This is a genomic window from Nitrospirota bacterium, assembly GCA_016235245.1.
Classification (GTDB): Bacteria; Nitrospirota; Thermodesulfovibrionia; order Thermodesulfovibrionales; family UBA6898; genus UBA6898.
The window spans coordinates 57,672-115,342 of sequence record JACRLO010000038.1; the positions used below are offsets into that span (position 1 = coordinate 57,672).

Below are 57,671 nucleotides of genomic sequence, written 5' to 3' on the forward strand. Positions count from 1 at the left end.
AAGGTGAAGAAGCTCCGGAGGATCAAGCAGGAGATATCATGAACAACGCGGTAGATATAAACAACCCGGTGATGTCCGTTTTTCTTATTATCAGCTTCCTGTCGCTTCTGCCGGCAGTGCTGGTGATGTTTACGTCATTTACCCGGATCGTCGTTGTTCTGGGGTTCCTGCGGCAGGCGATCGGCGGCCAGCAGATTCCGCCCAATCCGGTCATCATCGGTCTTTCGCTGTTTCTTACGCTTTTTATCATGGGTCCGACGGTCGATGTTATCACCAAGGACTCGGTCAACCCCTATCTGGACAAGCAGATAAATATGGGCGAGGCACTGAAGCGTGCCGAAAACCCGGTCAAGGCCTTCATGCTGAAGCAGACACGGGAGAAGGACATTGCCCTTTTTCTGAAGCTCTCCAAGGAATCGGTTCCTGCAAAACCTGCCGATCTGCCGCTGAAAGTCGTTGTCCCTGCCTTTGCGATCAGCGAGCTGAAGACCGCCTTTGAGATCGGGTTCCTGATCTTTATCCCGTTTTTGATCATCGATATGGTGGTCGCAAGCATACTCCTGTCCATGGGTATGATGATGCTGCCGCCGGTGATGATATCCCTGCCGTTTAAGCTCCTGCTTTTTGTGCTGGTGGATGGCTGGAACCTGATCATCGGCTCCATCGTAAGGAGTTTCCATTGACCATTGAACTGGTAAAAGAGATCTCCGGTGAGGTATTCAAGACCATACTGCTTGCGTCAGGCCCTGCCCTGATCACCAGCCTTGTCGTCGGTCTGATCATCAGTTTTTTTCAGGCAATAACCCAGATTCAGGAATTTACCCTCACCTTCGTACCGAAGATCGTTGCGGTCTTTCTCTGCATATTCCTGATGCTGCCCTGGATGTCACAGGTGCTGATCACCTTCACCCGGAATCTTATCGAGAACATCCCGGTGTATGTGCGATGAACCAGCTCCAGGAATTAGGAGCCTTTTCGCCGGTCATGCATACGTTTCTTCTGGTGCTCCTGAGGGCGAGCATCTTCATGAGCATGATGCCGGTCTTCGGCAGCAAGAACTTTCCGCTGCAGTTCAAGATCGGTCTGACCGTGGCCTTTGCCGCGCTGCTTTCACCCATCGTCCATGTCGAGGTGACGAATATTTCCCTGCCTGTCCTGGTGATGCGCGAGGCAGCGCTCGGTATTATCCTTGGCGGTACGGCCCGCGCGATCTTTTTTGCCGTTGATATGGGCGGCCAGATGATCAGCAACGCCATGGGGCTTTCGATCGCAACGGTCTTTAATCCCGAGATGGGCCAGTCTACGGAAGTTGCGAGGATCTACGGCATTATCGCCATGCTGATCGTTCTTGCCATAGACGGCCACCATGAGCTGATATCGGTCTTTGTCCAGAGCTATGACTGGCTGCCGGTCGGTCAGGTGAATGTGCAGAATCTTATCCTCAAGGTGGTGGGCGCAGGGTCGAAGATATTCATCATAGCCCTGAAGATCAGCGCTCCGGTCCTGGTGGGCATGCTTATCGTGAATATCCTGATGGGGTTTCTCTACAAGGCCGCTCCCCAGGTCAATATCTTTTTTGTCAGTTTCCCGGTATTCCTGGCCCTCGGCTTTCTGATCATGGCCATGAGTGTGCCGGTCTTTACGCACTTCTTTACCGGCCAGTTTCATGACGTCAATGACGAACTCTTCAGGATCCTGGCAATAGCGCGGAAATGAGAAGAGGCCGGGGATAATGGCAGATTTTGAAGAACGCACAGAACAGGCGACGCCGCGACGGCGTCAGAAGGCACGGGAAGAGGGCAAGGTCGCACGAAGCCGCGACCTCAATGCGATTGCCGCTATCGGCGGCATACTGCTGGTTTTTGTCCTGGGAGGAAGACATTTCATGGATTCGATGGGCAGCATGACCGGGAGGCTCCTGTCACTTCAGTACGGATACGAGCCGGTCACGGTCCTGCGCGCCGCCTCAGTAGAAACCATGTTCATCCTTGCGCCGTTTCTCGGCACCGCCTTTGTATTTGCCATCATTGCAAATGTTTCCCAGGGGGGCATTGCCTTAAAACCGCTGAAATTTGACTTTGAGATGATCAACCCCCTGGCCGGTTTTAAACGGCTCTTTTCGATGAACGGGCTGATGGAGTTCCTCAAGAGTCTGGTGAAGTTCGCGATGGGCTCGTATCTTCTTTACTGGGTGGTCAAGAAAGATCTGCCGCAGCTGCCCGGGCTCATGGAGATGGGATTCCGGCCGCTTTCCCTTGCATCGGCACAGCTGATCCTGAAGGCTGTGGCCTTCGGTTTTTTCTGGTTCTTTATCCTTTCGGTCCTTGATTATTTTCTCCAGAGATGGCAGTTCGACCGGTCCATCAGGATGTCCCGGGAAGAGATGAAAGAAGAGTTCAAGGAGTCTGAGGGAAACCCGCAGATCAAGTCACGGATCAGGAGCATACAGCGCGAGATGGCACGGAAGCGCATGATGCAGGAAGTGCCGAAGGCAACGGTTGTTATCACGAACCCGACCCATTTTTCGGTGGCCCTGAAATATGAGGACGGCAAGATGTCGGCGCCGAAGATTGTGGCAAAGGGAGCAAATGAGGTTGCACTCAGGATCCGGGAGATAGCGCGCAGACATGGCGTGCCGATCGTTGAGGACAAGCCTCTTGCTCGGGTGCTCTTCAAGCTCGACCTCGAGGCCACGGTGCCTCAGGAACTGTATAAGGCTGTGGCGAAGATCCTTGCCTATATCTACGGCATGAAAGGCAAGTCATGAACAGATTTCTGACCATGGTGCAGAAGAGAAGCGATGTCGTGATTGCGGTTGCGGTGGTGGCGATCCTCGGGGTCATGCTTCTGCCGCTGCACCCGCTGGTCCTTGACCTGCTGCTGTCCATTTCCGTGGCGGTCTCTATCGTGATCCTCGTGACCTCGATCTATATCCAGAAGCCGCTCGATTTTTCGGTATTCCCTTCGCTGCTTCTGATTGTGACGCTCTTCAGGCTCTCCCTCAACATTGCATCAACGAGGCTTATCCTGCTTCGGGGCGGGGAAGGTGTCTCCGCTGCCGGTCATGTCATACAGGCCTTCGGCAATTTCGTGGTTGGCGGAAACTATGCGGTAGGCTTCATCATCTTTATCATCCTTGTTGTCATTAACTTTGTCGTTATCACAAAGGGTGCGGGCAGAATTGCGGAGGTGGCGGCGAGATTTACCCTTGACGCCATGCCGGGCAAGCAGATGGCTATCGACGCCGATTTAAACAGCGGTCTTATCGACGATATAGAGGCCCGCAGAAGAAGGCTTTTCATTGCGCAGGAGGCTGACTTCTACGGCGCCATGGACGGTGCGTCCAAGTTCGTCCGCGGTGATGCGATCGCGGCCCTTGTCATAACCGGCGTTAATATTGTCGGCGGCCTTCTGATCGGTGTGATCCAGCACAAGATGGCAATAGCAGATGCTGCAAGCACCTACACGATCCTGACTATCGGTGAGGGTCTTGTTGCCCAGATCCCGGCGCTGCTCGTCTCGACCGCTGCCGGCATGATCGTCTCGCGCGCCGGCACGGATACCGATCTCGGCAAGGACATCACCAAACAGCTGCTGGTCAATCCCAAGGCGCTTATGACTGCCTCGGGCATTCTCTTTATATTTGGTCTGGTACCTGGGCTGCCTCATATCCCGTTCCTCCTTATTGCGGCGTCCTTTGGCGGACTGGCCTATGTGATCTACAAGTCGCCGATGGAAGAACAGGCAGAGGCAAAGGCCAAGGGTGAGGAGCGGCCGCAGGAAGAACCGAAGATAGAAGGCTTCATCGAGCTTGATCCGCTTACCCTCGAAATCGGGTACGGGCTCATACCGCTGGTTGAGGAAGGCCGCGGCGAACTGCTCGCAAAGGTGAAGGCAATGAGAAAGCAGCTTGCCGCAGATATCGGGTTTGTCGTGCCGCCGATCCATATCAAGGATAATCTTCAGCTTCGGCCGAGCGAATACAGTGTGCTGATCCGTGGAGTGGAGGTCGTGCGGGGCGAGGTCATGATGGGCTACTATCTCGCCGTCTCAACAGAGGGCGCCGAGCGCATCGAAGGCATTCCGACCAGGGAGCCTGCATTTAATCTGACGGCCTACTGGATCGAGGCAAAGGATATGGAGCGTGCCCAATCCGCAGGGTACATGGTGGTTGACCCGGCGACGGTGATTGCAACACATCTTACGGAGCTTATCAGAAAGCACTGCTGGGAGCTGCTTTCCCGGACGGAAGTGCAGAACCTCCTTGACAATGTGGCAAGGGTCTATCCGAAGATGGTTGACGAGCTTATCCCTGTGCATATGTCTGTGGGCGGTCTTCAGAGGGTCCTTCAGGCGCTGCTGAAGGAGCGCGTGCCGGTCAATGACCTGGTTACGATTCTTGAGACGCTCCTTGACTATGCCCCCCAGACCAAGGACGTAGAGATCCTGACCGAGTATGTGCGTCAGTCCCTTGCCCGGTACATCACCCGACAGTATCAGGCGCAGGACGGCAGTGTCCCGGTCTTTACCCTTGACCCGCGATTCGAGAGAGTCCTAGTACAGTCCCTCGAAAGCGGCGGGGCGCTCGAACCCGATACCGTGACCAGACTTGTCAGGGGTGTGGAAGGGGCCATGAGCAGGGACAAGGTCCGCGGCATGCAGCCGGTTATCGTCTGTTCCGTGCATGTGAGGCGGTTCCTGAAGAAGATCATGGAGAAGTTCGTGCCCTCGGTGGTTGTTCTTTCAAATAATGAGATTTCCTCTTCAGCGAGACTCTATACAATGGGAATGGTGAGATATGAAGATTAAGAAATTCAAGGCAAAGACATTCAGTGAAGCCCTTGCCCTCGTAAAAAGGGAGATGGGCGTAGATGCGGTCATCCTTTCTTCTGAAGAGCAGAAAGGGCTTATCCCCGGGGTTGAAGTGACGGCAGGAGCAGACTACGAGCTTGAGGAACTAAAGGCAGGCGGCGCAGCCTATGCCCAATATGCCCGGGCATCACTGAGCCCTGCTCCTGAGAAGCGAAGGGGTGCAGCCATAGAACCCGCATCGGGGAGGGACGTTTCGTCCCGCCATCTGCTGCCTGATACCGACGGTATTACCGACATCAGAAAAGAACTCGGAAGCCTGAAAAATCTTCTTCAGGACATGAAGAAGAGCGGCTTTGAGGTGGAACTTCCTGAACCGAAAAAGAAGATCTTCCGCTATCTCAGAAAACGGGCAATCAGGGAAGAGCTCGCGCTCCGGCTCACGAGTCAGAGCCCTGCTGCCATGAGTGACCTTGTTAATGCCATCGCAAAAGAGATCAGGACCTATCAGGACGTGCAGAGCAGAAAAGTGGTTATGCTCATCGGCCCTACCGGCGTCGGCAAGACGACCACGCTTGCAAAGCTTGCGGCCCGCGCCATCAAAAACAACCGGAAGGTGGCGATGATAAACCTTGATACCTACAGGATCGGCGCGATCGAGCAGATACGGATCTACTCAAAGATCATGGGGATTCCCCTTGAGGTCGCTTCAAATGCAGGCGAGCTGAAAAAGGGCCTGGAGAAGTTTGCGGAAAAAGATATGATCTTCATCGATACAACCGGGAGAAATCCGAGAGACCGTAAGCATATTGAAGAACTCAGGCTTATCTACAGTCTCGGGATTCCGATCGAGACGCATCTGCTCATGAGCGCAAGCAGCGACGACGATTTTCTTGTGCAGGCCTATCGCCAGTATAAAAAACTGCCTATCGACTGTATCGCCTTTACCAAGACGGATGAGGCGGTAAAATACGGCTCTATGTATAATCTTGCAAGCCTGTACCAAAAGCCGGTAGCCTATATAACGACAGGTCAGAGTGTGCCTGCTGATATTGAGTTCCCCAACAGCGAGCGGTTGGCAACCATGATTCTCCAAAGCGAGGTCGCAAGTGACGGATAAAATGAAGCAGAAGCAGATAAAGACCATTACGGTCACAAGCGGCAAGGGCGGTGTCGGCAAATCAAATGTGGTAGCAAACCTGGCGATAGCCCTTTCCCGCGCCGGCAAGAAGGTGATGATTATCGATGCCGACCTTGGCCTGAGCAATATTGATGTTATCTTTGATCTGGCCCCGAAATATACGATACAGCATATCCTCAGCGGAGAAAAAAGGCTTGCCGAGGTGCTCGCGGAGGGGCCGCACGGCATCAAGATCCTCGCGGCAAGTTCCGGTGTGCAGGAACTGACCGGGCTTGACGAGTTTCAGCGGCTGAGGCTGATTGAAGAGTTCGAGGCCTATGACGCGGATATCGATGTCCTGCTTATCGACACCGGCGCAGGCATTTCCGAGAATGTTGCGTTCTTCTGCATTGCTGCGCAGGAGATCATTGTTGTCACCTCACCGGAGCCGACCGCTTTGACCGATGCCTATGCGCTCATTAAGGTGCTCAACACGCAGTATCAGGAAAAGGATTTCAATATACTGGTAAATTCTGCGCGGAATGCCGAGGATGCCTTTGAGGTCTTCAGGCGACTCTCGGTTGCTGCGGAGAAGTTTCTGAGCCTGTCTCTCGATTACCTCGGTTTTCTGCCCTACGATGATGCTGTCCCCAAGGCTGTTCGGCAGCAGAAGGCCTTCATTGATGAGTATCCGAACTGCAAGGCTTCGGATAACATCCGCATCATCGCATCAAAGGTATTAGAGGAGGGGAGCCCGACCAAGGTCAAGGGATCGCTTCAGCTTTTCTTCGGCAATATGCTCAGGAAAGAGACGATTGTTCAGAGTCCGTAGCAGGGCAAAGGGAGTTTTGTCTGTTTTCTGTTTCCGTCTTGAACAGGGACAGCTGCTTCTCATAAACTCCTCAGGTAAAATTTTAGGCCCTCCCATCGGCACTGATGCACAGTTATGAATCAGTGAATTAAATTCATGCGTTAGAACCATTAGGTTATAATAATTGCGATATAGCAGCAGCTGATACCATATTTTGCATCCGGGGGATTCAAAGAATGGCTGGATACGAACCAGCATTTACCGAGGAAGATAAAGAAAAGATCATCAGGGACTTTCTCCCCTTTGTCAAATATACGGCGAGCCGTCTGTCATGGCGGCTTCCGCCGCAGCTGACCATCGATGACCTGATCAGCACCGGACTTATGGGCCTTCTTGATGCGCTCGAACGGTTTGAACCGGGCAGGGTCAAGCTCAAGACTTATGCCGAGTTCAGGATAAAGGGGGCCATGCTCGATGAACTCAGGGCCATGGACTGGGTGCCGCGCTCCACAAAAAAGAAGATCAGCGATATCAGGAATGCCAACAGCAGACTCGAACGAGAACTCGGCAGAGAGCCTGAGGACGAAGAAGTGGCCGCCATACTCGAACTCGAACTCGACGAATATTACGGCACGCTGCAGGAGGCTAGCGGCTCTATATCCCTGCGCTTTGAGGATTTTGAAGAGAATGCCGGCGAAGGCCTTAATATCATGGAATGTATCGCTGATGAGCGCGAGAAAAGCCCTCTTGCCCTTCTTGAGGAATCGGACCAGAAGAAAGTCCTTGCACGCTTCATAACCCAACTGCCTGAAAAGGAAAAATTGCTTCTTTCACTCTATTACTGGGATGAGTTGACCATGAAAGAGATTGGCAAAGTCATGAATTTGACGGAGGGGCGTGTCTGCCAGCTTCATACGCAGGCACTGATACGACTGAAAGCCAAAGTATCTATTGAATTTTCTTCTAAAGAAAAGTAAATAAGGGGCCGATAAGAACAATTATGAAAACCACTATACGTTTGCCCAGATTGCTGAAGGACATAAGCAGTGAAGATATCTCAAAAAAAAGGACTGCGGCAGAACTTCTTGCTGCCGGCGACGAGAGGGCAATCTATCCGCTGCTGAGGGCTCTGCGTGACGAAAACCCCGGTGTGCAGGACGTTGCCATGCGTTCTCTCATTGCCATTGGCGGCGAGGTCACCGCTTACATGGTCCTTCCGCTTCTGAGAGAAGATTCATATCTGCGCAATACGGCGATTATTATGCTCAGGGAGATTGGTGCGCCAACCGTGCCTCTCCTCTATTCCCTGCTTAAGGACAAGGACGATGATGTACGAAAATTCGCCCTTGATTTACTGATCGATATTAATCAGGACGTTGATGCTGCCAGGATACTCCCCCTGCTCAAGGACTCCAACCAGAATGTTCGTGCCTCGGCGGCAAAGGCAGTCGGTGTTGTCATGCAGCAGGCAGGAATCCCTGACCTCATCGAAGCGCTCAAAGATGACGAGTGGGTGGTATTTTCTGTGCTGGAGGCGCTCTCAAAGATACCGGATAACGCTGCGGTGCATGCTATCGTCGATCTTCTTGAAAGCTCCAGCATTACGCTCCGATTTGCCGCGATCGAGGCGCTGGGCAGCATCGGGTCTGAAGCAGCTTCTGCTCCGCTTCTGAAGCATTTCCTGAGGGCTGACGAGATGGAAAAGAGAGAGGCGGTCAAGAGTCTGGTCAAGATCGGGGTTACTCCGTCCATGACCGAAATCTCCGCAATTTTAGCTGATATGCTGAGAAATGGCGACTGGGAAGAGCGCCTGGTGGCACTCAAGGGCATTGTGGACCTTGGTGAAGAGAAGGCGGTGATCGACATTATCGATATCGGCGGCTCCCTTGAACCTTCTGATCCCGAAAGCGAAGACAGGCTCTACCGGATCAACGAGGCATTACGGGCCTTCGGCTGCAGCGACACCCTGATCTCCTGCCTCGACAATCCAGAGGTCAAATACCGCGGCCGGGTCCTTGCCATAGAGATTGTCGGCGAACTGAAATGTGAAAAAGCGGTCCCGTTCCTGGTAAAGCTGATTGAAGGGAATTTCAGGGACGTTCGCCGCGCAAGCGTCAAGGCACTGGGTGAGATCAGTGATGACGAGTCGCGTCAGGCCCTTGAGGATGCAGTCAACGACCACGACAGCCATGTGAGAAAGGTTGCCATTAATGCGCTCGGCAAGATAGGCGACAGGTCGTCTTTTGATATCCTTCTGAAACTGCTCAGGGTTGAGCAATACCGGGATGTGCTGGAAGAGGTCATGCAGTCGATGATCATGCTGGACCAGGAGGAACTCTTTACGCATATTAACGAGTTCGACGCGGCCCGCAAGGAGATCCTCGCCAAATATGTACATGACCCGGACGTGCTGATCGTCCTGTCCCGGGACGACAATATGAAGGTCAAGGTTTCTGCAATATCGAGCCTTGGCAGGATCGGCAGCGATGCTGCCCTCGCCCGTCTTCGTGAAGTCGTTAAGGACCCGGATCAGGCAGTGAGAAAGACTGCGATCATGGCCATGGGCGACCTGCGATGCTGTTATGACGATATCAAGGCAGCGCTCCATGATGAGGATATGTGGGTGCGGCTCTATGCAGTCAAGGCACTTGGCCGCTCTGGAGATCCGGGCATGATCGACGTCCTGATCCTGATGCTCAATGATAAAGAGATACCTGTGGTCCTTTCCACGGTTGACGCGATCGCTCAGATCGGTGGCAGGGAGGCTTTTAACGCTCTTGCGCATCTCGAGGGACACGACAACCCCGCGATTCGGGAGAAGGCCTTGCAGACACTTGAAAGCCTATGACGATTAATCTGACACTCCAGGATGCTACGTTCAAACAGCTCAGGGACTTTGTCTATGAGAAGTGCGGCATCTTCATCCCTGACACCAAGAAGTATCTTCTTGAAAACCGGCTGGTAAAGAGGATACAGGAGAAGAATCTCTCCAGTTTTGAGGATTACCTCTACCTTGTTGTCTATGGCAACAACAGCGGAGAACTTGCCAGGCTCTTTGATGCGGTCACCACAAACGAAACCTACTTCTTCCGCGAACCCCAGCAGCTCGACGTATTCAGCAATCACATTGTGCCGAAGGTCCTTGCCGAGAAGAAGACCAACGATATTAATGTTTGGTCAGCCGCCAGTTCAACCGGTGAAGAACCCTATAACCTGGTAATGCTGCTCCGGGAGAAGGTGCCGTCGATCCGCATGCAGGTGATGGGCTCTGATATCAGCGAGGGCGTGATCGAGTCGGCACGGAGGGCAAGCTACAGCTCCTACTCCATCCGGAATGTCCCGCCTGCCTATATGTCCAAATATTTTAAGGCCAATGGCCAAAACTTTGATCTGGACAGCTCGGTGCGGAATGCGGTCACTTTCAAAAACATGAACCTGATCGATGGTGCCAAGATGAAGACAGTCCGGAACATGGATGTCATCTTTGTAAGGAATGTCCTGATCTATTTTGACGATAAGGCAAAACAGAAGGTGGTCTCATACCTCTACGACGCCTTGCGGCCCGGCGGATATCTTTTCGTCGGATCATCAGAGAGTCTACATAATGTGACCCGAGCGTTCAAGCCGCTGGTTATCAATAAAGTTGTCGTGTATCAGAGGGGGTAGCAATGAAAATATTGGTAGTTGACGACTGTGCGACGACGCGAAAACTCCTTACGCTGTATCTGAAGTCAAAGGGGTATGAGGTCGTCACTGCAGAAAATGGCCTTGACGGCCTCGAAAAAGTGGGCAGGGAGGGTGTCAACCTCGTGCTTTCCGACCTGAATATGCCCTATATGGACGGTCTTGAGTTCGTCAAGAGTCTGCGGGCGAACCCTGATACGGCCGAACTTCCGGTTGTTATGGTCACGACCGAGGCAGACCCCGAGGAGAAAGAAAAGGCCATGAAAGCAGGCGCCAATGGATATATGATAAAGCCGGTGACCGCTGAGATGGTTGCACAGAACATAAAAGAAATCATGAAAGAATTATTTGGAAAGGGAGGTGGCTCCAATGTTTGATGCGAAGATGAAATTTTTGGTCGTGGATGATTTCTCTACCATGAGGAGGATCGTCAAAAATATCCTCAAACAACTCGGGTATGAGAATATCGATGAAGCGGAAGATGGCGCCCAGGCATTTTCGAAGCTGCAAAACGGCGAGTACGATTTTGTAGTTTCCGACTGGAATATGCCGAACATGGACGGGCTCGAACTGCTGAAGAAAATCAGAAGCGATGAGCGCCTCAAGGCCATGCCGGTCCTGATGGTGACTGCCGAAGCGGAGAAGGACAAGGTCATCACCGCAATCCAGGCCGGTGTTAATAACTACATTGTGAAGCCTTTCACGGCGGAAGTCCTGAAGGAAAAGATGGACAGGATATTTGAAAAGCTGGGGAAATAAAGGCAGGGAATGGGGCATCGGGATCAGGTGCCAGCCAAAAGAATCATGGTTGCTGATCCCTCATCCCCAACAACCAGCCACTGAGAGGAGCGATTATGGCAGACGAAATGGATGAAATTATAGCCGAGTTTATTACCGAGGCGGAGGAATCTCTCGATAAAATAGATCCGCTTTTTATAGAGCTCGAAGCCAAGGGCTATGACAAGGAGATGCTGAACGACATCTTCAGGTCCATGCATACGATTAAGGGTGCTGCCGGCTTTTTGGGGTTCAAGAATATTGTTGAGGTTGCCCACAAGTCAGAGAGCATTCTCAAGCGGCTTCGTGAGCAGGAGATCGTGATGTCGACCAGACTCATGGACTCAATTCTGAAAAGCGTTGATATGCTGAAACTGCTCCTGCAGCACCTGAAACTGAAAGACAACGTGGAAGAAGATATTACGCCGACGATCACGCAGCTTGATACGGCCCTGCATTCGGCAATGGATGAAGAGACTCCGGCTGCCGCCGAAGTGGTTATGCAGGCGGACCGTCCCGAACAGACCAGGGCGGAAGCACCAAAGGAAGAGACTCAGAAGCAGGAGCCGAAGCAGCCTCCGGCAGAAGCCCCCGGGAAGGAAGAGAAAAAGATCGCAACGGTGCCTGTGGCGGTTCTGCAGGAACCGGCAGCGCCTCCCTCAAAGATGCAGTCGACGCTTCCTGCGCAGGAAGCGTTGCAGACCCTCAGGATTGACGTCGAGCGGGTTGACAAGGTCATGGACCTTACCGGCGAGATGGTCCTGGTCAGAAACAGGCTGTTGAACATCGCAAACTATCTCGAATCACGCTATGCAGAAGATCAGAATGTTGAGCATCTTCTGGGTACGGTCGCCTTCCTCGACCTTGTGACGTCAGACATGCAGCTTGCGGTCATGAAGATGCGCATGCAGCCGCTCAAAAAGGTATTCGGCAAATTTCCGCGGCTGGTCCGCGACCTCTCAAATAACATCGGCAAGGATGTGGAACTGGTTCTGTCGGGCGAAGATACTGAGGTTGACCGCACGGTAATTGAGCATATCGGCGACCCCATGGTCCATATCATCAGAAACGCCATTGACCACGGTCTTGAATCGAGAGATGAGCGGGCGAATTCAGGCAAGCCGGTCAGGGGCACGCTCTCGATACGGGCTTTTCAGCAGGGCAACACGATTATCATCGAAGTCGCTGATGACGGAAAGGGAATCGATGTAGAAAAGGTAAAGAGAAAGGCGATCGAAAAGAAGCTGATCAGCGAGGAAGAGGCTGCACGCATGGCTGACGAAAATGCGATCAACCTCATCTTCCTGCCCGGATTTTCGACCATGGATAAGGCTACTGAACTGAGCGGCCGCGGCGTCGGCATGGACGTGGTCAAAACGAACATCTCGAAGCTTAACGGCTATGTGGAGATTATGAGCAAAAAGGGTGTCGGCTCCACGTTCAGGATCAGCATACCTCTTACGCTTGCCATCCTGCAGGCCCTGATGGTGCGGGCAGGCAGCAGTCAGTTTGCGATCCCCCTTGCCCCGGTTGAAGAGACCATCAAGGTGCAGCGGAAGGAGATCGACAATGTTACCGGGCAGAAGGTGCTTGTGGTCCGCGAGAAGGTCTGCCCCCTGTTTGAATTGACGGATATTCTGAACCTCGATGACCGCGGGGACAACGATTACCGCTATGTTCTGGTCATCACGATCGGCGACCGAAAGTTTTGTGTTGCCGTGGATGAGCTATTGGGTCAGGAAGAGGTTGTGATCAAGACCATACACGGGATAGAAACAGATTCATCCTATATCCTTGGGGCCACGATAACCGGTGAGGGCAAGGTTGTGCTTATTCTCGATCTGGCCGGAATATCGAGAAACGTGATAGGGGCACTAAAAGTTTAAGCGACTGCTTAGGGTCCCCGGACTCTGGACCATCCGTCTGTTAGGACTACAGACTATCCGCCTGAGTGGTTACAAATTTAAGGAGGCATCATGCAGCAGTATATCGGTTTTCACCTGAACGACAGCGAGTACTCAATTCCCATCCTCAAGGTGAGGGAGATCATCAGCATGCCTGAGCTGACGAAGATGCCGCAGTCCCTTGAATATATTGAAGGTGTGACGAACCTCCGGGGCAGCATCATTCCTATCGTCAACCTCAAAAAGCTTGTGAACCTCGGCAATCAGGAGAATCTTGGGGCCAAGGTGATCGTGGTGGCAAGCGGCAGCATGACCTTCGGTGTGCTGGTCGACGATATTACCGGCGTCATCACGATCGACGAGTCGGCCATTGAACCGCCTGAGAAGTTTATGAGCAGCAATATGGAGCAGGTCGAGGGAGTCGCTAAACTGAAGGACAGGCTCATTGTATTGCTCGATACCAGGCATCTGATACCGGGTGAGGACATGGGCGCCTTTGAGGATGTGATCATGGACGTAACTGAATCGGCCGACGGCACGGTGGAAGTCGTGAAAAAGGTGCATACCATTGCAGGTGAAACCACCATAAAAGAGACGCACGACGCCAAGGAGTTTTTTGAGAAGCGGGGAATCAATGCCCAGGACCCGCGGTATCTGATCGTTGACGACCTCATGAGCTTTATGGACGCAATGGCCGCGAATGACCATGAAAAGGCAGATCTTGCCATTCAGAACATCGTAAAGAAGGGCCAGTCAGAGCTGTTTACCGAAGTCGGCAAGATGACCAGAAAGATGCATGACTCGATCAAGAGCTTTCGGGATGCGCTCGATCCTAAGTTGAAAGATATCGCCAATGTCGAGATGCCGAATGCGGTTGACCGTCTGCATTTTGTCATCTCCAAGACGGAAGAGGCGGCGAATAAGACCATGGGCATTGTGGAAAAGTATCTCCTCGGTATGGACGACCTCTCTGCCCAGATCAGGAAGCTGAAAGAACCCGAGGACGCCATTTCCTATCTCAAGACTTTCAGAAATGGCCTTGAGGACGACATGACCGAGATCCTTACCACCCAGGCATTCCAGGATTTGACCGGGCAGACGATCAAGAAGGTGATCAAACTGGTAGGGGAGATCGAGTCAGAACTGGTCAGGCTTATCGCAACGTTCGGCGTGAAGATCGATACCGGCGCGGTTGCTGAAGCGCCGGTTGCAGAACAGGTCTCCCAGTCCGGTGTAGACGATCTGCTGAAGGATTTCGGATTCTGAAACCAATAACGCTTAAATTCTAAAGGAGAATGAGATGAAAAGGAACATTATTATCACAGCTGCGGTGGTGGCCTTCCTGGTAACACTGAATTTGTCAGCCTTTGCAGATGAGATCAAGCTTGCGGGAGGCGGAACCGTAGAATCGACAGTTATCACTCCGATAAAGGCAGCCTTTGAAAAGGCCACAGGCCACAAGATCACTTTTTTGAAGGTCGGTTCGAAGAATGCCTTTGGCGAACTTCTGAAAGGAAATGTCGAGGCAGCAACAGCTGACGTAGGTTTCAATGATCTTATGGAGATAGCCAAAAAAGAGAAGATGGACGCAGGCGATCCGGCCTCTTATCAGCATGTTGTGATAGCGAAGGATAAGCTCATCTTCTTTACCAACAAGGACAATGTTGTTACAAAACTCTCTAAGGATCAACTAAAAGGAATCATTACCGGTAAGGTCCAGAACTGGAAAGAGGTGGGCGGCAAGGACATGCCGACTATTGTGGTCTGGGGTAAACTTTCCACAGGTACCAACAGCATGGTTTCGAAGAATATCCTTGATGGCGAGCCTCAGGCAAAAGATGTTATCGAGGTGAACAGCTCGGATGATGTGAAGGCAATGGTTATTTCAACGCCTGAAGGCATTGGGTTTGGTCCTATTGCCATGCGCGATGACAAGATCAAATCGCCTGAGACTCCTGAGGTTGCGAGGCCGCTCATACTTGTAACCAAAGGCGCGCCAAGCGCCAATGTCCAGAAACTGATCGATTTTGTTAAAGGCGAAGGCCAGAAGTATATCAAATAGCTGGCATTTCAAAAGGAGAATGCATAAATGAAAAAGACAATACCGTACGGTGCGGTCATGGTTTTCCTTGTCGTATTGGCCGCAACATCTTTTGCCGAGGAGCTGAGAGTTGCCGGCGGTGGCGGACCGGTAGAGAATATCCTGAAGCCGATTAAGCCTCATTTCGAAAAGGCAACCGGCATTACCCTAAACATCATGCAGGCAGGCGGGACTGCTGCATTCAAGGAACTTGCTGCAGGCCGCATTGAAATTGCAACCGCAGGCATGAGTTGGGATGATCTTCTTGGTGCGCTTAAAAAGGAGAGCTTTGAAGTTTCAAATCCAGCAGAATATCAGCCTGTGACGATCGGCAAGGGGGGGGTATTTGTACTCGTCCATAAGGACAACCCTGTTGCGAAGCTTTCAAAGGAACAGTTGAAAGGGATTTTTACCGGGAAGATTGGCGACTGGAGGGATCTTGGCGGCAAACCCATGCCTATCCTTGTTGTGCTCGGTAAATTGAACCCTGGCACGAACAACACCTTTCAGAAGCAGATGCTTGATGGCGAGCCTTATACAAAAGATCTTCTCGAAGCCACTACTGCCGAGGATGTGAGGGTGAATGTGGCGTCAAACCCTGAGGCCATTGCGTTTGGGCCTTCAACGCTTATTGATTCGTCGGTCAGATCACCTGAAACGCCTGAGGTATCAAGGCCGATTATCCTGGTAACCAGGGGGAAACTATCTCCTAATGCCCAGAAACTTATTAATTACATCAACAACGAAGGAAAAGAGTATATAAAGAAATAGGAAGGAGAATTTGAAATGGCCCTGATAACGTGGAAAGAGGATTTAAGTGTCAATATCGCAGAGATGGACAAGGAGCATAAACAGTTAGTGGTGATGATCAATGAGCTTCATGAGGCCATGTCCTCCGGCAAAGGAAAAGATGTGCTTGGCGGGGTGCTTGCAAGGCTGATTGACTATACAAAGTTTCACTTTGCGGCAGAAGAAAAACTCATGGAATCCAACAAATACCCTGGGTATCTGAGCCAGAAAGGGGAACATGACAATCTGACAAAGAAAGTTATGGATCTCAAGGCCCGTTTAGATGCCGGCAATATGGTGGTCACCGTTGAGGTTATGGCATTTCTTAAGGACTGGCTGACAAAACATATCATGGGCCAGGACAAAAAGTATTCCAGTTTTTTGAATGCAAAAGGCATCAAATAACGGTTCGAATGGGTCAGTGCTGAGTGGTAACCCTTGCTGGCATATGGCAGAGAAATGTCAGGCTGAAACATTCAGCATTAAAACACCAGGCATTGGGATAATGAGGTAAACGTTGACAATAAAGACAAAGCTTACTTTAAATGCGGTAATTGTGCTTGTGATCATCGTCGCGGTTGGTGCTGCGAGCCTCATTGGCATGGGGTTTATTAAGGCACGGCTTTCGTATCTGACTGAGCGGAGTACCCCGTTTCAGATGAGAACGGTCGATCTCCAGCGGGCCATTCAGGGTGTTACTGCTGACCTCACAAAGGTCAGCGTAGCTCTAAGTAGCGAAGAGTTTGCCGCATATCAGGCTGAAGCTTCCAAGTCCCTGAATGAAGTAAAATCATCACAGGCGGCGATTGAGGAGCTTTCGGGCGGAGCGAAGAGCGAGGCCTATGAGGAGCTGAAAAAGGTCTCTGATGATATCATGCAGGTCACCCAGGAGCGGCTCAGGGCTGAGGGAGAAGCAAAAACAGCCAATGCCACGGTTACCCAGAAACTGAACGAGTCCGAGAAAAAGCTGAGAGACCTCGATGTTCAGGTGCAGTCCCTGCAGTCCAGCAAGTCCACGGCTGTTATGAGTTCGATGGACGACACCTCAGCGATCTCAAAAAAGGTCAAAAATATCGAAAGTCTCAGAAGTCTGCTCAAGGACATCCAGATTGCGCTCTTTGAATTAGGCAGAGCACAGGACAAAAAAGCGATTATTATCGCCAGGGGCAAGCTCAATGGGCTTATTGCCAGGCTTAATCAGGAAGATGCGCCCAAAGAGAACAAAAAACTGGGCGTTGAGATCAAGGTATTTACTGAGAAGATCGATGAGTTGCTCAGGCTCCGCATGTCGCCTGACACGGATGCAAAAAATGCGCTTGATGCAGCAGCCCGCGATGTTGATGAGCGTCTCTCGGTATTTCTGCTTTCCTTTGAACAGGAGGCGGCCATTGCCCGTGAACGTTCCAGCGTTGAGAGCGAAAAGCAGGGGACTCTGATGACGCAGTCAGGTGTATCCACCAGTCTGCTGGTGAGCAACTCTCAGCTTATGGCCTATGGACTTTCGATTGAAGGACTTGCGACCAAGCTTTTCACACTCAGGGCCCCAAAAGAAGTGGATGCTGTTGAGGCTGAACTGAAGAGGATATTTGACAAGGTCGATAGTGTGTTAAAAACCATGAACAAAGGCTTCTCGAAGCTCGACGGCAATGACGCCATGAAGCTTCTCAAATCATCTGAAAATTCTCTTAATGCGATTAAGAATATCCTGCTTTCACGGGATGGCGTGGCTGCAAAGATCAGGAATGAACAATTGTTGAGGCAGAAGGCGCTTGAGGCTACCGGAACATTGCGCGAGATTGTGCTCAAACAGGCCGAAAAAAGCAAGCAGACCGTATCAACGGCAAAGGGTGAGCAGGAAAAAGCAATCGGTACGGTCAATAAAATGGTCAGATTCAGCAGCTTGCTTATTGCGCTGATCAGCATCGGTTCCATTGTCTTTGGTATCTCCTTCGGTATCTGGGTCTACCGCTCCATTTCACGGCCTCTTGGCCAGCTCATGAAAGTTGCGGACGAAGTCTCCAGCGGCAACCTTGCCTATGCAATACCGAAAAGCACCGCCGACGAGATCGGCATGGTTCAGACGTCCATGGCAAAAATGGTGAGCAACCTTAAAGAGATTGTCGGCAAGATAACCGTCTCTACGTCGCAGCTTGCCTCCAGCTCTGAAGAACTGTCAGCCACAGCCACGATTATCGATAATGGGTCGCGGGAGCAGACCTCGCAGGTCGAGCAGTCGGCCACTGCCATGACAGAGATGTCCCAGACGACCCTCGATGTTGCGAAGAATGCATCGGCAACCTCTGAATCTGCCCTGAAGATGAAGGGCCTTGCAGAACATGGCAAGCAGGCAATGGAAGTTACGGTGCAGGAACTGGTGAAATTTTCCGGAACGTTTACGCAGGCTGCCGACAAGATCGAGGAGCTCAGTAAACAGTCGCAGGAGATCAGCAACGTTGTTTCCCTTATCAAGGAGATTGCCGAGCAGACGAATCTGCTGGCGCTCAATGCGGCTATTGAGGCTGCCCATGCAGGAGATCAGGGCAGGGGTTTTGCGGTTGTAGCTGACAATGTGCGGCAGCTTGCAGAACGGACAGCCGGCGCAACTGATGATATCGGCAGGACTATTCAGAAGATGCAGACCGATGTCGATGACACGGTCACCTTTGTGAAGCATGAGAAGGAAGCGGTCGAGTCTGTGGTCCGTCAGGTCAAAGGCACCATGGGAGAGATAGACCAGATTGCCGGTAACGTAGAGCAGGTTACGGACATGATCCAGAGGATTGCGGTTGCGACAGACGAACAATCTTCAACGTCGGACATGGTTTCGCAGAGCATGGAGAGCGTTGCAAATGTCACACGGCAGCTAAGCGCCTCCATAGAGGAGATCAAGCGTTCTGCCGGTGATCTCTCAAAGCTCGCAACGGAGCTCAACACCATGTCAGGATGGTTCAAAACATAATGGTTCGCGTATTAATTGTCGACGATTCCGCGTTCATGCGCAATGCGCTTTCGAGCATGCTCTCCTCTGACCCGGAGATTCAGGTTGTGGGTCTGGCGCGTGACGGTCTTGATGCCATTGAGAAGGTGCTGCAGCTGAAGCCTGATGTCGTGACCATGGATGTCGAGATGCCCCGTCTTGACGGTCTTGGTGCGCTGAAGCAGATCATGGAGCGCTATCCGGTGCCGGTGATCATGGTGAGTTCTCTGACGACCGAAGATGCCAAGGTGACTCTTGATGCCCTTGATCTTGGCGCGGTGGACTTTATATCAAAGAACCTTTCGAACCTCTCGATCGATATCGTCAAGATCAAGGAAATCCTGATCAATAAGGTGAAAGAGATTGCGAAAAAGGCGCGCCCTCTGCGCAGGCCGGTTGTTGCCAGAAAGCTGGAGACAGTTCACGCTCCAACGCTGATGCCAGTCCCCTCACAAGGAGGGACAAGCAGGACAACCGGCGAGCGCAGAGTCAGCGTCGTTGCCATTGGCTCCTCAACGGGAGGCCCCAAGGCCCTGCAGGAGATTATTCCGAAGCTGCCCAAAGATTTCCCTGTGCCGATCATTATTGCACAGCATATGCCGGCTACCTTTACCGGTCCGTTTGCCCAGCGGCTGAACGAACTGAGCCAGGTTACGGTACAAGAGGCAAAAGAAGGCGATGTGCTGAAGGCCGGCGTGGTGCTGATCGCGCCGGGCGGCGGACATATGCGGGTGCAGAGAAGGCGTTCTCTCGAAACGATTATCTCGATATCTGACGCGATAGAGGAATATATTTACCGGCCCTCGGTTGATGCGCTTATGCTGTCTGTTTCAGAGTGCTTCCCCGGCCGTGCCCTGGGAGTAATTTTGACCGGTATGGGCAATGACGGTGTGAAGGGCATGAAGGTTATGAAGCAGGGCGGCGCGCGTATCTTTGCCCAGAACGAGGAGACCTGCGTTGTGTACGGCATGCCGAAGGCGGTTGTGGATGCAGGCATTGCGGATAAGATCCTTGCGGTCGAAGAGATCGCGGGTGAGATGGTAAATTCGGTTTAGGAGGATAGGGTGAAGTCATTGTTCGAGAAGTTCAAGATCAAATATCGGTTACTGTTTATCGCTTTTATTGTTTTTTGCGGCCTGTTTTTTCTGGTTTCGCAGTCGCTTGTTTTTCTCCGCGGTCAGTTGATGGAGGACAAGAGGATAAAGACGCAGCACCTTGTCGATGCAGCATATACGGTTGTCGAACATTATCATAAGCTTTCCAAAGAAGGAAAAATGCCTGAGGATGAAGCAAAACTTGCGGCCATGAATACAGTCGGAAGCCTCCGCTATGACGAAAAGGAATATTTCTGGATCAATGATCTTAACCATATCATGCTGGTGCATCCCAAGAAAGATATGGTCGGAAAGAGCTGGGCGGAGGTGAAAGACCCGACAGGGAAAAAGATCGTTGTCGAGTTTGTCGATACGGTCAAAAAGAGCAAGGCCGGTTTCGTTGCCTATTCCTGGCAGAGGAACCCTGACTCCAAGGAACTGATCCCGAAGCTCTCCTACGTAAAGGGTTTTGAACCCTGGAATTGGATTGTCGGAACCGGCATCTATATCGATGATGTTGACAAGATCTACAGAAACACTGCCGTAAAGTTCGTCTCTGTCGCAGTTGTGGTCATGGGACTGACCCTGCTGATTATCTGGTTCATTAACAGATCGATAACCGGTCCGCTTGATCACCTTGCGGAAAGAGTTGAGGTTATTGCCAACGGCGATCTGACGGTTACGCTTCAATACGCAGGTAAGGATGAGATAGGGCACCTTTCTTCAAACATGAACAAAATGATCGATGCGCTCAATACCATGATTAGGGGTATCATGCAGTCCTCTGATAATGTGGTGGGTACTGTACATGTGCTCAAGTCTCGCACGGAAAAGTCTGCGGAGGGAGCGCGTAATCAGTCTTCGCAGTCCCAGCAGATAGCGGCATCAGCAGAGGAGATGAGCCAGACCATCACCGATATTGCGAAGAATGCATCAATTGCCTCCGATACCTCGAATGAAGCGATGGAAATGGCCGACTCCGGCAAGGAGATGACGGAGTTGGTGCTCAATAAGGTCGATCAGCTTTTCACCTCGACCGAAGAGCTTTCGTCCATGGTCAACGGGCTCAATAAAAGGGTTTCCGAGATCGGTGATATCGCAACCGTGATCAAGGATATTGCCGACCAGACGAATCTGCTTGCCTTGAATGCGGCAATTGAGGCGGCCCGTGCAGGGGAGCAGGGAAGGGGCTTTGCCGTTGTCGCCGATGAAGTAAGAAAGCTCGCTGAACGGACGATCAGGGCGACCGGAGAGATTACCGGCAAGATCAGCGCCGTACAGCAGGAATCTGCGGAAACAGCAAAGACCATGGCGCGGACCTCAGCTGATGTTTCAGAGTCAAAGGAATTTATCTCAAGGGCCGGCCAATCATTAGGCATCATCGTTGATTCGGTCAAGAAGGTGCAGGACCAGATTACGAGGATCGCGGTTGCGGTTGATGAGCAGTCAGCGGCATCAGAGGATGTCGCCCGGAATATCGAACAGACGTCAGCGATTGCAAAGGATATGGAGACCGTTGCCGGCGATGTTATGGCAGAGGTGAATAAGCTGACTGCAGTCGCAGAAGGCCTGAAAAGTTCGACCTCTGGGTTCAGGGTGCAAAGTAATGTCTGATGTCTTGTTCATAAAAGAGCAGTTCTCAGTGATTAGATGCGTAGAGCTCAATAACGGACAGCTGTTATCAAAGGAGGGTTAAAAGATGAAAATGACTTTGGCAAAAAAGATGTACGGCGTTGCGGGACTGATGATGGTGATGATACTGGCCATTGCGATCGGGGCATTTTTTGTTGCGCAGAATGTGGCCAATGAGTATGACCATGTGATCAAAACGGATCTGGCACAGCTGGAATACGGCATGGATGCACAGATGCATCTCGGCGAGGGAGTCCAGGCGTTTAAGAACTATGTCCTGCGCAGGGATGACAAGTACAGTAAAGAGTTCGATGCAATGATGAAGGAGATAAAGGACAATATTGATAAATATGCAAAGCTTTCTGACGGCGCAGAAGAGACCGCTCTTGTCAAGAAGGCACTTGCGGGCGTTGCGACGTATGAAGCCGGGTTCAAACAGCTCCTTGAGGCTGCCAAAGAGACGCATGATATTGCTGCCCTGGACAAGGTGGTCAAAGGCGCTGATAAACCGCTGGCAGATGCGCTTGAGGAGATGGACAAGCTTGCCATGAAAAACGCAGAGGCTGCTGAGGCTGCGGTGAAAGCAAGTGCAAGAAGATCGACGATAATCATGATTGTTATTGCGCTGGCCGTTGTGGTCATTTCTGCCTTCCTGAGCTTTGTGATCATCAGCGGCGTGCTCAAGTCAGTGCAGGGTGTTGCGGCGGTGGTGCAGAAGGTATCCGGAGGAGACCTTTCCCATGAAGTGCCGGTGACCAGCAATGACGAGATCGGCGACATGGCAAAGGGTTTTAACGAGATGATGGCCAGCCTCAGAAAGATCGCCTCACAGATAACCGGAAATACCTCAACGCTTGCGACAAGCTCTGAGGAGCTTTCAGCAACAACGAACTCGCTGAATGAAGGCGCAAAGGAACAGTCCCGCCAGACCGAGCAGGCTGCAACTGCCATCACCGAGGTTGCCCAGACAGTCATGGACGTTGCCCAGAATGCCTCGGCTGCCTCAAACTCTTCAAAGGAGGCTAGCCAGATCGCAGGAGAGGGCAGGGAGAAGGTGGAAAATACCGTCAACGGAATGCATCAGATCGCCAATACGGTGCGTGAGACTGCTGCTACGATCCAGGAGCTTGGCAGATCGAGCCAGGAGATAGGAAATATTGTCCGGACCATCAATGATATCGCTGACCAGACCAATCTGCTGGCATTAAATGCGGCGATCGAGGCTGCGCGTGCAGGTGAGCAGGGACGAGGCTTTGCGGTCGTTGCTGACGAGGTCAGAAAACTGGCAGAGCGGACCGGCAAGGCGACCCGCGAGATCGGTGAGATGATCAAGAAGATACAGGGCGAGACCGAACGTTCGGTCGAGAGCATGAATGCCGGTATCACAGAGGTGGAGCGCGGAGTCCAGCTGGCGGAAGAGGCAAAGGATGCGATGATGAAGATCGTGGATGCCTCAAACCGCGGCACAGACATGATCCAGAGGATCGCTGCCGCTGCCGAGCAGCAGTCGGCAGCATCAGAAGAGGTTTCTGCAAACATGGAGTCTATTGCAAACGTGACCCGCAATACCGAGGCTGCATCATCACAGATCCAGTCTGCCTCGCATGATCTGGCGCGGATCGCGACAGAATTGAAGGGCCTGGTGGGCTGGTTCAGACTGTAGAACGTTCGTGATGCCTAAGGGCCTGCCGCAGGAGCGTTAGGCTCACCTTTTTGCTGGTGTATTCGGGAAATCCTCCCATGGACAAGGGGCGCATGGGAGGCATAGGTACAGGTTGAAGTCACCTATGCATAATGGAGGAGGGGACAATGTATGGCTAAATAACTTAAATGGATAGGGAGAAAAAGCGCTGATGGATTTAAAAGACGTATCAATTAAGTGGAAGACAGCGATGCCGATTATTCTGCTGATTGCGGTAGGCATCATAGCAACGATTGTTGTGACCGGAAGCAGGACCGAGAAGATTGTTATCGATGAGGTGAAGAACTCGGCACTGAAAGGTTACCGAGATACGGTTCTGAATTCTCTCACCACGATGATGATCGAGGGTGACTATAAGAAATCTGAAAAAGCATTTCTTGAACAGATGAAACAGATCGTTGACCTGAAGGTAAGCAGGTCTGAGTCACTTGACAGGGATTTTGGAAAGGCGGATGCAGGCAACTACGCCTCTGATCCAATTGAGAAGGAGGTTATCAATACGGGCAAGGAGCATATAGCCGTTGAAGGGCAGTCTATAAGAGGAGTTTTCCCTTATGTTGCCAAGTCCAATTTCATGGGCAAGAACTGTCTCGGATGCCACAAGGTTTCTGAGGGGACGGTGTTAGGCGCGATCAGCATCAGGATAACACTATCCGAGTCTTTTGGCAGAATACGCTCGCTCCAGTATCAGTTTGTGTTTTTGGGGATCATCGGCATCTTATCAGTTGCCGTGCTCATTGTCGTTATTTTTAACATTACCCATAAGCCGCTTTTTGTTCTTGTTACTGTCATGAAGCAGCTTTCGAAGGGTCATCTGGATATCAAACTCTCCGTTGATCGAAAGGATGAGATCGGCAGCATATCGGGCAATGTCAAGGGCATTCTCGATTACTTCGGCCGGATGATCAATTCGATTATGCTGTCGACAAGCAGGGTGCTTCCTGAGATCGATGTTCTCCGGAACATGTCCGACCGGGCTGCGCTCGGCGCCAAGACCCAGACAAGCCAGATTTCTCATATCGCCGCCTCGGCAGAGGAGATGAGCCAGACCATTAACGACATAGCGAAAAATGCATCGTCAGCATCCGAGACGTCAAATGAGGCGCTCCGCATGGCAGAAAACGGCAAACAGGTTGCCGACGGGGCCGTAAATACCGTTAACAGTGTCTATGTATCAACCGTTGAGCTTGCCGGCATGATCGAGAAGCTCAACAGCAGTGTTATGGAGATCGGTGGTATTGTGACCGTTATCAAGGATATTGCGGACCAGACGAATCTGCTTGCGCTGAACGCGGCCATTGAAGCTGCCAGGGCAGGGGAGCAGGGCCGCGGATTTGCTGTTGTTGCTGACGAAGTGCGTAAACTTGCCGAGCGGACGATCAAGGCCACGAATGAGATATCGAAGAAGATCGGCACGGTTCAGGCGGAATCAGCGCAGACCTCTCAGTCAATGACAGAAGCCTCGGACAAAGTCACAAAATCGACCGAATATATCAAAGAACTCGAAAGTTCGCTCGATTCGATCGTCTTTTCGGTTCAGGAGGTGAAGGACCAGATCACGAGAATAGCGACCGCGGTGGATCAGCAGTCTGCAACCTCTGAAGATGTGGTAAAGAACCTCGAAAAGGCTGCAGGCGTTACCAGGGATATGGAGGCCATGGCAGATGAGATGACAAATGAGGTCAAGACCCTTGTGGCGGTAACCGACGAACTGCGGGAAACTACCAGGACGGTCAAGACTAAGGGCAGCGCCGCGATCATGCTTGAACTTGCCAAGACGGATCACAGGAACTTTGTAGGCAAGATTAATTCCTGTCTTCGCGGTCAGGTGCAGCTGCAGGCAGGAACGCTGCCAGATCATCATAACTGCCGTTTCGGAAAATGGTATGAGACGGACGGCGCTGATATCTGCGGCAGCGTGCCGAGCTATTCTCTGATTGTGTCTCCCCATGAACGTTTTCATATTTTGGCCAAAGAAGCGGTGCAGGCTCACTATGCAGGAGACCATCAGAAGGCCGAGCGGTTGCACGGTGAAATGGACCTGCTTTCAAAGCAGGTCGTAGACGTACTCGAAAAGATCAAGATCGAGAGTCTGAAGTCCGAAGATATTTTCTAAAGAAAGCAGGAGGCTATTATGGAAGGACAGATATTACAGCTGGTGACGTTTAAGCTCGGCAATGAAGAGTATGCGACAGAGATCCTGAAGGTGCAGGAGATCAACCGGATGGTCGAGATCACTGCTGTGCCGAATTCCGTATCGTATCTTGAAGGTGTTATCAACCTCAGAGGAAAAGTCATCCCTGTCGTGAATCTGAGAAAGAAGTTCGGGCTCGCGGCAAAGGAGAACGACGAGCAGTCGAGGATCATGATCCTCGACATCCAGGGGATCACGACCGGACTTGTTGTGGACGGCGTCTCGGAGGTGCTGAGAATATCTTCCGAAACGGTCGAGCCGCCTCCGCCTATGGCAACCAATATCAGCACGGAGTTTATAAACGGCATTGCAAAACTCGAAAACCGTCTGATTATTCTGCTGGATATTGATAAGCTCCTCGGCAAGTCGGAAAGCAGAGAGCTGGCGGCAGTCACGTCGAACGCGGTTCAGTAACAGGTCATGGTAACTACTCATACATGGTGATTCGGAGATTGGGCAGGAGAGTTGCCGACGGGTAACCCAGTACACTTGGAGGGTCTGTAATGCAGCAGGCAGAGAGGGGACAAACAGTCGTATGATCAGGATTCCCGTTGATTACATAGAATCAGGAAGTTTTTCAGTTGGAGGGAAGGAGAACCGCGTCCTGAAAGCGCTCTTGGGCGCATGCGTCGGCGTTGCCATGCATGATCCTGGCTCCGGGGTTGGAGGCCTGTTTCATATTATCCTTCCTGCTCCGGTCGGGACCGATATGCCCTGGAATGCTGCAGCATACGCCACAACCGGGCTGCCCCTGTTTATCGATGCGCTCTGCAAGCAGGGTGCGGATAAAGGACGTTTGACCGCGGTTATTGGAGGAGGGGCATTGATCGGGGACATGGCCGAATATGATCTGGACCTCGATATAGGCGGCCGGACCGCAGAGGTTGTTTTTGATATTTTAAAACAATACTCAATTCCGATAGACCGGTCTGAAACAGGCGGTGTCTTCAATATGGCTCTCAGCCTTGACCTCAACACTGGGCAAAGCGCCATCTCCCCTGTGCTTGAAAAACCGTTAGAGCCTGCAGGGGAAGTCATTAAACCGACCTCAGATGAGATCGCCAATGCCATAGCCCGGATACGGCCTATCCCCCAGGTTGCGCTGAAGATAATCAGGATGATAAGCGACAACAGCTATAGTATGCAGGATGTCTCTGAAGAGGTCCGCCGGGACCAGATCATAGCAGCCAAGGTATTGACTCTGGCCAATTCGGCAATGATCGGCTGGCCGGACCATATCGATTCGGTTGATGAGGCGCTTTTGGTGCTCGGTGAAAAAAAACTGCTCAGACTTGTGGTATCCGCCTCGGTAGAGATCTTCTTTTCGAAGTCAGAACGGGGGTATTCCCAATGCAAAGGGACGCTCTATCATCATGCGATAGGCACCGCACTGGTAGCGGAGCAGCTTGCACGACTGACCGGGAAATATGATGCGTCGGCTGCGTACACGGCCGGCCTGCTGCATGATATCGGGAAGGTTGTTCTGGACCATTTCGTAGCTCAGAATATGCCGCTTTTCTATCGCCAGACCTGTAACGATGCGGTCAGTCTTGAGGATGCAGAGGTGGGGATTTTAGGCATAGGGCATCAGGAGGCCGGCGGCAGGCTGGCCGGTCTATGGTCTATTCCCGAAAATTTGACAGAAGCGATCAGATATCATCATCAGCCTGATAAGGCTTTGCGTGATACTGAACTTGTCTGTATCGTCAGTCTGGCCGATCTTATCATATCCAGGTTTTTGGTAAGTCAGACCCTGGAATGCAAAAATACCGCAGTCCTGTCCTTTGTGTTGGATAAGCTCGATATGAAGGCCGATCATCTGTTTGATCTTCTGGGCACTATCTCGTGGGATACGCTTAACAGTATGAGGCTGTAAGCTATTATCAGATACAGTACGATAAAATGAGTTGAACGGCTGTGATAAATCAAGAGGGGGTATGATGGAGGCGTCAGAGGTCAGAAGGGCTATCGAAAAGCTTGACAGTCTTTCGACTATTCCTGTTGTCCTTACCCAGATACTCAGGGCGACGAGTGATCCCTCCTCTCCGCCCGAACACCTGTTTGAAATCATAAGCCGCGATCAGGCAATAGCCGCAAAGATCCTGAAGATGGCAAACTCTCCTTTTTTTGGTCATTCAGGAAAGATCGGAGAGATCCAGCAGGCAATCATCCTGTTAGGATATGACCGGGTCCGCAGTATCGCTCTCAGCATAAGTGTGGTCACGATGTTTTCCCGGAAGGGAGATAAAAATCTCCGGAACTTCTGGGCCCACAGTTTTGAAGTCGCGTTCATCGCCGCATACATTGCCGATAGCGCCACGATTGTCAGTCAGCAGACGGCTTTTCTGGCGGGGTTGTTGCACGATATCGGCAGACTCATCTTCTATAAGCTCTACCGTGACAGGTACCGGTCGATTTTGGGCACTGATGACCTGCTCGAAAAAGAGATAGCGATTTTCGGCTGTGATCATGCCGAGGCAGGAAGCTGGTTTGCAAAAAAGACCAAGCTTCCGGCGGAACAGGTGCTGGCGATACTGTATCACCACGCCCCGTCCCAGGCGAAGGAGTTTACGGATATCGTCTCAGTCGTTTCCCTTGCTGAGGCCTTGTCCAGAAGATACAGCCCCAAGATTGAAGATGACGGCATCTGGACAGCGGACCACGATGCCATTCTTCTTGAACTCGCACTGACCAACGAAGACCTTGAAGAGATCGGAGTTAGACTCGGACAGGAAATCCTGGAGATACAGAGCTTTCTGGAACTGCTATAATGAGGACAAGTTGAAACAGGTGCGTATTGTTTGAACAGCGTAAAGGGAGTGAATATGCAAAATAATATAGAACTGATACTGAAAACCTGTGAAATACCATCCGTGCCGATGGTTGCCATGAAGGTGCTCCGTCTTGTGAACGACCCCAATACCGAGATTGAAGTGCTTCAAAATGCAATTATGGCGGATCAGTCGCTTTCGGCAAGGGTTCTGAGGGTAGCAAACTCTGTTTTCTATGGATCGCGTCGGAATATTGACACAGTCTCTGACGCAATTATCATGACAGGCTTTCAGACGATAAAAAATCTCGTACTTGCTGCAGCAACAAAGGACGTTTATAAAAAATTCGGCCTTCTGGAGCAGAAACTCTGGGAGCATAGCATAGGTGTTTCTGTGGCGGCGAGCATTCTGGCAAGGGAAGTGGGGGGCATAAGCTCTGAAGAGGCCACGGTGGCAGGACTTTTGCACGATGTCGGCAAGGTGGTCATGAACAACAGTCAGCCGGAGCGTTTCGGGATGCTGACAGAGATGGTCTATAATGACCGCATTACCTTTACCCAGAAGGAAAAGGAAATTTTTGGGTTCGGCCATGCAGAGGTTGGCGGTCTGTTTGCGCAGAGATGGGAATTTCCTGACGGGCTCTGCGACGTCATAAGGAGGCATCATTATGAACAGCCTGATGACCTTATGGATATGGAACCTGCCCGGAGGATACTCTGCACTGTCATCGCGCTTGCCGACGCCCTCTGTGTCAGGCTTGGGGTAGGCTACCGGGGTCCCATGGCAGATCTGGTGCTGAGGGACGCAGAATGCAGGGATCTTCTGGAGATAAACGACGACCGTTACGCCGAGATCATCGAGGAGTTCAAGCGGGCCTATGTGCTCGAAAAGAGCAGCTACCAGATGTGAGAAAAACAATGCTGAATGCCGGCCCTCTGTAACGTTGCGCGTTCAGCATTGACAAAGGACTTATGGCAATAGAGGCGCTCAAAAGGATATTCCAGATTCCTGCTCTGAAAAAGCAGAGAGAAGTTGAACCTGCCCAGGAGCAGAAGAAGCGCAAGCCGCCCAAAAAAGAGAAGGAATCGTCCGGTGGAAAGGTTGATATCAAGATCTGAGATGTTATGCTGAAGAAACGTACGACAAAAGAGGGCGACAGGCAGGCCGCTGAGGCCGCCCGGAAGTTTCTTTCCCTTGAAGTCGCCGAGATTAGTGAGATCGCAGACAAACTCTTCGGCAAGCTCGATGCAAGAATGAAGGCCCTCTCAGCCCTTGAAGAGAGAATCGATAAGAAGATCGCTGTTCTGGAATCCCTTCTGCTGAAAGCCGAAAAAACGGAATATACAGCCCGCCATGCAGATGATAACCGTTACCATGAAATTGCCGAACTGCGTGACAAGGGTCTGAAAGTTGACGAAATAGCCGGTATCCTTGACATACCACGCGGCGAGATAGAACTGATACTCAGCCTCAGGAAATAACTACCGGGCAAATCTTTTCTCAACACGGCAATTTTTTCCCAACTCGCCTGAGGGGATTAGGGATTTGGTATTAGGGCTTATAACATATACGTTTACAGTCAGATGAGATCTTATTGATTTATCGAGTTTTTATTGTTAGATCGCCTCATTTCTTCATTATCTTTGCTGATTTCTAACCCCCAGTCCCTAATCCCTGCCCTGATGGCATTTGAATTGCATCTATCCATTACATGCATAAGGGAATCTATATCGCGCTCTCCGGAGCAACACTGAAACAGGCACAGATGGATATTACGGCGAATAATCTTGCCAATGCGAACACCGCAGGGTTCAAAAGAGATAAGATCTCATTTCAGGAATACCTTGTATCAGCAATGAACGGCAGAACTGAGACCCCTGATGGCAGAGCCATGAGCTTCTATGGCAGCGTGCAGACGGATTTTCAGCCCGGCAGTATCGTTCATACCGGCAATCCTCTTGATGTTGCCATAGACGGCAGCGGTATGCTGAGTCTGGAAAACGGCCAGTACACGAGGAGGGGAGACCTGCGCCTGGACAGCGAAGGGTATCTTGTCAACCAGCGCGGCATCAAGGTCCTCGGCAGCGGCGGCCCCATCAGGATAACGGACACCGGCAGGATCGAAATCAGCAACGCCGGAGAGGTTTCGGTTATTAATGCCGAAAATAACTCGGTAATCGACACGCTCAAGGTAGTCGAATTCATGGACCCCTCAGTGCTGAAAAAGGCCGGCGAAGACGCCTATACTGCCGCTCAGGCAGGAACCGAAGCCAAGGCATCTATCCAGCAGGGATACCTTGAAAAGTCCAATGTTGACGTCGTAAAGGAAATGGTCCAGATGATAACTGCTTTGAGGGAATACGAGACCTATCAGAAAGCGATCCAGTCTTTTGATGATTCAATAGGGCGTGTCCTGAGCGACATGCCGAAGATATAACAGGAGGTCAGTATGATACGGTCACTCTATTCAGCAGCAACGGGCATGGAAGCCCAGAAACTCAACATAGACGTTATTGCCAACAACCTGGCCAACGTCAATACGGTTGGGTTCAAGAAGAGCCGGGCCGATTTTCAGGACCTGCTGTATCAGACCCTGAGGGCTCCGGGTGCAGCCTCTGCAGAAGGTACACAGATACCCTCGGGTATTCAGATCGGTCTTGGCGTCAAGCCGGTGGCTGTGCAGAAGATGTTCCAGCAGGGAGACTTTATGCTGACCAATAATCCGCTTGATCTCGTGATCGAGGGCGGCGGCTTTTTCCAGATCACCCAGCCTGACGGAACGCTTGCCTATACACGCTCCGGAGCGTTCAAACTTGACAGTGACGGCCGTATCGTAAATTCTGACGGCTATCCCATGGAGCCTGCGATTACAATTCCTGCAGACACGCTGAACATTACGGTAGGTTCGGATGGCAAGGTGAGCGTCCTTCAGGCAGGCAGTACCACGCCGACGCAGATCGGCCAGATCGAACTTGCCCGTTTTATTAACCCCGGCGGGCTCAGTGCTCTTGGCAAGAACCTTTTTCAGCCGACTGGATCATCAGGCGATCCGACAACAGGCAACCCCTCAACCGAAGGGCTTGGTACGATCAACCAGGGGTTTCTCGAAATGAGTAATGTCAATGTTGTCGAGGAAATGGTCAATATGATCATCAGCCAGAGGGCCTATGAAGTGACCTCCAAGGTTGTCCAGGCATCCGATGAGATGCTCCAGACTGCCAATAACATGAAGAGATAACGGATAGGTGATGATCGATGCTTCATCAGAGGCGGTATAACGACATGAGAGACAAAAACGTATTGGCGATTGCGATGGGCGCTCTGTTGCTGACGCTCTGCCTTGTGTTTCTGATCGTAACGCTTACGGATGCTGCTACGCTGCAGATCGATGATGTCCTGAAGGCATTTATAAAAGAGAACTACCCGTGGGCTGAAGTGGATATCGCAGATATCATTTTGAGTGATGAACCTTCCACGGGGCAGCCTGAGAGAATCCTGGTGGAAAAAGGACTCCCGAACAAGACTGTCTTTGTCCTTGAATACAAAGATGGGAAAAGAATAACTGCCTCTGCCAATGTCAGGACATTTGACTGGGCAGTCATGACGAGAAGAGCTTTCAAAAAAGGATATATGCTCCAGAAGGAAGACGTCTATACCGCTCTTATGGAGAGCAGCCGCATACCAAAGGATGCAATCAGGGTTGGCGATCAGGTTGTCGGAACGGTGATGAGCCGGTCAGTGATGGGCAATGTGCCGCTGGTGGCCGTCATGGTGCAGGAATCTCAGCTGCTCAAACGGGGCAGGAGAGTGATGATCGTTGCAGAGGCAGAAGGGTTTTCGATCTTTGCAAAAGGTGAACTCAGGGAAAACAGCCGTGTCGGCCATGACGTGAAAGTGGTGAACCTTGACTCGAAAAAGATCATTGTGGGCCGGCTGATAAACGAAAATACGGTAAAGGTGGTGTTCTGATATGAAAAAGAGAGAGATGGCCAATAGCGCTGACTCGGCAGCTCTGCAGGAAAAGATGCATAAGGATGCCTTCCCAAGACTGATCATCTCCCTGCTCCTGCTCATTACCGCCTACTACATGCTCTTTTTTCTTACAGGCTGCGCAACGACTCCTGACCTGCCGCCGCATCCGCCCAAATACGTTTATCGGGAAGAGAAGGTTGCCCAGTCTTCAGTCAATTCGCTCTGGCATGATACGGCCAGCCTGTATGAAGACAGAAAGGCCAGAAGACTGAATGACCTTGTAACGATTAATGTCGTCGAGAACATCACGGCATCAGGGAAGGCCACCACGAAGACATCGCGGGACTCTTCCTCCGGCTTTGCGATGACGGATCTGTTTGGCATGAACAAGGATTTCAATATCCAGAACCTGCCTCTTATCAAGGACTTTTATAAGGGGAATAGTGCAGCTGGCCCGCAGCTGCCTTTCACTCCATCGTTGAGCGGCACGGCAACATCAGCCTTTGACGGCAAGGGAGACACTTCGCGTGAAGGCAAGTTGATAGGCACCATCACGGCCAAAGTGGTCGAGGTGATGCCCAACGGCACCCTGGTGCTTGAATCGAGGAAAGACACAACCATTAACAAGGAGAAGCAGACCCTTGTGCTCAGGGGCATGATCAGACCTGATGATATTCTGCCCGACAACTCGATCCTGAGCAGCTACGTTGCCGATGCCCAGATATTCTACGTTGGCCAGGGTGTACTGCAGGAAAAGCAGAGCCCCGGATGGCTCACCAGGATAATGGACCAGGTATGGCCATTCTGATGGAAAAGAGAATGCAGAATACGGAAGACAGAAGTCAGAATAAAGTCCCAAGGCCGACAAAAGCTGCCTGTTTTTTTCTTGTCTGTCTTCTGTCTTCTTTATTCTATCTTCTTCCCTCTTCCGCTTATGCAGAGCGCATCAAGGATATTGCCAGTTTTGAGGGGGTAAGGACAAACCAGGTGATTGGCTACGGTCTTGTCGTGGGCCTTGATGGCTCCGGCGACAAAGGCAATGCAACCCTTCAGAGCGTAGCGAATATGCTGAAGGGTTCCGGTATATCCGTAAAGATCAATGATATCAAGGCAAAAAACGTCGCCGCTGTCATGGTGACCGCTACACTGCCACCCTTTCCAAAGCCCGGAGTCCGTATCGACGCATTGGTCTCGACGATCGGCGATGCAAAGAGCCTGCAGGGAGGCACGCTGCTTCTGACACCCCTTAAAGGGTCTGACGGCAGTGTCTATGCGCTTGGCCAGGGGCCTGTCTCTATCGGCGGGTTCATAGGCGGGGGCGCCGGCACAACGGTTCAGAAAAACCACCTGACAACAGGCAAGGTGCCCGAGGGTGTTACGATCGAAAAAGATCCGAACTTCAGTCTTGGCAATGGCAGGGAGATCAAGATCTTCCTCAGCAAGCCGGACTTTGCAACTGCATCAGAAGTGGTGAAGAAGATTAACGACAACCTCTCCGGAGAATTCGCTACGACCATTGACCCCTCTGCCATAAAACTCAGGATACCTGATGAGTATAAAGCGAAGTTGGTTGAACTCATATCGCGCATCGAAGCGCTTGCCGTTTCTGTGGATGTGCCGGCCAAGGTTGTAATAAACGAAAGGACCGGTACGGTCGTTATCGGCGACAAAGTGAAGATTGCCCCGGTCGCAATTGCGCATGGAGCATTGACGATCGAGATAAAAACGGACTACAAGGTCTCCCAGCCGCCTTCTTTTGCCCCGGAAAGTGCGACTACCGTTGTTGTTCCACAGACGAATGTCTCGGTGAAGGAGCAGAAGGCGTCTCTCATGGAGGTTTCAGGCGTAACGCTTGGCGAGGTTGTCAAAGGGCTGAACGCTCTGGGCGTAACGCCGCGTGACCTGATCTCGATCCTTCAGGCGCTGAAGGCGGCCGGCGCATTGAGGGCGGAGCTGGAGATCATATGATCAGCAAGCCGATTGTCAGCGATCAGCAATCAGCCGTCAGCTCCCAGCTTCAGCACAGGAATATTGAGGAGCTGAAGGGCAGGAAAGACCCTGAGGCGCTTCAGGCTGCGGCAAAAGAGCTTGAGGCCCTTTTTGCCTATGAGATGATAAAGGCCATGAGAGCTACGACAGAAACAGATAAAGGCGGATTTGGCAAGGACACCTACATGAGCCTCTTTGACACGGAGCTTTCGAGAATTTTTGCAGACCGCGGCCTTGGGCTGAAGGAGCATCTTCTGAAAGGATTAAACAGGCAGGCTGCAAAGGGGACTCAGCAATCAGCAGTCTCTGCTCAGCCAACAGTGATCAGTCCACAGCGATCAGCCATCAGCGGGCAGGAGAAGAAAGCAGAAATACTGACCCCCAACCCCCCATCCCCAATCCCTGTCTCGGTAGAACCAAATATCCCTGTGGACGGTGTTATCAGCTCGAAATTCGGCATGAGAAAGCATCCTCTGCATGGTGACGGCAGGTTTCATCAAGGCATGGATATCGCAGCTCCTGCAGGCACCGAGGTCTATCCCTACCAGGGCGGCAAGGTGGTTTTCAGCGGGGAACAGTCTGGTTATGGCAATACGATTGTTATTGATCATGGCAATGGATACACCACGAAATATGCCCATAACAGGGTAAATCTGGTAAAGACAGGCGACCTGGTTGACGAAGATACCGTGCTTGCCGAGGTAGGAAGCACAGGGCTCTCGACCGGCCCACATCTGCATTTTGAGGTCAGGAAAAACGGGAAATCTCTTGATCCGGCAACGGTCCTTGCGCTCAAATGAAACTAAAGATGTATTACAATATGCCGATAAGAAAAGAAACAGTTCTTAGCGGAGGCGAAAATGAAGGTTTACGGTAACAAGCCGCCTGAACAACAGGATGCGTCAGGCAAGACACAGAAGGTCCCAAAGGCCGATCAGGTCCTTGGAAGCGGATCGGTCCAGAAGATCAGCCCTGTTGACAAGGTCGATCTCTCAGGGAAGGCAAAAGGTATGGCCGAGATGACGAGCGCCATTAACCAGATGCCTGAGATCCGTACCGAGAAGGTCGAAGCGATCGGCAAGTCAGTCAATGATGGCACCTATAAGATTGACCCTGAAAAAGTCGCGTCGAAAATGATTGACGAAATGATATGAAACAGGAAGATGCCGTTGCCAGGATTCTGGATGAGCAGGTCGTTGGATATAAGATGCTCCTTGAGCTTCTGCAGAGGGAACGGCTCTGTCTTATTGACCTGGATGGCGGTGCAGTCGAAGCGCTCTACAAAGAGAAGGATGTGCTTATCCTGAGACTCAGGCTTCTCGAGGAGGAACGGATAAGGCTCATGAAAGATCTTGGCAAAGGCGATCTGACTCTTCAGAAACTTGGAGAAATGACCGGTAACAATGCATTTCTCGATGTCCGGTCAAAGCTCAGATCATTGGTGCAGGCAATAGAAGAACTGAACAACTTTAACAGGCTTCTTATTGAGCGCTCGCTCAGCTACTTCAGAAACAATGCAGGATTTTTTAGTACCTTTGGCTTTCATGAAGGCATGCCCCGGAAGGGTATGCTCGTTTCCCGGGAGACATAAATGTCCATTTCAGGGCTTTTCAATATAGGCAAGTCTGCCATTTCAGCGAGTCAGACAGCGCTCGCTGTCATTAATAACAATATCGCCAACGCGAATACGCCAAACTATGTGAGGCAGGACGTTACCCTTGAAATATCTACTCCTGTTATGGGAACGAACGGACAGCTGACCGGTTCCGGAGTGACCCTTGCAGGGATCAGGAGAAGCTTTGACCGCTTCATTGAGGCGCAGCTGACTCAGCAGCAGCAGTATCAGGGCAGATCGACCTCTCTTGAGAAGACCTTGAGCCAGGTTGAGCAGGTATTCAATGAACAGCAGGGCATGGGTCTCCAGACGAGTCTGACAGAATTCTTCAATGCCTGGCACGATGTGTCAATGGTGCCTGATGGTCAGCCGCAGAGGATCCTGCTCCTGCAGAAGGCTGGTTCTCTGGTCGCCGCAGCTCAGAGGATGGAGACCGGCTTGACAACGATTGTGAAGCAGGCCAATGAAGGCATTGCCGATCTGACCGGCAGGATTAATGAGATTGCGGCAGGGATTGCCTCGCTCAATGACAAGATCGTTCAGATGGAGACAGGACAGGGTAGTGAAAATGCAGGCGATCTGAGATCACAAAGGGACAATCTGCTGAATCAGCTGGCCGGTCTTGCCGATATCAGCTCGTATGAGAGCAATAACGGTTCTGTGACCATTACCATGGGGATGAGGAACCTTGTCTCCGGAGGCAAGGCTAATGCGCTTTCTTCCCCGATCAACCGCAATGGCGATGCTGAACTATTTCTGGATGGCACGAATATAACCGGCCTTATAAGAAACGGTCAGTTAGGCGGTCTGATGGCAGCGCGCAATGATGTTCAGGACAATCCCCTGCTCCAATTGAGAGAGCTTATCACCTCGGTCATTAAAGAGGTGAATAATCTTCACCGGAGCGGTTTTGGCCTCGACGGATCCAGCGTCACCGACTTTTTCAGCCCTTTGCAGCTCACCTCGCAGGACAATGCTGCCACTGCAGATGTCACCGGCCTGGCAGTGACCGACTATACTCAGCTCTATGCCAATCTGTCGCTTAAGGGCTATGATATCACCTTTGGAGGCGGCAACTACACGGTAACAAACAAGGAGACCGGTCTGACCGCAGCGACGGGCGCTTATAATGCTGCCGGAACGACCGTTGCCTTTGACGGCATTCAGGTCGATATCAGCGGTGCAGTGGCTGACACGGACAGCTTCCTCATCGATCCGTCAACCGCTGCGATCAGGAACTTTGGCGTTGCGATCAGCAATATCAATCAAATCGCTGCATCTTCTTCAGCGACCGAACTGCCGGGAAATAATTCCAATGCGCTTTTGATTGCGCGGCTTGCCAGCACGTCTGTCTCCGGACTCGGCAGCGTGACTTTCATGCAGAGCTATACCGCAACGGTTGCCTACGTCGGCGCGGCAAGCAGGAGTGCGTCAGATACGTTGAAAATCGATGACAGCATGCTCTCTGCGGTCAGGAACAAGAAGGAGAGTGTCTCGGGCGTGTCCCTTGATGAGGAGGCTGCAAATATGATCCGTTATCAGCGGGCTTTTGAGGCTGGCGCCCGCATGATCAAGATGACGGACGAACTTATGCAGACGTTGTTAAACCTATGAGAATTACCTCTTTCATGATATTCGATCAGCTTACGCGCGCCATGCAGCAGCAGACAGAGCAGTTTGGCAGGCTCAATGAGCAGATGGCGACAAGCAAGAAGATTAACAGACCCTCTGATGATGTCCTTGGCATGAAGAATGCCATGAGCTACCGGTTGTCCCTGCAGAGTTATGACCAGTTCGGCACCAATGGCCAGCAGGCTGACACCCTGATAAAGTTCACCCAGTCGGTTGAATCTCAGGTCTCAAAGTCCCTCAGCAGCCTCAAGTCTCTTGCCCGCTCTGCAAGCAGGGATATTGCGGATGATACGGCAAGGCCATTGGATGCTGCCCTGGCTTTTCAGTTGAGGGACCAGCTGCTTGAGATGGGCAATATGCAGTTTGAAAACCGCTATATCTTTTCAGGATACCGGACTGACACGCAGGCATACAATGCGACGACCTATGACTATCAGGGAGATGCGGGGGTCATGAACGTGATGATCGATCAGGGTGCTGCGGTGCAGGTCAATGATCCGGGAAGCAGCGTCTTCAGTGCGCTCTTTAGCGCCCCGACGGTTGTGCCGATACAGGGTTACTTTGTTCATTATACACCGGGTGCCGGCACCGTGACCGATGTCGAGATCAGGGCGGCTGACGATACGACGGTCCTGGATACATTCAGCTTTTCAAATGTTATTCAGGCGGCAGATATCCTGGGCAATGCGATCAATGCACAGGATGCCAGGCGCATTGCGGCCCTGAGCAAGCCCCTTGATATGGTCGCCCAGAACGTCATGAATGTCGAGTCGTTCAACCATTTGAGACTGAAGCAGATCGACGACCAGAAGCAGTTCAATATCAATTCCATCAATAGTATTACCGATTTCCTTTCCAGGACCGAGGACGCAGACCTGACCGAAGTCATTACTGAACTGAAGCAGATACAGGTTACCCTGTCTGCCATGCAGGCATCGTCTGCGCAGATGCTACAGAAGTCACTTATGGATTTTCTGACGTAAGCTGCCGTCGCCAGGCGCGATGAAAACGTATTTTTCATGCAACTCCCTCTGATCATAAATGCAGACAATGTTCTTACCCTCCTTAAGTCCTATGGCAAGGGCCTTAATCTCAAGATCAATGACATCATATCGGCAGAGGTCCTTAATGTGCTCGACTCCGGTGATGTCTCACTCCGCATTCAACAGAAAAACGGAGAGAGCGGCATTATCGTCGCCAGGTCAGACATTGCTCTGACAAAAGGCATGACGGTGCAGTTCCGGGTGACTGCCAGCGATGCAGAGATCAAGCTCCAGTTTATGGGCACGGCATCGGAAGGCAATCAGATGGTCGGGAAGACCGGAGAAGAACTGCTGCCCCAGAGGGTCCTGAGAATGCTTTCTGAATTCGCCGGCTCGAGGCTGAAACCGGATGACCTCACCCTGATGGAAGATATCTTTCAGGCCCTTCCCGAGAAGATCAAGACGACATTTCCTGAGTTCAGGGCTATCGAGAGGATTATGCCCGAGATCGAAAAACTGAGTTCCGAACTACTGAAAAAATCCGTGGAAGACTCGGGCATCCTCTTTGAGACCAAGTTAAAGCTTGCGGTTCTGGAGCATGGACTTGACAGCAGCAGTGAGAGGCTGAAGACTCTGTTGAGCGGCGGGGACCATAAACTGGAACTCCTGAGGCTCAGGGAGGCGCTGCATGATACTCAATTGACAACTGCGCTGCAGCGGGCAGGCATTAGACCGTCGGAAGTGGGAGGCCTGGTCGATAAACTGATAAAAAATATTGAGTTTTTTCAGGTAACGTCCCAGGTCAATAATGCTGTGTATACTTTTCTGCCGATTGCCTGGCAGGAATTGAAAGAAGGAGAGCTTTCTTTCAAGAAGGGACAGGACAGCAGAGGAGAGTCCTATTCCTGTGATATCAATCTAGACCTTGAACCGGCCGGCAGGCTTTCCGTCTCTGTCACGCTTTTTGAGAACAGCTTTTATCTCTCTTTTTATGCCGCTGACCAGAAGCTCAGAGAGCTCATCAGCGCCGGGAAAGGGTTGCTTGAAAAGAGATTCCATGATGCGGGACTGCCGTTGATGGTCGTCAATATTGCCCACAGACAGGAGATTGACTTTGGTGCAAAGAAGACGCAGGGTCTGAACATCAAAGTGTAGGCGCAATGACAATGAACAGGGACCCCAAACAGACAAAGGCTGCGGCTGTCAAATACCAGCATGGGGACGACCGTGCCCCCAGGGTCGTTGCCAAGGGAAAGGGGGCGCTTGCCGAAAAGATCCTCGAAACGGCCCGTAAGCACGGCATTCCGATCAGGGAAGACAAGACCCTTGTCGAGATTCTTTCGTCGCTGGAACTTTATGAAGAGATCCCGCCCAAACTGTACAAGGCTGTTGCAGAAATCCTTGCATTTATCTATGCCATTAATGGAAAGGCCAAGGGGGAGACGCGATAGGCTTTCCATTATGGCCTGTCGGTTTTGATGACCTAAGAGTGTATTACGCTAAAGAAGGAGAATGAACTTCCGTTCGTCGAGAAAGGTCAGGACGCTTTGAACGGAGGAGTCGACATCGAGCTCAGCGGTATTTATGGCGAGATCAGGAGCAAGAGGTTCTTCATAGGGCGCATCTATGCCGGTATAGTTTTTTATTAAGCCTGCCCGTGCTTTTTTGTATAACCCCTTGGGGTCCCTCATTTCACATACGTCCAGAGAACACTGAACATATATCTCGAAAAAATCCTCAGAGCCGACCACCTCTTTCACATAGGCCCTGTCTTCACGGTAGGGGGAGATGAAGGCAGCGAGCACAACAATGCCTGCATCGACATACAGTTTTGATACCTCGGCTATCCTGCGCAGATTCTCTTTCCGGTCTTCGCGGCTGAAGCCGAGATTTGAATTAATGCCATGGCGGACGTTGTCACCATCCAGGACATAGGACCTGATTCCCCGGTCGAAGAGTTCCTTCTCAAGGTGATGGGCAATGGTGGACTTGCCCGAGGCTGACAAACCCGTGAACCAGACAACCCCGCTTTTATGCTTGTTCATGCGGTTCCGCTCACGGCGGGATACGAGCCTTTCATGCCAGACCACGTTTTCAGTCATGGAAAAAGTATATCAGATAATAGGGGAATAGTTCGTTTGCAAACGGTTTGCGAACCAGCAAATCCGTCAGACTATTTTTGAAAATTTGCTGTATTGGTCTGCGGATGTATTCATGGCCTTGCCATACGCGTCAAGGCCGGAAAATCTGAACATAATGTGCGAAGGATCAATTGTAGCATCGGCTGAGCCATTCTGTACAATCGAGAACGTTACATCAGCGCTGGATGTCTTGGCGTTGTATCGTACACTGATCGGATACGCGCTGATACCGACCTCAGTAGAAGGTATCTTCAATCCCCAGTTGTATGCCCCTCCTACCTCTGCACCGGTAGACCTGCTGATCTCCCAGTTGTATGGATTCTGAACTGAGGCAATATCCATATCCTTTGAAAAACCGAATCTCATGGTGAAGGTCTTCCTTGCATTTGCGGAAGCTAAAACATCATTCAAGCCGGATACTGCAGTCCCGGCACCCAGGGATGAGTTAAATCCATTTGTGCTGTATGCAAGGATTATTTTTGGCGCAGAGGCATCATAAATGTATCCCTGAAGTTCTACTGCGAGCGATGATTTCTTTGCTGAGAGAATCGACACCTGCTCGCCTGCCTTATCCATTTCACCCATGTCGGCGTAGGTGTAGCCCAATTCGCTAATAGCAGAATCAAAACTCTTGTTGACGGATAATGCCTTGTTAAGCTGCGCTATGGCATCCGAATATTCGCCCTTTTTTCTGAAGACCTGGCCAAGGCCGTAATAGCCGGATGCACTATTTGGGGAAAGCTCTGTAACCTGCTTGAATTGTACCTCTGCCTCGCTGTATCTGGCGGAGTCCAGATACATTTTACCGAGAGAATACCTGTTTTCAGCAGAAGTCGGATTCAGACGAACTGCCGCCGTATACTCTTTTTCTGCTTCGGCTGGCCGCCCGGTCTGAAGATACACATCTCCCAGGCTTAGATGGAAGCTATCCCGCGTCGGGTATACGCTGATCGCTTCCTTGTATGTCCTGATAGCATCTTCGGCCTTATCCATCTTCTGATAAGCCATTGCCATGTAATTGTAAGCCGAGGCTGAATTGTCGGTAAACGGAGAAATGCCGATAGACGTACGGAATTGTCTGACGGCTCCGGCATAATCACCCTTCTGGTAGAGGTCTATGCCATTTGCAAGCGAATTGTTCGCTAGGCTGTCATATTGGGCCTGCGAGTTCAACGTGGACGAAAAAAAACTGTCGATAAATTCGCTTGAAATCATGGCCTATCTATGCCCCATATTGCAGGAAAGGGTGTGCTGCTCATATATTTTTATCGGTTTAGTAACAATAAAACTTTAATCGCAAGGGGTTAGCCAAATAATGATGCAACTGCATATGAAGCGTCTTATCCGTCAATTAATTGACCGAAGCTAATTTTACTTGATTTATTTATTGTGCAATAGTAAGGTCAACTTATTGATTTATAATAGTAAAACAGACTCTGTAGCCAGGCACTGAAATTGCAATGTCACGTCAAAGGAGGACTGCGTATTGATTGATGATAAAGATATAAAGAACTACCTTTCTCTTATTGATAAGTCAAATAAGACTACTTCTTCTGACTCATCATTGGGTCGCAAGATAGACACGACAGCGGGAAGCGATTATGTGATCGACCCGAGTTGCGATATTCGGGGCAAAGAGAGGATGCAGTTTGGTAAAGGCGTGGTTATTCAAAAAGACTGCTGGCTGAATATTGCGTTTCAGCAGGCCGGAACAGGGCCAATGATTATTATCGGAGAGGGTTCCAATATCGGAAGAAGGTGTATTCTTTCGGCGGCGAATAAGATCGAGATTGGCAAGAATGTACTTCTGGCCCCTAATGTTTTTATCGCCGACACTCATCATGCGTATCAGCAAATAGGCATTCCTATTATGAACCAAGGGATAACTACCAACAAGGACCAGGTGACGATTGGGGATGAAACCTGGATAGGCATCAATTCTGTTATCATGGGGAAAGTAAAGATCGGTAAACATTGCGTCGTTGGCGCAAATTCCGTTGTCAATAAAGATATTCCTGATTATTGCGTAGCAGTTGGTAATCCGGCAAGGATTGTGAAAACCTATGATTTTGCTGCTGCGAAGTGGATTAGAGGTTGTTGGGAGGATGATCTTCTCCATCATCTGCAGGCTCGCGGCGACCTTGTAGATTTTATTGTGCCCTTCCATAAGCTGAAAGTGCTTCAGGTGGAGGTCTCAAGTGCGTGCAATCTGTCTTGTCCCCAGTGTTTCAGGCATATTGACGGGCATACGACCGGCTTTTTCCCTCGTGCGCTCTGGGAAAAAGACATCCTGCCGCATATGCCACAGCTCAGTGATATCCATCTCGTGGGCATCGGAGAACCCTTCCTTTCTAAAGAGTTTTTCTCTTTTGTGCAGGATGCAAAACTGCATAAGGTGCGAGTACATACGACATCAAATCTTCAATTGGTTGATGAGAGCCTGGCAGATAAAATCGTGCGAAGTGGACTTGATGTCTTGAGTTTCTCCTGTGACGCTGCTCGTGATGAGACCTATGCAAGTATCAGGGTCAACGGTACTCTGGATGTTATGAAAAGAAGCTTAAATCTGATACGTGCGTCAAAAGAAAAGCATAAGTCAATTACGCCCAGGCTTGTCCTGAATTTCGGTGCCATGAAGAGCAATATTCGTGAACTTGCCGACGTTGTGAAATTGGCAAAGGCATTTCAGGTTGATTCGATCATTGCCTTCCATGACATAGCCTACGTCAAGGATCTAAAAGATGAGAGCCTGTTTCATCATCAGGCTCTTTCTGATGAGTGCATGGTGCAGGCAAAACAACTGGCTGACAGGCTTGGTATTTCCCTGTCTGTCCCCAACCTGTTTAGTCGGTCGCCGGAGAATGTATCCCACGGTGAGTATTGCGGCTATCCCTTTTTTCATCTCTATGTCAATCATGATGGCAGGGTCGGCCCCTGTTGCATGGATTTCCCGGATCGATACATATTGGGTAACATTAATCATTCAAATCTCGAGCAAATATGGAATAGTTTTCCTATCCTTAAGCTGCGCAAGGAAGTCAGAAGCAATCCCTCCGCAGTTTGCAAATATTGCGCAGCTCACGGAAAAATGGCGATCAATGATCCCAGGCATTTTTTCAGGTTTAAGGGCAGCGGTACATACATAGAGAGAACGTTATTGGGAAAGTCTCATGGTAATTATGAAAAGGAGAATCACCAGGATGCATCAGAGCTCATTTAGCATAGTTACACGCTTCAGGGAACTTGTGGAGAAGCATTTTTCACAGAGACCGATACAGCTTCTCGATGTCGGTAGTTATGGCGTAAACGGCACATACAAAGAGATCTTCGCTGACACCGCAAAGTTCCTTTACACTGGCCTTGACGTGAATCCCGGCCCCAATGTGGATTATGTGCCAGCTGACCCGTATTCATGGCCTGAACTGAAGGACGAAACGTTTGATGTCATTATTTCTGGGCAGGCTTTTGAGCATATAGAATTCCCGTGGCTTGTTATCGAAGAGATGAAACGAACCCTGAAGAAAAATGGCCTCATCTGCATTGTAGCGCCATCGCGGGGACCTGAGCATAAGTATCCGGTGGACTGCTGGCGATATTATCCTGATGGGTTTCGGGCTCTTGCAAAGTGGGCAGGACTGGAGGTGTTGGAATCAAAAACGTTCTGGGGGACTTCCGGATTCTCAGATGGCAGCGACCAGTGGGGAGATTCCTTTTGCATCCTCTATAAGCCGAATGACGTCCATGGGGCAGTAAAGCATAAGCGAGCGGAGCGAAAATCTTTTGCTGCTGCTCATCAGAATAATCCCTTGAAATCTGCCAAGAAAAGCTCCTACTTTGGCTTCGCACGAAATGAAGTAGTGGAGGCACTGGTCAAAAACCGGATTCCTGCAGGCAAAGTTCTGGAAATAGGGTGTGCTGGCGGGGCTACCGGAAAGAGCCTGAAAGAAAAAATGGCAATCGATTCATACGTCGGCATAGAGCTTTCAGAGGAGGCTGCCGGGATTGCGAGGCAGCACCTCGATAAGGTCATTGTTGCAGATATTGAACGAACTGACTTGCAAAAGGATCATGGGCTGAAGCATAGTGATTTTGACTTGCTGGTTGTGTTGGATGTCCTGGAGCATCTCTACGATCCGTGGGACGTTTTAAAAGAGCTGACAGATTTTATAAAACCAGGCGGCCATATTGTTGTCTCTCTTCCTAATGTGCAGAACATTACGGTGGTTCAGGATCTCATCAGGGGCAAGTGGCAGTATGAAGATGCAGGTATTCTGGATGCCACACACTTGAGGTTCTTTACGCTCGAAGAATCCATGAAATTGATCACTGGGGCAGGATTAACGATCAGAAGCATTGATAAAGTGCTGAACCCGCCGCTTGATATGAGCCAGGTCAAAGACTCCGGCAACAGGTTCAAGCAGGGGAATCTTGAGATTTCGGATCTTTCAAAAGACGAGATCACGAATTTGTTCACCTATCAATTTATTGTGATTGCTCAAAAAGAAGTGGTGCCCACTGATGTTTCATCTGAGGGAAAACAGGCTGGAGCGATTGCTGCTCAGCAAATTTCGGACAGTTTTCAGGCGCACTTTCAGCACAGGGAAACAATAAAAGGCCTTACGTCGATTGTGATCCTTACGTTTAATCAACTTGAATATACAAAAAAATGCCTCAAGAGCATAAGAAAACATACACCAGAGCCTCATGAAATAATCTTTGTAGACAATGGTTCAACTGATGGCACGGTAAAATGGCTTGGAAGACTTGTCAAAGAAAACAAAAAGTATGTTCTCATTCAAAATGAGACCAATCTTGGCTTTGCAAAGGGTTGCAATCAGGGGATAGAGGCTTCGAAGGGCGAATATATACTTCTTCTGAACAATGATGTCATTGTTGCGAAGGATTGGCTTTCAGGTCTTATTGAATGCCTGACAAGTGCTCCTGACACAGGGATTGTAGGCCCTATGACGAATAATATAAGCGGGCCGCAGCAGGTAACTTCGTCTGACTACCGATCAGCCGATCATCTTGATGAATATGCCGCTCAATTCCGGCAGAAAAACAGATATAGACGCATACCGCTCAGACGTATTGTTGGGTTCTGTATGCTTTTTAGAAGAAGCCTTGCAGGAAATATTGGGCTCCTCGATGAAAGCTTCGGGTCAGGAAATTTTGAGGATGATGACTACTGCCTGAGAGCAGCACTGGAGGGCAACAGGAATCTGATAGCAGGGGACGTTTTTATCCACCATTTCGGAAGCATCAGCTTCAAGGGCAACAAGATCCCTTACGCTTCTTCCATGGGAAGCAATAAAAAAATATTTGATCGAAAATGGAGAAATATCCCTGCGCGAAGTGAGCCGGGTAAAAGACTTGCTGTCCTAAATGCAGTTGAACAGGCCGATGAGCTTTATCAAAAACAGTTGATAGATCAGGCTATCGCAGCTCTGATTGAGGGCATCAAGTATTATCCGGATGCCAATCAGATTTACTATCGCCTTGCTGAAATATTGATCGACTCCCGGCTTTTCAATGATGCCCTTGAGGCGCTTGGTGCCATGGCTGATAATGAACCGAAAAGACTGGCTCTTATCGGATACTGCAGGGAGGGGCTGGATGAACTGGATGAGGCTGACAGCTATGCGGACAAGGCCCTTTCTCTTGATGGAGGATTTGCACCGGCCTTAAATCTGAAAGGGATTGTGGCTTATAAGCAGGGGAGCCGAGAGGCTGCTGAGGCTTTCTTTCTAAGGGCAATAGACTCCGATGCCGGATACGGTGAACCATACTCAAACCTCGGGGTTATAAAATGGACAGCAGGAGAACAGATTGCGGCACTGGATCTCCTCGAAAAAGGCTTTCTTTTTGCCCCCATGGCCACGGACATCAGCGCCCTTTATCACTCTGCAATAATATCAACAGCTGAGTTCAGGAGAGGCGAAGATATAATACGGGGCATAGCGGTGTTCTATCCGTTGCTGAGGGGAATCATCCTGCTTCTGATAGATATTCTCTTGCATCAGAACAAGAAGGAACAGGCATTATATGAGCTGCAGAAGGCCATGGTAACCTTTGGCATAGACGACAACCTTCTCTCCGCTGCCCTTGAGGTCAGAAAGGAGATCGGCCCTAAGGGCATCGATGCATCTGACAAAGACGGGACCCTGTCTGTCTGCATGATCGTGAAGAATGAAGAGCGTCACCTCGCCAGATGCCTCATGAGTGTTTTGGCTGTTGCCGACGAAATTATTATTGTTGATACCGGCTCGACTGACAGGACAAGAGAGATTGCCAGGGCTTTCGGAGCAAGGGTTACGGAATTCCCCTGGACAGGGGACTTTTCTGAGGCACGTAATGCGTCACTGGAGCTGGCCTCCGGTGCATGGATCTTTGTGCTCGATGGTGACGAAACTATTTCTGCTCAGGACTATGAACGATTGCGGAGCATCACACGAAATAAGACATCGAAATCTGTCGCTTTCAACATTGTAACGCGAAATTATGTGCGCAGTTTCAGCCTCCTCGGATGGAATGCCAATAAGGGGGAATATCCCCTTGAGGAAATTGGGACCGGCTGGTTCCCGAGCGGCAAGACCAGACTCTTTTCGAATGACCGGAGCGTCAGATTTTCGGGGCATGTGCATGAACTGGTCGAGCAGTCGATAATAGCCGCCGGCATTGAAATCAGACAATGCGACATCGTTGTGCACCATTTCGGGAAGCTGGATTCAAGTAAGGCTATTTCCAAGGGAGAGAGCTACTACCTTCTGGGTATGCGCAAACTTGAAGAAAACCCGAATGATATCAAGTCGCTTTTTGAATTGGCAAATCAGGCGCAGGAACTTGAAAAATATCAAGAGGCAATGGAATTGTGGCAGAGGGCCATAGACCTATCAAAGGATAAACCTTCTGCAATCTTCTTTTTTAATATCAGCTCCTGCCATCTGCGGAGCAAACAATATGAAGAAGCCCTGCATGCGGCAAAAAAAGCGGTCTTATTGGACCCGTGTATGAAAGAGGCATCACTGAACTATTCTTACGCCGAACTTCTTGTCGGAGATTATGCAAAGGTCATTACAGAACTCGTGGCTGTGCTTAAAGAAACACCGGATTATCCTCCGGCTATGGTGCTTCTTGCCGCCGCCTACAGTATGGCCGGAAAGAAGCAAGGGGCTCTTGATATTCTCTCCTTGCTTGCCGGAAAGGGTCTGAAATTCGAGAAGTTTCTGCACGATCTTTGCGAACAGTTAGTCGAACTCGGTCGAACATCCCAAGCAATCCCTATCCTTGAATCTCTAATCGAACGCGGGGCTGGGAATGATGATACAACAACTCTGCTTGATGTATGCAGAAAAGGATGATGAAAGGGGATTAACGAGCTGTTACAATCTTGCCCTGCTCAGTTACCCGCCAGTTGAGCCCCTCAGGCCTGCTGCAATATTCAGGTTGATATTAATGAGAATGGAGAGCTTTGCAGGGTCAGGAAATGCCATTATGTCAAAAGTTCTCTTATCGATAAAGATGCTTAAACTCAACAGGTCATCCTTTATCTGCTGAGGAAGCGGGTTGTCGTCCTTTGCCAACTCTGATTGAAGTATGGTCCAGATCCTCTGGTTATGAATAAGCGCATCTTCCAGCATGACGTTGTGGTCACTCGCTTCCCAGTTGTTCTGGCATGCGGTCAGCTTAAATGCAGCCTGGGTAAGTACGGATGCCTCAAGTTCACGGCCTGATATTGACGTCTTCTGAACTTTTCTATAGGCGTCGAGATGTGTTGCGAGCATGATTCAAAACCTCCTGTTCATATTCGATCAGTTTTTTGGTTAGTTTCAGGGCCTGGTAATATTGGCTGTGGAGAATGTGTTCGCTTATTTCGGCAATTAGTTCATGCCTGCTGGGCAATGCCCTGAGTATATCCCTGATCAACTCCCAGTACGTCTTGTGATATTCGGCAAGTTTCTTCTCGTCAATATACATGAGCTGTATGGCGAGATAGACACTTTTGCAGGGAGAATCGGCATCCTTTGGCCCAAGGATATCTTTTTCCCGCAGGATAGGAACATTGTTTTCGATAACAAGATCGCTTTTGGTGGCGCCGTTCGAAATGACCGCACCACCAATGATCAGCCTCTCATGAGGCTTCAGAGAGATCTTCAGTGCCATGCCGGCTAAACCTTTATGTCCAAAATTGCACCGGGCTGTAGTTGCTCAGCAGTAACACTCTTGTCCTGCGCTATGGTATCTCTGAACTGGAAGAGCCTGTCCAGCGCAACTGATATATCTTTATCCGTTGCATCCACCGACAGTTTTTCTCCGGAGAAGACCTTCTTCAGTCCCTCATCAACCGATGACTTGGCAATCTGCTCCTCTACTCCTTTGACCTTCTTGATCAGATCGAGCCTCTGAAAGGTTCCCAGAGGGAAGAACGGAGGATAATTAACTAAAATATTATCCAGCTGAGTTTTGATAAAATCAATGCTGACGACCAAACCCCTGGCCGGAACCTGGGAAGCCTGTGTCTCGCCGGTAAACTGGGCAGACGCCGCTGATGGTGATATATTTGTCCTTGCCTGCACCGGGACATTACTCTTTTCGGCCGGCCGTATCGCATTCTGCATGGCCTGAGTTATGTTTATGTCATTGATATTCATGATAGTTACCTCTTTGTAAAAAGTGGAGTGCAGGAGAGGAATTCTTCCTCTCCTGCGTTTTCACCACTAATCAAGTTTAGCCGAACAGTCTGAGTACTGACTGCGCTGCCTGAGAAGCAAGGCTCAAAGCTGTCGTGCTGAGAGACTGCCTAGTCTGCAACATAAGCATGTTTGCGCCTTCCTCGTTGGTGTCAGCAAGTGTCAGCTTGCCTGAACCTTCGGTAAGGACGTTAATCATGTCCGTCGAGAAGTTCTGACGGGCTGTGATGACGCTCAGGTTTGACGACATTGCCGAAGACTCTGATCTCAATGTTGACAGAGCGGTTATCAGCTTGTCGACATCTGCACTTGCATTTGCAGGCAATGTCCAGCTTGCAGCCGTAATGCCCAGGGATGTTGATGAGGCAGTGAAGCCATTAACAACAAGGGTGTGACTGCCCTCAAATTTAACGGTCAGATCGTCGTTATTGAGGAGATTTTTGCCTTTATACCCCGAGTCAAGCGCCATGGTGTCAATCTGGTTGCGGAGCTCATTATACTGGTTCTGCAGTGAAGAAAGATCAGTGTCTGCTGCTACAACTGCTTCAGCAAGACGTGTGCCGTTAGATGTTGCGACGTCTCCACCAGCGACATCAGCAGCTGAATTCGAGATTGTCACAACGCCGTTTGAAGCGCTTGCAGAGAATCCGAGGCCAGTAACGGTTGTGTTGGCATTGATCGCTATTGCCAGGGCTTCTGCGTCCATGTTGTCATTGCCGCCGATGTAGAACTGTGTTGCCGCAGGCGAGCCGGCTGCTGTTGCGGTGAAGACTTCTCCGGCTACGGTGACCGTGTCAGCAGCAGCAGCACTTGCGAGTGTAATGGTGCCGGTGGCATATCCGGATGCGGTTGCACTGGCTGCCTGTGCCTGCTGAGCGATACCTCTTGCCTGTTCGATGAGGGAGGATATGCCCTTAATGCCCTTGTCTGCTGCCTGGATCGTCTGGATCGCCTGGCCCATGTCTGCCTTAAGTGCATCAATATCACCGGCGCGTGCGTCAAGAGCCTGTGCAGCAAAATATGCTGTCGGGTTGTCGAGTGCTGTATTGACTTTCTTGCCAGAGGCGAGTCTGGTTTGGGTCCGGGAAAGAAGATCTACTGTTGTCTGAAGATTTACAAGGTTTGACCGCATACCAGCGGTTAAGCTAATGTCGTTGAGTGCCATGATAATTCTCCTATTCTAGGAATTTTGTTCCACCGATTCTCGATGGATTTTTGATCCGCAAAGCGGACCGTTTACTCTTTAAGCCTCAGGATCCCTTGCTCTCTGCTCCACCTCCTCCTTGATCATGTATTGTCAGCTTCTGATATTCTTATCGGAAGACTGTCGTGAAACTTTAGGCTTTTTTTTGTGACCACAACCTGCAGGAAATAAAGTATAATTTCAGACATGCCCTGAGATGATCGGGGCTCTGATTGTCTCAGTAATGCCGTTTGCTCTATAGTTAAGTGGCTGCCTTGCGGTTTAAGCAAAGAGCTTGCCAGCAACGGCCTTAATCAAAGACGCAGTGATTCGCGGCCTTAAGAAGTATATTGATCGACTGCCCGGCCGGTTTTATGGTATTGCCGGATAAAATAAGCCTAAAGTTTCTAAAGATATATTCCGATAAAGAAAACTGGAGAACCAGAGAAGGGACATCCATAGAATATGGAGGCAGAAAGATGACAATTTTCCCGAATCAGATCAGCGAAGTCATGCATCTGTACAACAGGGTGGCAAAGATGAAGCCGTCGACCCTGCTTGAAAGGGAGAGCGACGGCGCAGGATCGAAAGACATGGTCAGTATCTCTGAGGAGGCCAAGAAGCAGCAGATCCTTTCACAGGCCAAGAGCGAAGTCCTGGAAAGAATAAGGGACGCGAAGTAGCGTGACCAGGAAGGATTTCCGGATACTCGTTGCTGACGACGATGACATAGCGCGTGACGTTATCAACTCCCTGCTGTCAAGGGAAGGATACACGGTCATTACCGCAAAGGACGGCCTTGATGCAATACGCATGCTTCGCATCGAGGATATCAGCCTCGTTATCACTGACCTTAGAATGCCAGGCGCTGACGGCATCGAGGTGCTTAAGCAATCGGCAAGAACCAACCCTGACGTAGCGGTTGTTATCCTCACCGCGTATGGCACTCTTGACACGACTCTTGAGGCGATGAAAGAGGGCGCATATGATTACCTGACCAAACCGTTTAAGGGGCAGGAGATCATTTTTGTGGTCGAGCGAGCATACAAGCGGGTGCTTCTCATTCAGGAAAACAAGGAACTGGTAAAGCAGCTCAGGGACACCTACCGCGACATAGAACTTCTGAAAACCGTGGTCGATAAGGGGAACCCTGAAATAACAGCCTCATGGCTGGAACGGATCGAGCGTCTGAAAGCCGTGAATGTTTTATCGGAGGATGAGTCTCATATCTTGAAGGAAAGGCTGATCAGGGGTCATGGACAAGGGGCGAATATTAATAGTAGATGATGATCCCATTGTCCGGGACGTCCTTTATGACATTCTAAACAATGTTGGAGGCTATCAGGCGGATCTCGCCTTTGATGGCATCGACGGGCTCGAAAAGCTGAGTCGGCAGGAATACGACATCGTATTCACTGACCTTACCATGCCGCGGATGAACGGCATGGATTTCCTGAAGGAAACCATCAAAACGGTACCCGGCGTCCCTGTGGTGGTGATTACCGGATTTTCCTCCATAGACAATGCCGTAAACGCCATGAGAGAAGGGGCAAAGGACTTCATCACCAAACCCTTCAAGATCGAGACCGTTCTCGGGACTGCAGCGAAAATCCTGGGGGAAAGAAGACTCCTCTTCAAGATTTCTCATAACCACGACAACGAAAATATGGTCGGCAAGCTCAACAGCGAGCTCTTCAAAAGTCTTCACGAGATCGGCATCCTCCAGTCGATCAGCAACGAGATCGATGGTATTTTCAGCAATAAAGAGATATACGAGAAGCTTGTTGAGATGGTGTCGAGGCTGTTTGTAGTCAGAGAGGCATCGTTTGGCATTGTAGAAAACGGTGATTTAAAGATCGAGGCGGCAATCGGCACAACTGCGCGGACCATCAGTAGTATCGGGACGATATTTGAGACGGTGATCAGCGCCAAAACGTATTATATGGCGCTACCCGGGGAGCTTAATCCCCATGACAACACGCCTCTGACTTCCCCGTTCTTTTCGATTCCCCTGATCATGAATGAAGAAGTCTTCGGCATACTCAATATTTCCCATAAAGCCGATGGCACTGCCTTTACCGATTATGAGATTTCTCTCGCCCTGACCTTTGCGAAAAAGGCGGCGCTGAGGATCGAAAATAATGCCCTGTACGAAGTTTTTTACAGCAATCTTATCAATACCCTGAAATCTCTTGTTACCAGCATTGAGGCGCGTGACATCTATACCAGAAACCATTCCGAGCGGGTTGCAAATTATGCGCTGCAGGTGGCAGAGGTTATGAACTTCAGCAATGATGACAAGGAGATCATCAGGTTCGGCGGATATCTCCATGACATCGGCAAGATTGGCGTACGGGATACGGTTCTGCTAAAGCCTTCCAAGCTGACGGACGACGAGTTCCGGGAAATCAGGTTGCATCCTGTGATAGGTGATAATATAATAAAGCCCATAAAGTTTTTTCCCAGAGAACGGGAACTGATCCGTCATCATCATGAGCGGTTTGACGGAAAAGGATATCCCGATGGTCTCGCGGGTGAAAGGATTCCGCTTGTGGTGAGGATTATGAACGTAGTCGATACCTTTGACGCTATGACGACATCAAGACCCTATAGAACAGCGAGGACTCATAAGGATGCGGTTGAAGAGCTGCTGCGCTGCTCCGGCACCCAGTTTGACGGAGAGATCGTCAAGGCATTTCTCCAGACTCCTGCCGGCAGAGGTGAATCGGTTGGATCTTAATGTCGGTGAGCAGATCTTTTTCCGGATAGCAAAAGACGGATTCCGGTACAGCGGCTCTATCGTGTCAGTCAATAACGCCGGTGTCGTGATCAGGGCCAACGACGAGGTGACCTGCGATGTGCGCAAGGGAGACCAGCTTATTATTTCTGCTCCTGAATCGGATTTTTATACGGAGGTCATGACCAGGGACAAGACCATGTTCAGCGTCAAGAGGCTCTGGTGTGACAGACGTGAATTTTTCAGAATCGACGATGTCTTCCCTGTTGACTGCAGGAAAGTTACGGATGCAGGCGCACCGAAGAAGCCTAAGCTGGTGGCAGGATTCGGCTCTGAGACCGGGACGCTCGAACTGCCGGAAGATGCCGTGCACCCCAAGCTCTGGAACATGCTGGTTGACATTAATACCAAGCTTGGGATAATCCTCGAGCGGCTGGATCTGCATAGAGAGGGATTTGCCCAGATCGAAAACAGACGGGTGAATCTGAGTGCAACCGGGCTGAAGGTGATTACACCAGAGAAGGCTGAGGTCGGCGACAACGTTGAAATAAAGATGCTTCTCCCTACCTATCCACCCATAGGGATACTTGCGTTTGGCCGCGTGGTGAGGGCCGTTAAGGCGGACAATGACGAATTTGAACTGGCGCTTCATTTTGATGAAATGGATGAGGATATCCGTGATGAGATTATTCAATATACGCTGAAGCGCCAGAGAGAGCTTATCCGGTCGCAAAGGCAAAAAGAGAAATAATGCTTGATGGACCGCACGAGCCTTATAGGAATATTCCTTGGTATTGTTGCGGTCATCGGCGGTAATTATCTTGAGGGCGGCAAAATCAGTTCCATTCTGCAGCCTACCGCAGCCCTGATTGTCTTTGGCGGTACTCTCGGCGCTACACTCCTGAGTTCTTCTACCCGCGATGTGCTCCATGCGATTATGGCACTCAAAGCTGTCTTTTATGAGAAGCCGGTCCATCCGCAGCAATTCATCGAAGATATTATCCGGTACTCGGACCTTGTGCGGAAGAACGGCCTTGTTGTCCTTGATCGTGAGATACCCCGCATAGAAGATCCTTATTTCAAAAGGGTTATGATGCTTGCGGTTGATCGTATGGCTGCCAAGACTCTGAAAGATACGTTTGATCAGGAGAACATGACCTACGAAGAAGAGAAGAGACGGGTTGCCAAAATATTTGATACTGCGGGCGGGTTTGCGCCAACGATCGGCATCCTGGGCGCTGTGCTGGGTCTTATGCAGGTGATGGAGAACCTTTCAGATCCCTCCAGGCTTGGTGCCGGCATTGCCGTAGCTTTTGTGGCCACGGTGTATGGTGTCGGTTCTGCAAACCTCCTGCTGATTCCGATCTCAAAAAAGCTGATCAACAGGCTAAATAACGAAATGGCATTGCGTGAAATGATCCTTGAAGGCGTGGTTGGCATCCAGTCGGGCATGAATCCCCACTATCTGCGGGAGAGGCTGGCAGGTTTTATCTCTGAGCATCAGAGGAAGGTCCAATAATGAGGAAAAGACGCGTTGAGGATCACGACAATCCGGACCGCTGGATTGTCTCCTATGCCGATTTTGTAACCCTTCTTTTTGCCTTCTTCACAACCATGTATGCCATCAGTCAGGTGGATTCAGGAAAGCTCAGGATGTTCACCGGTTCCATGAAATCTGCCTTTAAAACGGAAGATGCCAGGACCGTGAAACCGGTCATAGAAGGGATCGTGCCGGTTGCCCCTGAGACGCTATCGATAGAACAGGAACTGAGGTCCCGGGTTGAGCCATTACCGTCAAAGGAAGATATTGAGATCAGCCATGACGAGCGCGGTATCGTCCTCTCGATCGGGGACAATGTTCTGTTTGAAGCCGGCAAGGCAGGTCTTATGCAGGATGCGCATTCAACGCTTGGCGCTGTCGCTGCAGTCCTGAGAAAACTGCCGAACAAGGTAGTCATTGAGGGGCATACGGACAATATTCCCATAGCCGATTCCCGCGGCCGCTTTGCCTCAAACTGGGACCTTTCGACGGCCCGGGCAACGACTGTTCTGAGTTATCTTCTGGTTACCTATAATCTGCCGCCCGAGCGGTTTGCGGCAGCAGGGTACGCTGAGTTCAAACCAAAGGCAGCCAATGCCAGTCCTGAGGGAAGGGCAAAGAACCGCAGAGTTGACATTATTATACTGAGCAGTGGCAGATAGCATTTGAGCGTTACGAATGGAAAGCGGAGATAAGCAGATACCTATGACTGAACAAGTCCCATCAAGGATAGACAGCGATTTTGTCGAGAAGATCATCAGGAGTCAGGAGCACTGGCAGACTACGATTGATGCGGTCAGGGACTATATCTTCGTGATCGGCGGTGACCATATTATCAGGAAGGCGAATCTCTCTTTTGCAGAAAAATTTCAGAAGCATCCGAGAGAGATCATAGGGCTCAATGTGAATGAACTCCTCTGTTTTGAGATCCCGCAGCCTGAGACGCTTGCGACAGGGGCTGAGTCTGCGGAGAATATCATATCAAAAGAGATCACCATAAAAGAGAGCACCTTTGTGCTCAGCGTCTTCCCGGCGCGCTATGATGAAGAGATGGTATATGTCTACGTGATGAAAGACATCACCGAACTGATTGACCTCAAAAATAAGCTTTACTACACCTACAATCTTGCGTCTCTTGGCAGACTGGTTTCGGGCGTTGCCCATGAGTTGAATAACCCGCTGACCGGAATTCTCGGATATGCCGAACTGCTCGGCATGAAGCTGCAGGATGAGGCAGTAAAGAAGGATCTTGATAAGATTTACCGGTCAGCCGAACGGTGCAAGGTGATTATCGACAGCCTGCTCTGTTTTTCGCGGCAGCAGGCAACGCAGAGAAGCCTTGGCTATATCCATGACATTATCGACAAGACGGTCGAGCTGAGGGCCTACTGGCACAGGATACAGAACATGGAGCTTATCAGGGAGTACCAGGAGAATATGCCCCTTGCCTATCTCGATACGCAGCAGGTCCAGCAGGTGGTTCTAAACATCCTCATGAACGCTGAACAGGCAATAGCGGAGAGCGGAAGAAACGGCAGGATCGTTATCAATGTTTCATATGACAAGGGAAAAGAGAGAATTATGGTAAGTATCTCTGACAATGGCATAGGTATTCCCAAAGAGAATATGGCGAAGATCTTTGACCCCTTCTATACTACCAAGCCGGTGAACAAGGGAACCGGACTGGGGCTCTCCATATCGTATGGCATAGTGCTTGAGCATGGTGGTACGATACAGGTGCAGAGCACCGTAGGAGAAGGGACAACATTTACCATAGAATTTCCATTAAAATAGCAGTATGACGGTATGTAATTACGATATCAGCAGTAATGAGGGGTAATCCATGTTTGCAGGTATAGGTGTAGCACTGGTTCTGGCGGCAGTCATAGGCGGCTTTCTTATGGAAGGAGGCAACCTGCATGTCATGATTCAGCCTGCCGAATATGTCATTATTTTTGGTGCGGCATTAGGGGCATTTTTTATTGCCTCTCCCGGCAGTATTGTTCCGCTGGTCTTCAAGAGTGTGGGTTCAATCTTTGGCTCCGGAGCAATATCAAAGGCCCAGTATCTTGAGCTGCTTTCATTGATGAATACCATATTTTCGAAGATTCGCAAAGACGGGCTCATATCGATCGAGGCTGACATCGAAAATCCGAAGAAGAGCCCTCTTTTCAGCAAATACAAGTCAGTAATCGCCAACCACCATGCCCTTGATTTCATCTGCGATAACCTGAAGGTGATGATCACGACGAACATGCCTCCCCATGAACTCGAAAGCCTCATGGACGTCGATATCGGCGCACATCATCATGTCGAGATGATACCGTCGGAGAGCATTACCAAGGTTGCGGATGCGCTTCCCGGATTAGGTATTGTTGCCGCTGTTCTGGGTGTTGTGCTTACCATGGGAAAGATTGATCAGCCGCCTTCGGTGCTGGGCCACAGCATTGGCGCGGCACTGGTCGGGACCTTTCTCGGCGTGCTTGCCTGTTACGGTTTTGTCGGGCCTATTGCGACGAACCTCGAAAACCAGGCAAAGATAAAGGGAGTCTATTTTGAAGTTATCAAGGTCTCGCTGGTGGCCTTTGTGGGCGGCGCTGCTCCCCAGATGGCAGTAGAGCTTGGCAGAAGGGCCATATCAGGGCAGGACCGCCCCAGCTTTCTGGAACTCGAAAAGGGTATCCGCAAATAATGAAGGCCCAGAAAAATATCATCATCAAGAGGGTCAAGAAGGGTGGGCACGGCGGTCACCATGGCGGCAGCTGGAAGGTGGCGTATGCTGATTTCGTGACTGCGATGATGGCCTTCTTTCTGCTTCTGTGGCTTCTGAGCATGGTTTCACCCG

The 57,671-nt window shown here is 50.6% G+C and carries 58 protein-coding genes (2 of these 58 cut by a window edge); 52 read left to right on the forward strand and 6 right to left on the reverse strand.

Features of this window, described 5'->3' with window-relative positions:
• From HZB31_15045 to HZB31_15245, 41 genes are all read left to right on the forward strand, one after another.
• Positions 1 to 42, forward strand: partial view of a flagellar biosynthetic protein FliO gene (locus tag HZB31_15045; GenBank protein MBI5849238.1) — the 3' portion only. 270 nt of this gene lie to the left of the window's left edge; 42 of the gene's 312 nt are visible here — the last part of the coding sequence; its start codon lies off the left edge, out of view; it ends in the stop codon at positions 40 to 42.
• Positions 39 to 683, forward strand: coding sequence for a flagellar type III secretion system pore protein FliP (gene fliP, locus HZB31_15050; protein MBI5849239.1), 645 nt, complete (start codon positions 39 to 41; stop codon positions 681 to 683). The genes HZB31_15045 and fliP overlap by 4 nt, the downstream gene beginning before the upstream one ends.
• On the forward strand, positions 680 to 949 hold the full coding sequence (fliQ, locus tag HZB31_15055) for a flagellar biosynthesis protein FliQ (GenBank protein MBI5849240.1): 270 nt from the start codon (positions 680 to 682) through the stop codon (positions 947 to 949). Before fliP ends, fliQ begins: the two co-directional genes overlap by 4 nt.
• On the forward strand, positions 946 to 1,716 hold the full coding sequence (gene fliR, locus HZB31_15060; protein ID MBI5849241.1) for a flagellar biosynthetic protein FliR: 771 nt from the start codon (positions 946 to 948) through the stop codon (positions 1,714 to 1,716). Before fliQ ends, fliR begins: the two co-directional genes overlap by 4 nt.
• A gap of 16 nt (positions 1,717 to 1,732) precedes the next feature.
• Positions 1,733 to 2,767 (forward strand): flagellar biosynthesis protein FlhB, encoded by a 1,035-nt coding sequence (flhB, locus tag HZB31_15065; GenBank protein MBI5849242.1) that lies wholly within the window; start codon positions 1,733 to 1,735, stop codon positions 2,765 to 2,767.
• Entirely contained in the window at positions 2,764 to 4,809 is a 2,046-nt protein-coding gene (flhA, locus tag HZB31_15070) for a flagellar biosynthesis protein FlhA (protein ID MBI5849243.1), read from the forward strand. The genes flhB and flhA overlap by 4 nt, the downstream gene beginning before the upstream one ends.
• Positions 4,799 to 5,929: a flagellar biosynthesis protein FlhF gene (flhF, locus tag HZB31_15075; protein ID MBI5849244.1), complete on the forward strand. Its 1,131-nt coding sequence runs from the start codon at positions 4,799 to 4,801 to the stop codon at positions 5,927 to 5,929. The genes flhA and flhF overlap by 11 nt, the downstream gene beginning before the upstream one ends.
• Before the next feature lies 1 nt (position 5,930).
• Entirely contained in the window at positions 5,931 to 6,761 is an 831-nt protein-coding gene (locus tag HZB31_15080; GenBank protein ID MBI5849245.1) for a MinD/ParA family protein, read from the forward strand.
• 215 nt (positions 6,762 to 6,976) lie between these two features.
• Complete coding sequence (locus HZB31_15085) at positions 6,977 to 7,717, forward strand: FliA/WhiG family RNA polymerase sigma factor (protein MBI5849246.1); 741 nt, start codon at positions 6,977 to 6,979, stop codon at positions 7,715 to 7,717.
• Positions 7,718 to 7,740: 23 nt separating this feature from the next.
• A complete protein-coding gene (locus tag HZB31_15090) occupies positions 7,741 to 9,588 on the forward strand; it encodes a HEAT repeat domain-containing protein (GenBank protein MBI5849247.1) in 1,848 nt (615 codons plus the stop codon).
• Positions 9,585 to 10,406, forward strand: a complete 822-nt coding sequence (locus HZB31_15095) for a protein-glutamate O-methyltransferase CheR (GenBank protein ID MBI5849248.1) — start codon at positions 9,585 to 9,587, stop codon at positions 10,404 to 10,406. Before HZB31_15090 ends, HZB31_15095 begins: the two co-directional genes overlap by 4 nt.
• Before the next feature lie 2 nt (positions 10,407 to 10,408).
• Positions 10,409 to 10,801, forward strand: coding sequence for a response regulator (locus HZB31_15100; GenBank protein ID MBI5849249.1), 393 nt, complete (start codon positions 10,409 to 10,411; stop codon positions 10,799 to 10,801).
• Positions 10,794 to 11,183, forward strand: coding sequence for a chemotaxis response regulator CheY (gene cheY / locus HZB31_15105; GenBank protein MBI5849250.1), 390 nt, complete (start codon positions 10,794 to 10,796; stop codon positions 11,181 to 11,183). Before HZB31_15100 ends, cheY begins: the two co-directional genes overlap by 8 nt.
• 95 nt (positions 11,184 to 11,278) lie before the next feature.
• Positions 11,279 to 13,087, forward strand: coding sequence for a chemotaxis protein CheA (locus tag HZB31_15110; protein ID MBI5849251.1), 1,809 nt, complete (start codon positions 11,279 to 11,281; stop codon positions 13,085 to 13,087).
• 90 nt (positions 13,088 to 13,177) lie between these two features.
• Complete coding sequence (locus HZB31_15115; protein ID MBI5849252.1) at positions 13,178 to 14,371, forward strand: protein phosphatase CheZ; 1,194 nt, start codon at positions 13,178 to 13,180, stop codon at positions 14,369 to 14,371.
• A gap of 34 nt (positions 14,372 to 14,405) precedes the next feature.
• Positions 14,406 to 15,167: a substrate-binding domain-containing protein gene (locus tag HZB31_15120; GenBank protein MBI5849253.1), complete on the forward strand. Its 762-nt coding sequence runs from the start codon at positions 14,406 to 14,408 to the stop codon at positions 15,165 to 15,167.
• Positions 15,168 to 15,194: 27 nt separating this feature from the next.
• On the forward strand, positions 15,195 to 15,956 hold the full coding sequence (locus HZB31_15125) for a substrate-binding domain-containing protein (protein MBI5849254.1): 762 nt from the start codon (positions 15,195 to 15,197) through the stop codon (positions 15,954 to 15,956).
• 15 nt (positions 15,957 to 15,971) lie between these two features.
• Positions 15,972 to 16,379, forward strand: coding sequence for a hemerythrin family protein (locus tag HZB31_15130; GenBank protein ID MBI5849255.1), 408 nt, complete (start codon positions 15,972 to 15,974; stop codon positions 16,377 to 16,379).
• Between the two features lie 112 nt (positions 16,380 to 16,491).
• Positions 16,492 to 18,933: a methyl-accepting chemotaxis protein gene (locus HZB31_15135; protein ID MBI5849256.1), complete on the forward strand. Its 2,442-nt coding sequence runs from the start codon at positions 16,492 to 16,494 to the stop codon at positions 18,931 to 18,933.
• Entirely contained in the window at positions 18,933 to 20,006 is a 1,074-nt protein-coding gene (locus HZB31_15140) for a chemotaxis response regulator protein-glutamate methylesterase (GenBank protein MBI5849257.1), read from the forward strand. Before HZB31_15135 ends, HZB31_15140 begins: the two co-directional genes overlap by 1 nt.
• Positions 20,007 to 20,015: 9 nt before the next feature.
• Positions 20,016 to 21,659: a methyl-accepting chemotaxis protein gene (locus tag HZB31_15145; GenBank protein MBI5849258.1), complete on the forward strand. Its 1,644-nt coding sequence runs from the start codon at positions 20,016 to 20,018 to the stop codon at positions 21,657 to 21,659.
• An 85-nt stretch (positions 21,660 to 21,744) separates the two neighbouring features.
• Positions 21,745 to 23,340: a methyl-accepting chemotaxis protein gene (locus tag HZB31_15150; protein ID MBI5849259.1), complete on the forward strand. Its 1,596-nt coding sequence runs from the start codon at positions 21,745 to 21,747 to the stop codon at positions 23,338 to 23,340.
• 190 nt (positions 23,341 to 23,530) lie between these two features.
• Entirely contained in the window at positions 23,531 to 25,495 is a 1,965-nt protein-coding gene (locus HZB31_15155; GenBank protein MBI5849260.1) for a CZB domain-containing protein, read from the forward strand.
• Between the two features lie 18 nt (positions 25,496 to 25,513).
• Positions 25,514 to 25,987, forward strand: a complete 474-nt coding sequence (locus HZB31_15160; GenBank protein MBI5849261.1) for a chemotaxis protein CheW — start codon at positions 25,514 to 25,516, stop codon at positions 25,985 to 25,987.
• 121 nt (positions 25,988 to 26,108) lie between these two features.
• The gene (locus HZB31_15165; GenBank protein MBI5849262.1) at positions 26,109 to 27,449 is read left to right on the forward strand and encodes an HDOD domain-containing protein; all 1,341 of its coding nucleotides are present in this window, start codon (positions 26,109 to 26,111) and stop codon (positions 27,447 to 27,449) included.
• Between the two features lie 61 nt (positions 27,450 to 27,510).
• Positions 27,511 to 28,344, forward strand: coding sequence for an HDOD domain-containing protein (locus HZB31_15170; protein MBI5849263.1), 834 nt, complete (start codon positions 27,511 to 27,513; stop codon positions 28,342 to 28,344).
• 54 nt (positions 28,345 to 28,398) lie between these two features.
• Complete coding sequence (locus HZB31_15175; protein MBI5849264.1) at positions 28,399 to 29,253, forward strand: HDOD domain-containing protein; 855 nt, start codon at positions 28,399 to 28,401, stop codon at positions 29,251 to 29,253.
• 62 nt (positions 29,254 to 29,315) lie between these two features.
• Positions 29,316 to 29,462: a hypothetical protein gene (locus HZB31_15180; GenBank protein ID MBI5849265.1), complete on the forward strand. Its 147-nt coding sequence runs from the start codon at positions 29,316 to 29,318 to the stop codon at positions 29,460 to 29,462.
• A gap of 6 nt (positions 29,463 to 29,468) precedes the next feature.
• On the forward strand, positions 29,469 to 29,825 hold the full coding sequence (locus HZB31_15185) for a DUF2802 domain-containing protein (protein ID MBI5849266.1): 357 nt from the start codon (positions 29,469 to 29,471) through the stop codon (positions 29,823 to 29,825).
• Between the two features lie 230 nt (positions 29,826 to 30,055).
• Positions 30,056 to 30,781: a flagellar basal-body rod protein FlgF gene (flgF, locus tag HZB31_15190; GenBank protein ID MBI5849267.1), complete on the forward strand. Its 726-nt coding sequence runs from the start codon at positions 30,056 to 30,058 to the stop codon at positions 30,779 to 30,781.
• A 12-nt stretch (positions 30,782 to 30,793) separates the two neighbouring features.
• A complete protein-coding gene (gene flgG / locus HZB31_15195) occupies positions 30,794 to 31,582 on the forward strand; it encodes a flagellar basal-body rod protein FlgG (protein MBI5849268.1) in 789 nt (262 codons plus the stop codon).
• 44 nt (positions 31,583 to 31,626) lie between these two features.
• Entirely contained in the window at positions 31,627 to 32,313 is a 687-nt protein-coding gene (gene flgA, locus HZB31_15200; GenBank protein ID MBI5849269.1) for a flagellar basal body P-ring formation protein FlgA, read from the forward strand.
• 1 nt (position 32,314) lies between these two features.
• Positions 32,315 to 33,124: a flagellar basal body L-ring protein FlgH gene (locus tag HZB31_15205; protein MBI5849270.1), complete on the forward strand. Its 810-nt coding sequence runs from the start codon at positions 32,315 to 32,317 to the stop codon at positions 33,122 to 33,124.
• An 11-nt stretch (positions 33,125 to 33,135) separates the two neighbouring features.
• A complete protein-coding gene (locus HZB31_15210; protein ID MBI5849271.1) occupies positions 33,136 to 34,284 on the forward strand; it encodes a flagellar basal body P-ring protein FlgI in 1,149 nt (382 codons plus the stop codon).
• Positions 34,281 to 35,105: a peptidoglycan DD-metalloendopeptidase family protein gene (locus HZB31_15215; GenBank protein ID MBI5849272.1), complete on the forward strand. Its 825-nt coding sequence runs from the start codon at positions 34,281 to 34,283 to the stop codon at positions 35,103 to 35,105. Before HZB31_15210 ends, HZB31_15215 begins: the two co-directional genes overlap by 4 nt.
• Positions 35,106 to 35,165: 60 nt before the next feature.
• Positions 35,166 to 35,459, forward strand: coding sequence for a flagellar biosynthesis anti-sigma factor FlgM (gene flgM / locus HZB31_15220; protein MBI5849273.1), 294 nt, complete (start codon positions 35,166 to 35,168; stop codon positions 35,457 to 35,459).
• A complete protein-coding gene (flgN, locus tag HZB31_15225; GenBank protein MBI5849274.1) occupies positions 35,456 to 35,896 on the forward strand; it encodes a flagellar export chaperone FlgN in 441 nt (146 codons plus the stop codon). Before flgM ends, flgN begins: the two co-directional genes overlap by 4 nt.
• Complete coding sequence (flgK, locus tag HZB31_15230; protein MBI5849275.1) at positions 35,897 to 37,534, forward strand: flagellar hook-associated protein FlgK; 1,638 nt, start codon at positions 35,897 to 35,899, stop codon at positions 37,532 to 37,534.
• 14 nt (positions 37,535 to 37,548) lie between these two features.
• Positions 37,549 to 38,535 (forward strand): hypothetical protein, encoded by a 987-nt coding sequence (locus HZB31_15235; GenBank protein MBI5849276.1) that lies wholly within the window; start codon positions 37,549 to 37,551, stop codon positions 38,533 to 38,535.
• 36 nt (positions 38,536 to 38,571) lie between these two features.
• The gene (locus HZB31_15240) at positions 38,572 to 39,690 is read left to right on the forward strand and encodes a flagellar hook-length control protein FliK (protein MBI5849277.1); all 1,119 of its coding nucleotides are present in this window, start codon (positions 38,572 to 38,574) and stop codon (positions 39,688 to 39,690) included.
• An 11-nt stretch (positions 39,691 to 39,701) separates the two neighbouring features.
• Positions 39,702 to 39,986 carry an EscU/YscU/HrcU family type III secretion system export apparatus switch protein gene (locus HZB31_15245; protein ID MBI5849278.1) on the forward strand — a complete coding sequence of 95 codons (285 nt, stop codon included), beginning with the start codon at positions 39,702 to 39,704 and terminating at the stop codon, positions 39,984 to 39,986.
• Positions 39,987 to 40,034: 48 nt separating this feature from the next.
• On the opposite strand, the gene cysC is transcribed toward HZB31_15245, so the two are convergent.
• Together cysC and HZB31_15255 are read right to left on the reverse strand one after the other, a co-directional pair.
• Positions 40,035 to 40,637, reverse strand: a complete 603-nt coding sequence (gene cysC, locus HZB31_15250; protein MBI5849279.1) for an adenylyl-sulfate kinase — start codon at positions 40,635 to 40,637, stop codon at positions 40,035 to 40,037.
• A gap of 66 nt (positions 40,638 to 40,703) precedes the next feature.
• Positions 40,704 to 41,891, reverse strand: a complete 1,188-nt coding sequence (locus tag HZB31_15255) for a tetratricopeptide repeat protein (protein ID MBI5849280.1) — start codon at positions 41,889 to 41,891, stop codon at positions 40,704 to 40,706.
• Positions 41,892 to 42,162: 271 nt separating this feature from the next.
• Between HZB31_15255 and HZB31_15260 the strand changes: the two genes are divergently transcribed.
• Positions 42,163 to 43,896 (forward strand): SPASM domain-containing protein, encoded by a 1,734-nt coding sequence (locus HZB31_15260; GenBank protein ID MBI5849281.1) that lies wholly within the window; start codon positions 42,163 to 42,165, stop codon positions 43,894 to 43,896.
• Complete coding sequence (locus HZB31_15265) at positions 43,877 to 48,037, forward strand: glycosyltransferase (protein ID MBI5849282.1); 4,161 nt, start codon at positions 43,877 to 43,879, stop codon at positions 48,035 to 48,037. Before HZB31_15260 ends, HZB31_15265 begins: the two co-directional genes overlap by 20 nt.
• Positions 48,038 to 48,079: 42 nt before the next feature.
• On the opposite strand, the gene flaF is transcribed toward HZB31_15265, so the two are convergent.
• The 4 genes from flaF to HZB31_15285 form a co-directional block, all read right to left on the reverse strand.
• Complete coding sequence (gene flaF, locus HZB31_15270; GenBank protein MBI5849283.1) at positions 48,080 to 48,460, reverse strand: flagellar biosynthesis regulator FlaF; 381 nt, start codon at positions 48,458 to 48,460, stop codon at positions 48,080 to 48,082.
• On the reverse strand, positions 48,432 to 48,839 hold the full coding sequence (locus tag HZB31_15275; protein ID MBI5849284.1) for a flagellar biosynthesis repressor FlbT: 408 nt from the start codon (positions 48,837 to 48,839) through the stop codon (positions 48,432 to 48,434). Before HZB31_15275 ends, flaF begins: the two co-directional genes overlap by 29 nt.
• A 5-nt stretch (positions 48,840 to 48,844) precedes the next feature.
• Positions 48,845 to 49,327: a hypothetical protein gene (locus HZB31_15280; GenBank protein MBI5849285.1), complete on the reverse strand. Its 483-nt coding sequence runs from the start codon at positions 49,325 to 49,327 to the stop codon at positions 48,845 to 48,847.
• A gap of 76 nt (positions 49,328 to 49,403) precedes the next feature.
• Entirely contained in the window at positions 49,404 to 50,531 is a 1,128-nt protein-coding gene (locus HZB31_15285; protein ID MBI5849286.1) for a hypothetical protein, read from the reverse strand.
• A 497-nt stretch (positions 50,532 to 51,028) separates the two neighbouring features.
• On the opposite strand from HZB31_15285, the gene HZB31_15290 reads away from it, so the two are divergent.
• The 9 genes in view from HZB31_15290 to HZB31_15330 are tightly spaced (at most 49 nt apart) and all read left to right on the forward strand, a layout consistent with a single transcriptional unit that may run on beyond the window.
• Complete coding sequence (locus HZB31_15290; protein MBI5849287.1) at positions 51,029 to 51,232, forward strand: hypothetical protein; 204 nt, start codon at positions 51,029 to 51,031, stop codon at positions 51,230 to 51,232.
• Position 51,233: 1 nt separating this feature from the next.
• Entirely contained in the window at positions 51,234 to 51,836 is a 603-nt protein-coding gene (locus HZB31_15295) for a response regulator (GenBank protein ID MBI5849288.1), read from the forward strand.
• Positions 51,805 to 53,289 (forward strand): response regulator, encoded by a 1,485-nt coding sequence (locus tag HZB31_15300; GenBank protein ID MBI5849289.1) that lies wholly within the window; start codon positions 51,805 to 51,807, stop codon positions 53,287 to 53,289. The genes HZB31_15295 and HZB31_15300 overlap by 32 nt, the downstream gene beginning before the upstream one ends.
• Positions 53,279 to 54,037, forward strand: coding sequence for a PilZ domain-containing protein (locus HZB31_15305; protein MBI5849290.1), 759 nt, complete (start codon positions 53,279 to 53,281; stop codon positions 54,035 to 54,037). Before HZB31_15300 ends, HZB31_15305 begins: the two co-directional genes overlap by 11 nt.
• Positions 54,038 to 54,043: 6 nt before the next feature.
• Positions 54,044 to 54,805: a flagellar motor protein gene (locus HZB31_15310; GenBank protein MBI5849291.1), complete on the forward strand. Its 762-nt coding sequence runs from the start codon at positions 54,044 to 54,046 to the stop codon at positions 54,803 to 54,805.
• Positions 54,805 to 55,488 carry an OmpA family protein gene (locus tag HZB31_15315; GenBank protein ID MBI5849292.1) on the forward strand — a complete coding sequence of 228 codons (684 nt, stop codon included), beginning with the start codon at positions 54,805 to 54,807 and terminating at the stop codon, positions 55,486 to 55,488. The genes HZB31_15310 and HZB31_15315 overlap by 1 nt, the downstream gene beginning before the upstream one ends.
• A 43-nt stretch (positions 55,489 to 55,531) precedes the next feature.
• Positions 55,532 to 56,620: a PAS domain S-box protein gene (locus tag HZB31_15320; GenBank protein ID MBI5849293.1), complete on the forward strand. Its 1,089-nt coding sequence runs from the start codon at positions 55,532 to 55,534 to the stop codon at positions 56,618 to 56,620.
• Positions 56,621 to 56,669: 49 nt separating this feature from the next.
• Positions 56,670 to 57,518 (forward strand): flagellar motor stator protein MotA, encoded by an 849-nt coding sequence (gene motA / locus HZB31_15325; protein MBI5849294.1) that lies wholly within the window; start codon positions 56,670 to 56,672, stop codon positions 57,516 to 57,518.
• Positions 57,518 to 57,671, forward strand: the 5' end (the start) of a protein-coding gene (locus HZB31_15330; GenBank protein MBI5849295.1) for an OmpA family protein. Its footprint extends 701 nt past the window's final position; the window shows 154 of its 855 coding nt (coding positions 1-154); the start codon lies at positions 57,518 to 57,520; its stop codon lies off the right edge, out of view. The genes motA and HZB31_15330 overlap by 1 nt, the downstream gene beginning before the upstream one ends.

Bases quoted from the DNA above. Each gene is read 5' to 3' on its own strand.
- fliR (MBI5849241.1), top strand. From the start codon at position 946: ATGAACCAGCTCCAGGAATTAGGAGCCTTTTCGCCGGTCATGCATACG.
- motA (MBI5849294.1), top strand. From the start codon at position 56,670: ATGTTTGCAGGTATAGGTGTAGCACTGGTTCTGGCGGCAGTCATAGGC.
- HZB31_15315 (MBI5849292.1), top strand. From the start codon at position 54,805: ATGAGGAAAAGACGCGTTGAGGATCACGACAATCCGGACCGCTGGATT.
- HZB31_15160 (MBI5849261.1), top strand. From the start codon at position 25,514: ATGGAAGGACAGATATTACAGCTGGTGACGTTTAAGCTCGGCAATGAA.
- HZB31_15300 (MBI5849289.1), top strand. From the start codon at position 51,805: ATGGACAAGGGGCGAATATTAATAGTAGATGATGATCCCATTGTCCGG.
- HZB31_15285 (MBI5849286.1), bottom strand. From the start codon at position 50,531: ATGGCACTCAACGACATTAGCTTAACCGCTGGTATGCGGTCAAACCTT.
- flgN (MBI5849274.1), top strand. From the start codon at position 35,456: ATGAAACAGGAAGATGCCGTTGCCAGGATTCTGGATGAGCAGGTCGTT.
- HZB31_15320 (MBI5849293.1), top strand. From the start codon at position 55,532: ATGACTGAACAAGTCCCATCAAGGATAGACAGCGATTTTGTCGAGAAG.
- flgK (MBI5849275.1), top strand. From the start codon at position 35,897: ATGTCCATTTCAGGGCTTTTCAATATAGGCAAGTCTGCCATTTCAGCG.
- HZB31_15265 (MBI5849282.1), top strand. From the start codon at position 43,877: ATGCATCAGAGCTCATTTAGCATAGTTACACGCTTCAGGGAACTTGTG.
- HZB31_15140 (MBI5849257.1), top strand. From the start codon at position 18,933: ATGGTTCGCGTATTAATTGTCGACGATTCCGCGTTCATGCGCAATGCG.
- HZB31_15280 (MBI5849285.1), bottom strand. From the start codon at position 49,327: ATGAATATCAATGACATAAACATAACTCAGGCCATGCAGAATGCGATA.
- flhB (MBI5849242.1), top strand. From the start codon at position 1,733: ATGGCAGATTTTGAAGAACGCACAGAACAGGCGACGCCGCGACGGCGT.
- HZB31_15245 (MBI5849278.1), top strand. From the start codon at position 39,702: ATGAACAGGGACCCCAAACAGACAAAGGCTGCGGCTGTCAAATACCAG.
- flhF (MBI5849244.1), top strand. From the start codon at position 4,799: ATGAAGATTAAGAAATTCAAGGCAAAGACATTCAGTGAAGCCCTTGCC.
- HZB31_15155 (MBI5849260.1), top strand. From the start codon at position 23,531: ATGGATTTAAAAGACGTATCAATTAAGTGGAAGACAGCGATGCCGATT.
- flgG (MBI5849268.1), top strand. From the start codon at position 30,794: ATGATACGGTCACTCTATTCAGCAGCAACGGGCATGGAAGCCCAGAAA.
- HZB31_15170 (MBI5849263.1), top strand. From the start codon at position 27,511: ATGATGGAGGCGTCAGAGGTCAGAAGGGCTATCGAAAAGCTTGACAGT.
- HZB31_15165 (MBI5849262.1), top strand. From the start codon at position 26,109: ATGATCAGGATTCCCGTTGATTACATAGAATCAGGAAGTTTTTCAGTT.
- HZB31_15100 (MBI5849249.1), top strand. From the start codon at position 10,409: ATGAAAATATTGGTAGTTGACGACTGTGCGACGACGCGAAAACTCCTT.
- HZB31_15180 (MBI5849265.1), top strand. From the start codon at position 29,316: ATGGCAATAGAGGCGCTCAAAAGGATATTCCAGATTCCTGCTCTGAAA.
- HZB31_15240 (MBI5849277.1), top strand. From the start codon at position 38,572: ATGCAACTCCCTCTGATCATAAATGCAGACAATGTTCTTACCCTCCTT.
- HZB31_15275 (MBI5849284.1), bottom strand. From the start codon at position 48,839: ATGGCACTGAAGATCTCTCTGAAGCCTCATGAGAGGCTGATCATTGGT.
- HZB31_15290 (MBI5849287.1), top strand. From the start codon at position 51,029: ATGACAATTTTCCCGAATCAGATCAGCGAAGTCATGCATCTGTACAAC.
- HZB31_15110 (MBI5849251.1), top strand. From the start codon at position 11,279: ATGGCAGACGAAATGGATGAAATTATAGCCGAGTTTATTACCGAGGCG.
- HZB31_15235 (MBI5849276.1), top strand. From the start codon at position 37,549: ATGATATTCGATCAGCTTACGCGCGCCATGCAGCAGCAGACAGAGCAG.
- flaF (MBI5849283.1), bottom strand. From the start codon at position 48,460: ATGCTCGCAACACATCTCGACGCCTATAGAAAAGTTCAGAAGACGTCA.
- HZB31_15255 (MBI5849280.1), bottom strand. From the start codon at position 41,891: ATGATTTCAAGCGAATTTATCGACAGTTTTTTTTCGTCCACGTTGAAC.
- flhA (MBI5849243.1), top strand. From the start codon at position 2,764: ATGAACAGATTTCTGACCATGGTGCAGAAGAGAAGCGATGTCGTGATT.
- HZB31_15080 (MBI5849245.1), top strand. From the start codon at position 5,931: ATGAAGCAGAAGCAGATAAAGACCATTACGGTCACAAGCGGCAAGGGC.
- cysC (MBI5849279.1), bottom strand. From the start codon at position 40,637: ATGACTGAAAACGTGGTCTGGCATGAAAGGCTCGTATCCCGCCGTGAG.
- flgF (MBI5849267.1), top strand. From the start codon at position 30,056: ATGCATAAGGGAATCTATATCGCGCTCTCCGGAGCAACACTGAAACAG.
- HZB31_15090 (MBI5849247.1), top strand. From the start codon at position 7,741: ATGAAAACCACTATACGTTTGCCCAGATTGCTGAAGGACATAAGCAGT.
- HZB31_15120 (MBI5849253.1), top strand. From the start codon at position 14,406: ATGAAAAGGAACATTATTATCACAGCTGCGGTGGTGGCCTTCCTGGTA.
- HZB31_15085 (MBI5849246.1), top strand. From the start codon at position 6,977: ATGGCTGGATACGAACCAGCATTTACCGAGGAAGATAAAGAAAAGATC.
- HZB31_15150 (MBI5849259.1), top strand. From the start codon at position 21,745: ATGAAAATGACTTTGGCAAAAAAGATGTACGGCGTTGCGGGACTGATG.
- HZB31_15125 (MBI5849254.1), top strand. From the start codon at position 15,195: ATGAAAAAGACAATACCGTACGGTGCGGTCATGGTTTTCCTTGTCGTA.
- HZB31_15095 (MBI5849248.1), top strand. From the start codon at position 9,585: ATGACGATTAATCTGACACTCCAGGATGCTACGTTCAAACAGCTCAGG.
- HZB31_15185 (MBI5849266.1), top strand. From the start codon at position 29,469: ATGCTGAAGAAACGTACGACAAAAGAGGGCGACAGGCAGGCCGCTGAG.
- HZB31_15310 (MBI5849291.1), top strand. From the start codon at position 54,044: ATGGACCGCACGAGCCTTATAGGAATATTCCTTGGTATTGTTGCGGTC.
- HZB31_15210 (MBI5849271.1), top strand. From the start codon at position 33,136: ATGCAGAATACGGAAGACAGAAGTCAGAATAAAGTCCCAAGGCCGACA.
- flgM (MBI5849273.1), top strand. From the start codon at position 35,166: ATGAAGGTTTACGGTAACAAGCCGCCTGAACAACAGGATGCGTCAGGC.
- HZB31_15175 (MBI5849264.1), top strand. From the start codon at position 28,399: ATGCAAAATAATATAGAACTGATACTGAAAACCTGTGAAATACCATCC.
- HZB31_15205 (MBI5849270.1), top strand. From the start codon at position 32,315: ATGAAAAAGAGAGAGATGGCCAATAGCGCTGACTCGGCAGCTCTGCAG.
- HZB31_15115 (MBI5849252.1), top strand. From the start codon at position 13,178: ATGCAGCAGTATATCGGTTTTCACCTGAACGACAGCGAGTACTCAATT.
- HZB31_15130 (MBI5849255.1), top strand. From the start codon at position 15,972: ATGGCCCTGATAACGTGGAAAGAGGATTTAAGTGTCAATATCGCAGAG.
- HZB31_15215 (MBI5849272.1), top strand. From the start codon at position 34,281: ATGATCAGCAAGCCGATTGTCAGCGATCAGCAATCAGCCGTCAGCTCC.
- cheY (MBI5849250.1), top strand. From the start codon at position 10,794: ATGTTTGATGCGAAGATGAAATTTTTGGTCGTGGATGATTTCTCTACC.
- fliP (MBI5849239.1), top strand. From the start codon at position 39: ATGAACAACGCGGTAGATATAAACAACCCGGTGATGTCCGTTTTTCTT.
- flgA (MBI5849269.1), top strand. From the start codon at position 31,627: ATGAGAGACAAAAACGTATTGGCGATTGCGATGGGCGCTCTGTTGCTG.